Here is a 55,140-nt window from a genome sequence, read left to right on the forward strand (position 1 = left end):
CCCGAGGCGAGGAACCGCTCGGCGAAGCCGCGCACACTCTCCAGGTCGCCGAGGTCCAACTCGTCCAGCTCGACGCCGGGAAGGCCGGCCAGCGCCTGCTCGGCGGTGGCCGGGCGGCGGGCGGGCACGACCACGTGGGCGCCGGCCCTGACGAGCGAACGGGTGGTCTCCAGGCCGATCCCCGAGTAACCCCCGGTGACGAGGGCAAGCTTGCCCGTCAGGTCGATGCCCTGCAGGACGTCGTCGGCGGTACTGGTGGCGCCGAAACCCGATCCGATCTTGTGCTGTGCGGTGCTCATGTCCGGAACGCTACGAGTTCGAGTGCTCTCGAAGTCAAGCGCCGCCCCGGCGGTCGCGGCTCTGAGAAACCTCAAGTGTTTTGCCACGCGGAGGGTGCGGAAGCCACCATGATCCACATGGCAGTTTTCGCAGGACTGAGCAAGAGGCATGACGTCGTGCCCGTCATCCGGGACGCGGACCTGGTCGCCGTCGCCCTGCGCGCGGCGCTGGCCGGTGCATCGCCCGAGGAGCGCCCGGGCCTGGAACGGGCCGTCGCACTCGTCGAGTCGACCGCAGCGGCCACCGAGGGCCAGGTGCGCGCCCGTTGGGTCCGCTCCCGGCTGGCCGCTGTCGGCTTCGAGGGGGACATCGCCTCGGTCGCGGCCGTGAAGGCACTGCGCCAGGCGGAGCCGAGGCTGAGCCTGCTGGCGTCGGTGCAACTGCAGAAGGAAGCAGTGGCCCACCCGGAGTGATCCGGCCCTTCACCGCCCGCACTCCGTGCCGGGGCCGGGGTCGTGCCGACGCGTCCGGGGTCAGAGTGCCGTGAGATGTCCGGGCTCTTCCGGCTGCCGCGGTACGAGGGCTGGTTCGGCGGTTGCCGTGCTCGGTTCCAGGGCCAGTACGGCGGCCACGGGGTGGTCGTCGTCCTCGGGTGCCGGATCCGGCGCGACCCGGGTGAGCAGTACCACTCCCCGGGACGCCAGGCCCGCTCCGACGAGCGCCAGCAGGAGGCCGGCCGGGCCGCCGTGGAGGCCCTGGCCGAGCAGCGTGAGGCCGATGACCGCGGCGGCCACCGGGTTGGCGAGGGTGACCACGGCCAGCGGCGCGCCGAGGCCGCCGCGGTAGGCGGTCTGGGAGAGCAGCAGCCCGCCGACGGCGAACGCGGCGACGAGTACGGCGACCACGACGACCTCGGTGCTCAGGGCCGGCCCCGTGCGGTCCGTGGCCGCCACGGTCACCGTCTGGGTCAGCGCCGAGGCGACACCGGAGGCGAAGCCGGACGCCGTGGCGTGCCGGATGCCCGGCCGGGCGCCGGGCCAGGAGAGCATGCCGATCGCGGCCGCGGTCGTACCGGCGACCGCCAGTGCCTCGGTCAGCGACAGCACCCGTGCGGGCGCCGGACCGGAGGCGGTGACGAGCAGCGCGGCGAGCCCGAGCAGCGTCAGCGCCGTACCGCGCCACTCCACCGCGCTGACCCGGCGCCCGGTCGCCCGCGCGCCGAGCGGTACGGCCGCGACCAGGGTGAGCGCGCCGAGCGGCTGGACGAGGGTGAGCGGGCCGTACCTGAGGGCGATGACGTGCAGCAGGGCGGCGGCCGCGTTCAGGCCGACCGCCGACCACCAGGCGCCGGTGCCGAGCAGCCGCAGCAGGCCGGTGCCGGTGCTGCGGGAGGCGAGGCGTTCCTGGGCGACGGCGGCCAGTGCGTAGGCGATCGCCGAGATCAGGGAGAGGGCGACGGCGATCACCGCGGCGGCGCTCACCGACCCGCTCCCGCCAGGACGGGCTCGCGCGGCGCGAGCCGGCCGGCACCGTGATCCGCCGTGCCGGCCGTCCGGCGCGGCGGACGGATCACGGCGAGGGCGACGCCGAGCATGGCCGTCGCGACGACGGCGTCGAGCCAGTAGTGGTTCGCCGTGCCCACGATCACCAGCAGCGTGATCAGCGGGTGCAGCAGCCAAAGCCATCGCCACCGGGACCGGGTGGCCACGATCAGGCCGATCGCCACCATCAGCGCCCAGCCGAAGTGCAGCGACGGCATCGCCGCGAACTGGTTGGACAGGTGGTCGCTGGACGGCGGGCCGTACACGTCCGGGCCGTAGACCCGCGCGGTGTCCACCAGGCCGGTGCCGGTCAGCATCCGCGGCGGGGCCAGCGGGAACGTGAAGGGCAGCACCAGCGCGGCGGTGGTGACGACCGCGAGGACCCGGCGGGCCCACACGTAGTGCGCGGGCCGTCTGAGGTACAGCCAGACCAGGAAGGCCAGCGTCGCCGGGAAGTGGACGGCGGCGTAGTAGGTGTTCGCCAGATGGACGAGGGTGTCGCCGTGCAGCAGTGCGGACTGTACGGCGCTCTCGCGGGGGAGGTGCAGTGCCCGCTCCAGGTCCCACACGCGGTGGGCGTTGTGCAGGGCGTTAGCGGTGTGGCCGGTGGCCAGTTGCCGGCCGAGCTTGTAGACGAGGAAGAGTCCCGCGACCAGCAGAAGCTCACGTATGAGCGCCGGGCGCGCCAGGGCGTCCGGCGGCTCCGCTGCTGCCTCTGCAGGCTCGGTTCGGGCGATCATCCCCCGGCCCCTTCGCTGACGGTGGTGCGTGTGGTGGTGCGGACGAGCCCGGCCCCCCTGGACACGAGCTCATCGATACGTCATCGTACCGATACGCCAGTGTACCGATACGGTCGAGTACCGGTACACTTGCGTGTCGGTTGAGGTACGACACACTGGAGAAGGGTCCACGGCGCCGCTGGAGAAACGCTTGAGCGGGGCGTGCGCCGACGGCCCACCGGACACGAGTGAGGGGAAGCACAGCATGACGTCGCAGGCCGCGGACGCACCGGAGACGGTCGTCGCCTCGCGCCGCTCCAAGATCACGCCCGAGCGTGAGCGGGAGTTCTTCGACGCCGTGCTCGAGCAGATCCGCGAATGCGGCTACGAGTCCGTCACCATGGAGGGCGTCGCCGCCAGCACCCGGTGCAGCAAGTCCACGCTCTACCGGCAGTGGAAGACCAAGCCCCAGTTCGTCGCGGCCGCGCTGCGCGCCAACCGCCGGGTGAGGTTCGCCGGCATCGACACCGGATCGCTCGCCGAGGACCTGCGCCAGGCCGCACGGGCCGCGGGGGACTGGTCCGGCAAGGACACCAAGCTGCTCCAGGCGCTGGGGCCCGCGGTGACCGCGGACCACGAACTGGCCGAGGCACTGCGCGAGGCGCTGGTGTATCCGGAGATCGCCGCGCTGCAGGAGATGCTCGCGCGGGGCGTGGCACGGGGCGAGGTGCGGGCCGGGCATCCGGCGCTGGAGTACGTCCCGGCCATGATGTTCGGTGTGCTGCGCGTCCGGCCGGTGCTCTGCGGCCAGTACGCCGACAGCGACTATCTCACCAGGTTCGTGGAGGCCGCCGTGCTGCCCGCACTCGGGCTGACCTGAGACCCAGGCCGCCGTTCACGGGATGACTGAACGGCGACCTGCCGGCGCCGCACCGTGGGGACGGGGGCGGCGCGCACCCCCGGCCGGGTGGGGCTCCTCTTGAGCGGAGGGGCGCCCCACCCGGCCGCATCACGTCCCGCGCCCCACCCGGCCGCATCACGTCCCGCGGGCCGCCGAGCGGATCAGGTCCCGGCGGCCACGGATCACACGTCCTGGCCGTTCCCGCCGCCGGACGACACCTTGATCCCCTTGAGGATCTCGTCGATGACCGACGTGTCCTGTCCGACGTCGATGCCGAAGCGCACCACCACGATCTGCCTGGCGTCGTCGGGGGAGGGGAAGGCGACCGACTCGACATAGCCGTCGGCGCCCTTGCTGGTGACGGCCTTCCAGCGCACCATGTACCCCTTCTGCCCCGCCACCGTCACCGCGCCGGAGCCCAGCACCTGGTGCGAGGTGATGCTGCCGTAGGTGGTCCCGCCGTAGGACTCCTTGGCGTTGGCCGCGATGTCCGCCTCGGCGACCTTCTGGGCCGTGTCGCCCGCGATGCGCAGCGCCTGGGCCGGAGCCGTGTAGGCGCCGCCCGAGGTGCAGATCTGGCTGGAGTCGCCCGGGCACTTGTAGGAGTCGTCGGAGGTCACCTGCGCGCCGACGCTGATCGTCCGCCCCGTCCAGCCCTTCGGCACCGGCAGGCTGATGCCGTTGACCGGGTCCGGCACCGTGCCGCCGCCCTTGACCTTCGGTGCCTCGGACTGGTTCGGCGACGGCGAGGCCCCACCGGACCCACCCGGACCGCCCGAGTCTCCGGAGCCGCCCGAGCCCCCGGACCCGCCCTGACCGCCGAAGCCGCCGCCCGGACCGCCGTCCTGCCCGCCCGCTGCGCCCTGTCGCGACCCGGCCCGGTCGGCAGTGCTGCCGCCGGGATCCTTGGTCAGGGCCCATGCGCCGAGCGCGATGCTCGCCAGGACCGTGGTCGCCACCGCGACGGCCACCCCCATGCGCACCCGGCGCCGGGACCCGCTCGGCGGCGGGGCGGGGTAGCCCGCATACGCCGGGTACCCGGGCTGCGCGCCGTAGGCGGCAGGAGCCGCGGGCGCCGCCGGGTGCGGGCCGGCGGGCGGCGGCTGTGTCGGGGGACCCCACGTGGCGGCCGTCCCGGCGGGACGGGTCTGGTCCGTCCAGGCCTTGCCGTCCCACCAGCGTTCGGTGGGCGGACCGTCGTTCGTCTGCCCGGGGTCGGGGTACCACCCGGGAGGAGTCACCTGCGTCATGACCCCACCGTATGAGGCGACGGTGAAAGTGTGATGAGAGGATCCGCCGCCCATCGACCGGACCGGACATTTCGGCACCAGGATTCTTCCCACTGCTCGCATACGGCCCCCCGGTCACCGATCTCCTGCGACCCCGGCGTCCGAGCCGCGCAGCCGGAGCGGCCCGAAGGTCCCCCCGTAGCGGAGAAACCCGCCGCCCGCCCCGTGGCCGGAAGACCCCGGAAAGCCGTGGACATCGGGCTCCTGCAATTCCTGCCCCTCGAACCCGATGGCCCCCCGCACCAGTTGTCACCACGCGCCTCCGGAACCGGCCACTCCCCAGGCTGGGTTGACGGTCCATCGGCTGTGGACCGGCTGTTCGGGCCGGGTGTGCGTCGCCTGCCCGCACCCACTTTCACCCGCCGGGGCAACAGCTGCCCCGAGCGGCCACCACACCTCCCGCCGGACGGCTACGCTCATCTTCTGTACGTCATTCGGGCGACCTGGGGAGGTAACGGGATGACGGAGGGACGGCCGCCGACGGCCGCCTCGGCTTCCCTGTGGGAGCGGGACGCGGAGATCGCCACCGTCGCACAGGCACTCGACCTCCTGTGCGCCGATCAGTCGTCCGCGGGCAGCCTGCTGGTCTTCCGCGGCGAGGCGGGAGTCGGCAAGACCGCGCTGCTGGCCGAGACACGCCGCATCGCCGAACGCCGTGGCTGCGTCGTGTGGTCCGCGCGCGGCGCTGAGACCCTGAAGTCCGTCCCGTTCAACGTGGTACGGCAACTGCTCCAGCCCGCCCTGCTGTCGTTGCTGCCCGAGGAGGCCCGCGAGTACCTCGGCGACTGGCACGACATCGCCGGACCCGCCCTCGGCATAGTGGATCCGCAGGAGGGCAGCGCCGACCCGCAGTACGTGTGCGACGGACTCGTCGCCGCCGTGCGCCGGCTCGCCCGCCGCGAGTGGCCGCTGGTGCTGCTGATCGACGACGCGCACTGGGCGGACCAGGAGACCCTGCGCTGGCTCGCCGCGTTCGCCGAACGCCTGGACGACCTCTCCGTCCTCGTGGTGGTCGCCCGCCGCCCCGGCGAGGTCAGCGGCGACAGCGCCCGCCACCTCGACGCGGTGACCGCCGCCGCGGGCCGCCCCGTCACCACCCTCAAGGCCCTCACCCCCGATGCCGCGGCGGGCCTCACCCGGGCCGCCCTCGGCCGCCACGCCGACGACGCGTTCTGCCGCGAGGTCTGGGCCGTCACCGGGGGCAACCCCTACGAGACCACCGAACTCCTCGCCAAGGTGCGCGACAGCGAACTGCAGCCGGTCGAGGCCCGGGCCGGCGAACTGCGTGCCCTCAACCGTGCCGCCCGCGGCGGCGGACTGGTCGACCGGCTCAAGGGACTCGGCCTGGAAGCCACCCAGTTCGCCTGGGCGGCCGCCATCCTGGGCACCGGCATCACCGTCGACATGGTCGCCCGCCTCGCCACCATGGACGAGTCCGTCGCACGGCACAGCGCCGACCTGCTCCGCACCGCCCGCATCCTCACCGAACCCGAGCGCGCGGCCGGCCGCGAACGCGAGGAGGGCGAGCTGGAGTTCGTCCACCCGGTCATCGCCACCACCGTCTACAACTCCATCCCCTCCGGCGTGTGCACCGCCATGCACGGCGTCGCCGCGCAGATCATCACCGAGCTGGGACGCGGCGCCGCCCAGGCCGCCCGGCACCTGCTGAAGGTGCACCCCGACGGCGACGAGGAACTCGTCGAGCAACTGCGCGAGGCCGCCCGCGAACACCTCGCCGTCGGCGCCCCCGACGCGGCCCGTACCTGCCTCGAACGCGCCCTGCAGGAGCCGCCGCTCCCCGAGGTCCACGCGCACGTCCTGTACGAACTGGGCTGCGCCACCCTGCTCACGGCACCCGCCGTCACCATCGACCACCTGCAGTTCGCGCTGGGCATGCCCGGACTCGACGGCGAGCGGCGGGTCGACGCGGTGGTCCGGCTCTCCCAGGCGCTGCTCCACAACGACCAGCTGGAGGAGGCCGTCCGCACGGTCGAGGCCGAGGCCGCCCGGCACGAATCCGGCCCCGTGAAGATGCGGCTGCAGGCCGTGCAGTTCATGTGGGAGGGCATCCACGGCGAGACCGTCTCCCCGGCCCGCTCCCGGCGCCTCGCCGAACTCGCGAGTACCTGCACCGGCCGCGACAACTCCGAACGCGCCCTGCTCATCCTGCGCGGCTTCGACGCCATGACCCACGGTGAGAGCGCCGACGAGGTGCTCGAACAGTGCGACCGCGCCCTCGTCAACGGCCGGCTCGCCCCCGGCCTGGGCTGGACCGACCCCGAATGGGGCATCGAGCTGCTGATGATGCTCGGCAGCGCATACGCCTACGCCGACCGGCTCGACCGCGCCGAGAGCCTGTTCGCCGAGGCCCTGCGCGTCTACACCGGCGCCGGCTGGCGCGGCGGCCACCTCTCCCTCGCCAACGCCTTCCTCGGGCTCGCCTACCGCAGGCAGGGCCGGCTGCGCGACGCCGAGTCCACCCTGCGCGAGGCCCTGGTCCTCGCCGAACGCGTCGGCCGCCGGCTGCCGCTGTACTGGTCGGCGACCTGCGGACTGGTCGACACCCTGCTGGCCCGCGGCCGCATCGACGAGGCCTGGTCCATCGCCGAGCAGTACGGCTTCGCGCCGCCCTACCCCTCCACGATCGTGCTGCCCGACATCCGCTGTGTACGCGGCCGGCTGCTGCTCGCCGTCGGCCGCACCGAGGAGGGCATCCACGAGCTGGAGGCCGCCGAGAAGATCGCCGCCTCGCGCGGCGGCCACAACCCGGTCCTCTCGCCCTGGTCCGTCGACCTCGCCCGGGCCCTCGCCGACCGGGACCCGGAGCGGGCCGCACAACTCGCCGCCGACGCCCGCCGGCAGGCCGAGCGCTTCGGCACGGACACCGCCATCGGCGAGGCACTGCGCTGCGCCGCCGCCCTGGAGACCGGCGGGCGTGCCGTCCAGCTCGCCGCCCGGGCCGTCACCTACCTGGAGGCCTCACCCTGCCAGTACGAACACGCGGCGGCCCGCGTCGAGTACGGCATCGCCGCTCGCTCCGTCACGGAGCTGGGCCGGGGGCTGGACCTCGCCCGGGCGTGCGGCGCGGAGGGGCTGGCGGACCGGGCACGGGAGGTGCTGGAGACGGGGCGGGGACTGCGGTAGCGCGGTCCGGGCGACCTCACACCGTGAGCAGCTGCTCCGTCACCGTCGCCAGGCGCTTGCGGACCTCCGGGTCGTACGTCTCCTCGTGCGCCCGGGCCCGCCGCGTGCCGTCGTAGTAGCCGCCGCTGCCCGACTCACGGGTGGCCAGGGCCAGTACGCCCGACGCGCCGTCCGCGACCGAGTTCCACGGGGCGATCCCGCTCTCGCGGACCATCGCCGTGTCCATGAAGGTCGCGGGGTGCAGGACGTTCACCGACACCCCGCTGTCCGCCAGTTCCTCCGCGAGCGTGAAGGTGTGCGCGGCCAGGGCGAACTTGCTGCGGCAGTACGCCGACATCCCGCTGTAGCCGCGGCTGAGTTCCGGGTCGGTGACGTCGAGGGGTTCCTGGCCGGCCGAGCCGACGTTCACGATCCGGGCCGGCGTGTTGGCGCGCAGGACCGGCAGCAGGGACCGGGTGAGGACGACCGGCGCGAGATAGTTCACGGCGAGCCGCAGCTCGTGCCCGTCGGCACTCAGCTCCCGCCCGGAGCCGGGCGTGCCGCCACCGACCCCCGCGTTGTTGATCAGCACATCGAGTTCGGGATGTGCCTCGGCGACCCGGGCGCCCAGCTCGCGCACCTCGGCGAGGCGGGCCAGGTCGGCGACGAACCCCTCGGCCTCGCCCTCCGTACGCAGCTCCGCGACCAGCCGCTCGGTGCGCTGCCGGTCGCGGCCGTGGGCGAGGACGACATGGCCGGCACGGACCAGTTCGAAGGCCACGTACCGGCCCAGTCCCGAGGTGGCGCCGGTGATCAGAATGGTGGACATGGTCCCACCCTAGGCACGGCCCGCCGCCGCGAGGGAGGTTCTGGCGAAGCTACGACCCGCAGGGTCACCCTCCCTCGCCGTCCTCCTCGTCGAGCACCCGCTGTGCCGTCGCGAACGCGGAGTTGGCGGCCGGCACCCCGCAGTAGACGGCGGTCTGCAGCAGCACCGCGCCGATCTCCTCGGGCGTCAGCCCGTTGCGCCGCGCCGCCCGGACGTGCATCGCCAGCTCGTCGTAGTGGCCGTGGGCGACCAGCGCGGTCAGCGTGATCATGCTGCGCTCGCGCCGGGACAGCGTCGGATCGGTCCAGATCTCGCCCCAGGCGTAGCGGGAGATGAAGTCCTGGAACCGGGCGGTGAACGGGGTCTGCCGGGCCTGCGCCCGGTCCACGTGTGCGTCGCCCAGCACCTCCCGGCGCACCGCCATCCCACTCGCCGGCGGCCCGTCGAGCTGGGTGCGCAGCGCCGTCAGCACGGCCTGCGGGCACTCGGCGGGCGCCAGATGGGAGGCGCCCGGCAGCTCCACCAGCGTCGAGCCGGGCACCGCGTCGGCGATCTCCCGCAGATGCGCGGGCGGCGTCGCGGGATCCTGCCGGCCCGCCACCAGCAGGGTCGGTACGGCGATGTCGCCGAGCCGGTCGCGCAGGTCGAACGCGGCGAGCGCGTCGCAACAGGCGGCGTACGCCTCCGGATCGGCCTCCCGGTGGTCCCGGACCAGCCTCGGGACGGTGAAGCCGGGCGTGAACCAGCGTGCGTCGGCGCTCTCCACCAGCCACTCCATGCCCTCGCGGCGCACCCGCTCCGCCCGCTCCCGCCAGGCCGTGCGGCCACCGAAGTGGGCGGAGGAACACAGCACGGCCAGGGAGGTCAGCCGGTCGGGATGGTGCACGGCCAGGTGGAGGCCGACGGCGCCGCCGAGGGAGACGCCCGCGTAGGCGAACAGGTCGATGCCGAGCGCGTCGGCCAGCGCCAGCACCAGTGCGGCGAGGTCGCCGACGGTCGCTCCCGGTCCGATCAGCTCCGGCGCCGAACCGCCGTGACCGGGCAGGTCCCAGCGCACCACGCGGTGGGTGGCCGACAGCTCGGGCGCGACCGCGTCCCACAGGGCGTACGAGGTGCCGAGCGACGGGCCCAGCAGCAGCGGGGGCGCCGAGACCGGGCCTTCTGCCAGGTGGTTCAGGAGTTTCTCGGTCAATGTCGCTCCAGGGCACGGTCGGTGAGAGTCCCGGCGAAGCCGGTGTAGTGGGCGGGGGCGCACAGGTCGTCCAGGTCGACGTCCTTCAACTCTGCCTGTTCCGCGAGCAGTTCACGCAGCGGGCGGTCCTCGGCGTGGGCGCGGCGGGCCAGTTCGGTCAGCAGCTCCTTGGCGCGTGCGCGACCGAGCACGGGGCTGAGGGCGGCGGACAGCCGCTCGGACACGATCAGGCCCCGGGTGATGCCGAGGTTCCGGCGCATCGCGGCGGGGTGCACGCGCAGGCCCTCGGCCAGCTCGGCCGCGTGGGCGGCCGCGCCGCCCGCCAGGCGGAGCAGGTCGCGCAGCGGCTCCCACTCGGCATGCCAGGCGCCGGCCGGCCGCTCGTCCTCCGCGGCGAGGGAGCCGTACAGCGTGGCGGCGAGCTGGGGGGCACGCCGGGCGGTGGCCAGGAGGAGCGTGGCGCGCACCGGGTTGGCCTTGTGCGGCATGGCCGACGAGCCGCCGCCGCTGCCCTCGCTCACCTCGCCGATCTCGGTGCGCGACAGGGTCAGCACATCCACGGCGAGCTTGCCCAGCGCCCCCGTGGCGAAGGCCAGGCACCCCGCCAGGTCGGCGACCGGCGTGCGCAGTGTGTGCCAGGGCAACGTCGGTGCGGCGAGGCCGACTTCGCGGGCGTACGCCGCCGTCAGCGCCGTGGCGTCCCGGGCGCCGTACGCCCGGAAGGCGGCCAAGGTCCCGGCCGCGCCGCCGAGTTGGGCGGGGAGTGCCTCCCGCACCCGGGTGACGCGGTCCCTCGCGTCCAGGACCAGCGAGCGCCAGCCGGCCGCCTTCAGCCCGAACGTGGTCGGTACGGCGTGCTGGGTGAGCGTCCGTCCCGGCATCACCGTCTCCCGGTGCCCGGCGGCGAGTCCGGCCAGCGCCCGCTCGGTGCGGCTCAGGCCGGCGAGCACGAGGCCGAGGGTGCGCGCGGCGACCAGCATCGTTGCCGTGTCCATGATGTCCTGGCTGGTGGCACCCCGGTGCACGTAGGGGCCGTACTCCTCGCCGACCGCTCGGGTCAAGTCGGCGACCAGCGGGATGACCGGGTTGCCGCCGGCCGGGGTCCGCGCGGCCAGGTCGCGGAGGTCGAACCGCTCCGGGGCGGCCGCCTCGGTCACCGCCGCGGCGGCCTCGGCCGGGGCGAGTCCGAGCGCGGCCTGTGCCCGGGTCAGCGCGGCCTCGGCGTCGAGCAGCGCCCGCAGATACGCGTGGTCACTGGTCTCGGTCGCGGCGTCCGACAGCGCCCATTCGGGTGCGAGCAGACCGGTGCCGGCGTACGGAGGGGGCGCAGATGTCACTGGAACTCCAGGAAAACCGTCTCGCCTTCGCCCTGAAGGCGGATGTCGAAACGGTAGGTGCCCGGGCCCTCCTCGGCGGCGATCAGCGTGTCGCGCCGGTCGCCCACCCGGGTGAGCAGCGGGTCGGCGGCGAGCGCGGCCTCGTCGCCCGGCAGGTAGATACGGGTGAACAGGTGGACGAGCAGGCCGCGCGCGAAGACGCAGACGCTCAGGTACGGCGCGTTCCCGCCGCGTGCGCCGGGACGCAGCGTGCGCGCGTACCAGTGGCCGTCGGCGTCCGTCTGGATGCGCCCCCAGCCGGTGAACTCCACGCCGTTGCGCCCGAGATACCCGCCGGTGGCCGGGTCGCGCCGGATGGAGCCGTCGACCTGCGGCACCGTGCCGTCGGGGCGCGGCCCCCACAGCTCGACGAGCGCGTCCGGCAGCGGACTGCCCTCGCCGTCGAGGACGTACCCGTGCACGGTGATCGTTTCCGGGTGGCCGAGCGGGGCGATCTCCTCGCCGCCGCGGAAGGGCAGGGCGTAGCCGTAGAAGGGGCCGACAGTGTGGGACGGAGTGGGCAGCACCTGCTCCGGGCTGCTCGTGCCGGTCTTCGTCATGACGGTCAGCGTCCTTCCTCGATCCAGGTGGCGGCGGGGCCGTCCAGCACGATGTCCCAGCGGTAGCCGAGCGAGAACTCCGGCACCGACAGGCTGTGGTCGTAGGTGGCGACCAGCCGCTGCCGCGCCGCGTCGTCCGTCACCGACTGCAGGATCGGGTCGTACGGGAACAGCGGGTCGTTCGGGAAGTACATCTGCGTCACCAGCCGCTGCGTGAACGCCGTGCCGAACACCGAGAAGTGGATGTGGGCCGGGCGCCAGGCGTTGACATGGTTGCGCCACGGGTACGGGCCGGGCTGGATGGTGGTGAAGTGGTAGTGGCCCTCGTGGTCGGTGAGGGTACGGCCGACGCCGGTGAAGTTCGGGTCGAGCGGGGCGTCGTGCTGCTCGCGCTGGTGGGCGTAGCGGCCCGCCGAGTTGGCCTGCCAGATCTCGATCAGCTGGCCGCGCACCGGGCGCCCGTCGCGGTCCAGCAGCCGCCCGGACACGGTGATCCGCTCACCGATCGGCTCGCCGCGGTGGTGCCGGGTCAGGTCGTTGTCGATCCCGGTGATGTCGCGCTCCCCGAAGGCGGGGGAGTGCAGCTCGACCAGTTCCGGGTCCTGGGCGGTCTCGATGGTGACCAGGGGCTGCTTGGGGTGGCGGAGCACGGAGGAACGGTACGGCGCGTAGTCGCGGCGCGGGTGGTGCTCGACGGGGGCGCCGTCGGCGACGCGCTTCTCGTACGCGGCGTGCTCGGCGGCGATCTCCTGGTCGATGTCCTGCTGGGTGAGAGTCATGGGGATACCTGACGCTTCCTTGGCGTTCGAGGACGAGGTCCTCAGCGTTCCAGTACGAGGGCGAGGCCCTGGCCCACGCCGATGCAGAGGGTGGCCACGCCGGTGCCGGAACCGCGGCGGGCGAGCTGGTGGGCGACCGTGCCGGCGAGGCGGGCGCCGGAGGCGCCGAGCGGGTGGCCGAGCGCGATGGCGCCGCCCTGGGGATTGAGGACCGCCGGGTCGAACTCGGGCCACTCGGCCACACAGCCCAGGACCTGGGCGGCGAACGCCTCGTTCAGTTCCAGGACCGACAGGTCGCCGAATCCCCTGCCCGCCTTGGCGAGCGCGCGGTTGACGGCCTCGACGGGGGCGAGGCCGAAGTAGTGCGGGTCGACGGCGTGGACGCCGGTCGAGGAGATCCGGGCGAGGGGTTCGCGGCCGGTGGCCCTCAGGCCCTCCTCGTCGACCAGGAGCAGGGCGGCGGCGCCGTCGTTGAGCGGGGAGGCGTTGCCCGCGGTGACCGTGCCGTCGTCCTTCCGGAAAGACGGCTTCAGCCTGGCCATCGCGGCCGGGGAGGCGTCCGGTCGTACACATTCGTCGGCGGCGAAGAGCACCGGGTCGCCCGTGCGCTGCGGGACCGGCACGGGGGCCAACTCGGCGTCGAACAGGCCCTGTTCCCGGGCGGCGGTCGCCTTGCGGTGCGAGGCGAGGGCGAACTCGTCCTGCTGCGCACGGCTGATCCGGTGCTTGTCGGCGATGAGTTCGGCGGACTCGCCGAGCGGGACGGTCCACTGCGGGTCCATCTTCGGGTTGACCATCCGCCAGCCCAGCGTGGTGGAGTACAGCTCGGTGTGGCCCGCCGGGAAGGCCCTGTCGCTCTTCGGCAGGACGTACGGCGCCCGGGTCATCGACTCCACACCACCCGCCACGGCGATGTGGGCGTCGCCGACGGCGATGGCGCGGGCCGCCTGGATCACCGCCTCCAGACCGGAGGCGCACAGCCGGTTGACGGTCACGCCGGGCACGGAGGTCGGCAGACCGGCGAGGAGCGCGGCCATGCGGGCCACGTTGCGGTTCTCCTCGCCGGCGCCGTTGGCGTTGCCGAAGTAGACGTCCTCGATCCGGGCCGGGTCCAGACCCGGTGTGCGGGCGAGGAGTTCGCGCAGGGTGTGGGCGGCCAGGTCGTCGGGGCGGACGGCGGACAGCCCGCCGTTGTACCGGCCGATCGGAGTGCGGACGGCGTCCACGATGTACACGGGGTTCACAGCACGTTCTCCCCGATCCTCATCTCCGCGTCGGTCCTGATGACGACGTCCTCGACGGACACCCCCGGCGCGGTCTCCACCAGGACGAGCCCCGCCTCCGTGACGTCCAGCACCGCAAGGTCGGTGATGATCCGGTTCACACAGGCCTTGCCGGTGAGCGGCAGGGTGCACTCCTCGAGGATCTTCGGTGAGCCGTCCTTGGCGGTGTGGGTCATCACCACGATCACCTGACGCGCGCCGTGCACCAGGTCCATCGCGCCGCCGATCCCGGTGACCAGCTTGCCCGGCACGGCCCAGTTGGCCAGGTCGCCGCCGGCGGAGACCTGCATCGCGCCGAGCACGGCCACGTCGATGTGCCCGCCGCGGATCATCGCGAAGGACAGCGCCGAGTCGAAGAAGGATGCGCCCGGCAGGACCGTCACGGTCTCCTTGCCCGCGTTGATCAGATCCGCATCGACCTGGTCCTCGGCCGGGTACGGGCCCGTGCCCAATATGCCGTTCTCCGACTCCAGGACCACCTCCACACCCGGCGGCAGGTGGTTGGGGATCAGCGTCGGCAGGCCGATGCCGAGGTTGACGTACTGGCCGTCGTGCAGCTCCCGGGCCGCGCGGGCGGCGATCTCCTCGCGTGTCCAGGCCATCAGCTGCTCACCGTCCGCTGCTCGATCCGCTTGTCCGCCGCCTGCTCGGGGGTCAGGGCCACCACCCGCTGCACGAAAACGCCCGACAGGTGCACCGCGTCCGGGTCGATCTCGCCGGGCTCGACGAGCTCCTCCACCTCGGCGATCGTGACCTTCCCCGCCATGGCGGCCAGGGGGTTGAAGTTGCGGGAGGACTTGTTGAAGACCAGGTTCCCGTGCCGGTCGCCCTTCGCCGCCCTGACCAGCGCGAAGTCGGTGCGGATGGCGCGCTCCAGGACGTACTCCGCACCGTCGAACTCCCGCACCTCCTTCGGCGGCGAGGCCAGCGCGACGCCGCCCTCGCCGTCGTAGCGCCACGGCAGTCCGCCCTCGGCGACCTGGGTGCCGACCCCGGCCGGGGTGTAGAACGCGGGGATCCCGGCGCCGCCCGCGCGCAGCCGCTCGGCCAGCGTGCCCTGCGGGATCAGCTCCAGCTCCAGCTCACCGCCCAGGTACTGGCGGGCGAACTCCTTGTTGCCGCCGATGTAGGAGCCGGTCACCCGGCCGATCCGCCCCGCGGCCAGCAGCACCGCGAGCCCCGTCTCCATCGCCCCGCAGTTGTTGGAGACGACCGAGAGACCGCCGACCCCGCGCTCGTACAACGCCTGGATCAGCACGTTCGGCACACCGCTCAGTCCGAACCCGCCGACCGCGAGGGACGCGCCGTCCGGCACATCGGCCACCGCCTGAAGGGCCGTGGCGACCACCTTGTCCATCCTTGAAGCCTCATCTCTTCGCCATTAATCAGTGTACTGAGTATTTCAGCGAGGTGTTCCACACGCTGCCACCGGAGGCGATGTCCGTCAAGACATGGACTCTTTGCATTTCGCATGGGAGACAGGCGACCTGGTCGACGAGTATTGTTCAGTGCACCAACGAACTGATCAGGGGAGCGCACATGGCCGCGGTGGACCTCACCACCCATCCCGGGCACCTGGCCCGGCGGCTGCAGCAGGCGCACTACCTGCTGTGGAACACGATGGTCTCGGAGGAGATCACCTCGCCGCAGTTCGCGGTCATGAACGCGCTCGTCGCCGAACCGGGCCTCGACCAGCGGACGGTGGGGGAGCGGGTGGGCCTGGACCGCTCGACCATCGCGGAGGTCATCAGCCGGCTCGGGCGCCGGGGGCTGCTGACCAAGACGCGCGACCCCGAGGACGGCCGCCGCTTCCTGCTCCGCCTGACCGACGACGGCCTGCGCACCCACCGCAAGCTGACCGTGCGTACCGCCCGGATGAACCAGGTCTTCCTGGCGCCGCTGTCCGCCGAGGAACAGACCGTGTTCTTCGACCTGATCCGCCGGGTCGCGGACGCCGCGGAGGGCTTGCGCAACCCGGCCGAACCGCTGGCCGCACGGGGCTGACCGGGCCGGTACGACAGCTCACGGCGCCGGTGCGAAGACCACCCACACCTGGCCGTCGGCGAAGTTCACCGGGCTGCCGTCCGCCGCGATGAACGTCGTACCGTCGGTCGCGGCCGGCCGTGACCAGGAGGCGTCGAAGGACCGGCCGTCGCGCAGCACCTGCGCCTTCCCCGAGCCGACCGTCACGGTGTACGGCGTGTGGTTGCCGAGCACGTCGTGGTAGCGGGAGGACCGGATCCGCACGTACTGCACGACCACCGTCGCCGGCGCCACCCGTGCGCCGTCCGTCGTCACCGTGGGCGTGCCGTCCATCGCGACCAGCCAGCGGTGCTGCTCGGCGGACCAGGTGAAGGTGAAGCGGGCGGCCGGGTAGCGGACGGTGCGCGCGGCCGTGGGGGTGCCGCCGGACGGGGCCGGGCCGTAGCTGAAGCCGGTCGTCAGGGCCGCCCTGCCCGGGGCGGACGGCAGCAGCTCGGCGGGGTGCAGATAGAGGTTGTGCGGGGCGGCCCTGGCGGTGCCCCGGTAGTACGCGGCGGGCGCCCGGTCGGGGGACTCCGGCCGCAGCGGCGCGCTGTCGATCAGCGGGAGCAGCTTGTGCTGGGCGCCGGAGAAGGCGAGCGTCGGCCGCTGGAACTGGCGCAGCAGTTCCAGATCGGACTCGCGGGCGCTGCGCACCGGTCCGACGGTCTGCGGGAGCCTGGTCGCGTACACCGCCATCAGTCGGCTCAGGCCGCCCTCCACCTGCTCGGCGTACACCACATCCGCCGCGCCGAGGCCGGTCTGCGGGCGGGCCGCGGGCACGTTGTCGATCTTCACGGCGAGTGGGGAACCGGCCGCCTTGACCGAGGGCGTCGGAGCCGGCGCCGTGGGGGCCGCGGGTGCCGGGGTGTGCTGTGGCGCGCGGTCGTCACTTCGGCCGTGGTGGGTGCAGCCGGCTGTGAGGGCGACGGTCAGCGAGACCGTCAGCGCGGCCGTGCCCAGCGCTGCGCGCCGCATGCGCGCTCCGTGTCTGATGCCCACCGTGGCCACCCCGTTCGCTTGTCCGATTGTGCGTTCATCGGGTCATCGCTGGCCATACCCGAACGCTTACGGTCATGCGCGGTGCGTGGGCCGTTCGGGCTCCGGAGATGACCCTGACGGGCGCCGGCGAGGCGGGCGAGCCGGGCTTTGCAGTGGCGGTGGCGGACCGTGGCCATGGCCGTGGCGGGGCCGTTGTCCGCGGCCGTGGGCCGTGGGCCGTGGGCCGCGGGGCATGGTGCCTGGGCCGCGGGGCCGTGGGTCGTGACGGTGGCGGGCGGTGGGAGGTGACGGGCGGGGCAGGGGTTCGGGCAACCGTCGGCCGGGGCCGGTGTGCGGGGTTCGGTGCTGGTGGGCGCGGGTACCCGGGCGCCACCGCGACTCGCCCACGCTACCGAGGGAGGGCGATCCCATGAAGGCAGTCACCTGGCAGGGCAGGCGGGACGTCCGGGTCGAGGACGTGCCCGACCCGCGGATCGAAGAGCCCACCGACGCCGTCATCCGCATCACGTCCACCGGACTGTGCGGCTCGGACCTGCACCTGTACGAGGTGCTCACCCCGTTCATGACGCCCGGCGACATCCTCGGGCACGAGCCGATCGGCATCGTCGAGGAGGTCGGACCCGGGGTGCCGGACCTCAAGGCCGGGGACCGGGTCGTGGTGCCGTTCCAGATCGCCTGCGGCAACTGCTGGATGTGCCTGACCGGGCTGCCGACCCAGTGCGAGACCACCCAGGTCACCGCCGAGGGAATGGGCGCCGCCCTGTTCGGCTACACCCGCCTGTACGGTGCCGTGCCCGGCGCCCAGGCCGAGTACCTGCGCGTGCCGCAGGCGCAGTTCGGGCCGATGAGGGTGCCCGAGGGCCCGCCGGACGACCGCTTCGTCTACCTCTCCGACGTACTGCCCACCGCCTGGCAGGCCGTCGAGTACGCCGCTGTCCCGCCCGGCGGCACCCTCGCCGTCCTCGGCCTCGGCCCGATCGGCGACATGGCCTGCCGGATCGCCAAGGCACGCGGGGCGGAGCGCGTGTTCGGCATCGACCTGGTGCCGGAACGGCTCGCGCGCGCCGACCGGGACGGCGTGGAGACCTACGACCTGAGGGCCTTCGACGACGAGAAGGCGCTGGTCAACGCCATCCACGAGGAGACGGGCGGCCGCGGCCCGGACGCCGTGATCGACGCCGTCGGCACCGAGGCCCACGGCAGTGCCGCCGCGAAGCTCGCGCAGACGGCCACCGGGCTGCTGCCCCGCAAGCTCAGCGGGCCCCTCGCGGAACGCTTCAGCATCGACCGGCTCGCCGCCCTGTACATGGCGATCGACCTGGTACGGCGCGGCGGCACCATCTCGCTGAGCGGCGTGTACGGCGGCACGGCCGACCCGATGCCGATGCTCACCCTGTTCGACAAGCAGATCCAGCTCCGCATGGGCCAGGCCAACGTCCGCCGCTGGACCGACCAGATCATGCCGTATCTGACCGACGAGGATCCGCTGGGTGTCGACGACTACGCCACGCACCGGCTGCCACTCGCCGAGGCACCGCACGCCTACGACATGTTCCAGCACAAGCAGGACGGCGCGATCAAGGTCCTCATGCAGCCGTAGCCCTCAGGCCTGGGGCCCGGCCCGGCTCAGCCCCGGTCCTTCTCGCCCAGGATCTCCGCGAGGTCGTAACGCACCGGCTCCTCCAGCTGGGCGTAGGTGCAGCTTTCCGGTGTGCGGTCCGGGCGCCAGCGGCGGAAGCGGGCGGTGTGCCGGAAGCGCTGCCCGTTCTCCATGTGGTCGTAGGCCACCTCGGCGACCCGCTCCGGCCGGAGCGGCACCCAGGAGAGGTCCTTCTTGCCGGACCAGCGGCTCGGCGCGCCCGGCAGCCGGGCCGTCTCGTGGGCGGCCTCCTCCGACCACGCCGCCCATGGGTGCCCGGCCACGTCGTCCATGCGCAGCGGCTCCAGTTCCTCGACCAGTTCGGCCCGCTTCTTCATGGGGAAGGCGGCCGACACACCCACGTGCTGGAGCCGGCCCCGGTCGTCGTGGAGGCCGAGCAGCAGCGACCCGACCACCGGCCCGCTCTTGTGGTAGCGGTACCCGGCCACGACGACGTCCGCCGTCCGCTCATGTTTGATCTTGAACATGACCCGTTCGTCCTGCCGGTAGCGCAGGTCGAGCGGCTTGGCGACGACTCCGTCGAGTCCGGCGCCCTCGAACTGCTCGAACCACCGCTGTGCCACCTCGATGTCGGTCGTCGCGGGCGCCACGTGCACCGGCGCGGTCGCGTCGGCGAGGGCCCGTTCCAGCAGCGCCCTTCGGTCGGTCAGCGGGACGTCGAGCAGGGAGTGGTCGTCCAGGGCGAGCAGGTCGAAGGCGACGAAGGACGCGGGTGTCCTCTCCGCCAGCATCCGCACCCGGGAGTCGGCCGGGTGGATCCGCTCGGTCAGCGCGTCGAAGTCCAGATGGCCCTCCCGCGCGATCACGATCTCCCCGTCCAGCACGCACCGCTCGGGCACCCGCTCCTTCAGCGCCGCCACCAGCTCGGGAAAATACCTGGTCAACGGTTTCCCGGTACGGCTGCCCAACTCGACCTCGGCGCCGTCCCGGAACACGATCGAACGGAACCCGTCCCACTTCGCCTCGTAGTGCATCCCCGGCGGGATCTTCGCCACCGACTTGGCGAGCATGGGCTTCACGGGCGGCATGACGGGCAGATCCATGCAACCGATTCTGCTCGCATACCTCCCGTGCCGCCCGGTATGCGAGCTGTGCGGGGTGCGCCTACCGTGGCCGCATGGGTGCTGCGGTGGAACTGGAGGTGGACGGCCGGACCGTACGGCTGTCCAGCCCGGACAAGGTCTTCTTCCCGGAACGGGGCTTCACCAAGCTGGACCTCGCGCAGTACTACGTCGCGGTCGGCCCCGGCATCCTGCGCGCGCTGCGCAACCGCCCCACCACCCTGGAGCGCTACCCGGACGGCGTGGGCGGCGAGTGGTTCTTCCAGAAGCGCGCCCCGAAGGGCATGCCCGACTGGATCCCGACCGCCCACATCACCTTCCCCAGCGGCCGCAGCGCCGACGAGATGTGCCCCACGGAGCAGGCCGCCGTCGTCTGGGCCGCCCAGTACGGCACGCTCACCTTCCACCCCTGGCCCGTGCGCGCCACGGACGTCGACCGCCCCGACGAACTCCGTATCGACCTCGACCCCCAGCCCGGCACCGACTACGACGACGCGGCCCGTGCCGCCCACGAACTGCGCGCCGTCCTCGACGAGTTCGGCGGACTGCGCGGCTGGCCGAAGACCTCGGGCGGCCGGGGCCTGCATGTCTTCGTCCCGATCGAACCGCGCTGGACCTTCACCCAGGTGCGCCGCGCCGCGATCGCCATCGGCCGGGAGATGGAACGCCGGATGCCCGAGCAGGTGACGATCAAGTGGTGGAAGGAGGAGCGGGGCCGCCGCATCTTCCTGGACTACAACCAGACGGCCCGCGACCGCACCATCGCCTCCGCCTACTCCGTACGTCCCCGCCCGAACGCCACCGTCTCGGCACCCCTGCGCTGGGAGGAGGTCGGCGTGGCCCGGCCGGCTGACTTCGACCTCTCCACCATGCCTGCCCGCTTCGCCGAACTCGGCGACGTGCACGCCGACATGGACGAGCACGCCTACTCCCTGGACGCCCTGCTGGAACTGGCCCGCCGCGACGAACACGACCACGGTCTGGGTGATCTGCCGTACCCCCCGGAGTACCCGAAGATGCCCGGCGAACCCAAACGCGTCCAGCCGAGCCGGGCCCGGCGGGAGCAGACGTCCTGAGGCAGCGCGCCGCCGCCGGGGGGCGCCGCCGGCACCACACCGGACCGGAACGCCCGGGGCCGCCGCCGTCTCTGGACGGCTGCCCGCCGCACGCGGCAAGGATGCGGTGGCAGTCGGCCGGCAGGGCCTCGTCCGAGGCGACGTCGGGCGACACCCCGGCACACGCGACGTCTCTCCTTCGCGGCTCGGGCATGCCTGGGCCCTGCCCGCTCGTGGTACCGACCGGGTCTCGACCGCGCGGTTATCCTGACCGGCAGCCGCCGATGAGGAGTCCCGAAGTGACCGAGGCAGTGTCGCGTCCCACGCTGGAGGCCGTGGCCGCGCGGGCCGGCGTGTCCCGGGCCACCGTGTCCCGGGTGGTCAACGGCGGCGACGGGGTGCGCGCACCCCTGGCCGAGCGCGTCCGGCAGGCCGTGGCGGAGCTGGGTTACGTCCCCAACCAGGCGGCGCGCAGCCTCGTCACCAAGCGGCACGATGCCGTCGCCGTCGTCATCGCCGAGCCCGAGACCCGGGTCTTCGCCGACCCCTTCTTCGCGCTGCAGTTGCGCGGGATCAGCAAGGAACTGACCGCGCACGACAACCAGTTGGTGCTGCTGCTCACCGAGGGCCGTGACGATCACACGCGCGTGGCCCGGTATCTGTCCGGAGGCCACGTCGACGGTGCGCTCGTCTTCTCCCTGCACCTCGACGACCCGCTGCCCGGCCTCATCCGGGACGCCGGCGTGCCCACGGTGTTCGGCGGTCGGCCCGATTGGGGCGACGACGGCCGTGCGGTCGGCCCCGCTCGCCCTGCGGCGAAGAACCCGGGTGTGGTCTACGTCGACTGCGACAACCGGGGCGGGGCACGCGCGGCCGTACGGCATCTGGTGGGTCTCGGCCGCAGACGCATCGCGCATCTCACCGGTGCCCTGGACCAGACGTCGGCGGTGGACCGCCTCGACGGCTACCGGGACGTCATGGCCGAGGTGCCGGGCGGGAGTGATCCCCGGCTGGTGGTGGAGAGCGACTTCACCCCGGCCGGCGGTGAACGCGCCATGCGCGAACTCCTCGACCGCTGCCCGGACGTGGACGGCGTCTTCGCCGCCAACGACCTGACCGCGCTCGGTGCCCTGCGCGTGCTGCGTGCGAGCGGCCGGCGGGTGCCCGAGGACGTGGCCGTGATCGGCTTCGACGACATGCTGCCCGTCGCCGAGGAAGCCGAGCCCCCGCTGACGACGGTTCGTCAGGACATCGAGGAAATGGGGCGCCTGATGGCCCGCCTGCTGCTGCGCGGTCTGTCCGACGGCCGAGACCGGCCGGATGCCCGTGACCGGACCGGCGACCGTGACCGGCCGGATGCCCGCGACGCGACGCACGGCCGTGACCGGACCGGACCTGCGCTGGACGGGCCGCACGCCGGCGGAGTGATTCTCCCGACCACGCTGATACGACGGGCGTCCGCCTAGCCGCCACGCGAGGCGGCCCCGGCCGGTCGGGCGGCCGGACTCAGCCCTGTGGTGCCTCGCTCCTGATCACCGCGAAGCGGGCGCCGTACGGGTCGGAGAGCCGGGCCATGCGGCCGACGCCCTCCATGGTCGTCGCCGGCACGCGGACCCCTCCGCCGAGCCGCTGTGCCTTCTCGACCACCGCGTCGGTGTCCTCGACCTCGAAGTACGGCAGCCAGTACGGGCTGCCCTGGGCCTCGGACGGGTCGTCGGCCAGGGGCACGATCCCGCCGAACATGGCGTCCTCCCCGCCGTCCGCCGGATTGACGCACGTGTACGTCCCGCCCGGGAAGGGCACGGCGGAGGTCTCCAGGCCCAGTACCTTGTTGTAGAAGGCGGCGGCCGCGGCGATGTCCGGGGTGTAGAGCTCGACCCAGCACAGCGAGCCCGGCTCGCTCGCCACGTCGACGCCCTTGGTCCGGCCCGGCTGCCAGAGCCCGAAGGGCACGCCCGCCTGGTCTGCGAGGACGGCCATGTGCCCCTCGCCCATGACGTCCATCGGCTGGAACAGCACGCTGCCGTGGGCCTGTTCCGCAGCCTTCGAGGTGGCCTGTGCGTCCGCGCTCTGGAAGTACACCGTCCAGGCCGGCGGTCCCTGCTCGGGGCCGGACTGCATGCCGCCCGCGACGGTCCTGCCGCCCAGCTGGAAGAAGCCGTAGCCTCCGGCGTCCGGCCCCGCCGACTGGAACTGCCAGCCGAACAGGGCGCCGTAGAAGGAGACGGCGCCGTCGATGTCGGGGGTGCTGATGTCGATCCAGTTCGGAGCGCCGTCGACGAAACGGGTGGTGAGCATCTTCGCCCTCCTCGAAAGGGGTCCCGTCCTCTGCACTGCCGAGTCTTGCACCCCTCACTGACAATCGCCGCCGGAGCGCCGCGACGCGCCGGACGGATCCCGTCGCACCCCGGACGGCCGGGCGCGTTCTCCGGGTTTTCGCCGCGCCCCGCGCGCCGCCGTGCGCCGGTGCGGTCCGGCGAAGCATCATCGAAGGCGGCCGGAGGTCGTGCCGACGGCGTTGACCCGGCGTTGATCGAACGTTTTTCGCCGCGCGGCACGATCCTGGCCATGCACTTCGAAACGATCACCCCGGCCGACGACACCTGGCAGGCGCAGGCCCTGTGCGCGCAGACCGGGCCGGACTTCTTCTTCCCCGAGCCCGGCAGCTCGGTGCGCGAGGCGAAGCGGATCTGCGCCATGTGCGAGCTCCGTCCCGCCTGTCTGGACTACGCCCTCGCCAACGACGAGCGTTTCGGCGTCTGGGGCGGACTGTCCGAAAAGGAGCGCCTCGCCCTGCGCCGCACGTCCCACTGACGCCGTCCGTCGACACCTGCCTGCCACCCGTCCTTGTGCCGGGGCCGGCCCGGCGAGCGTCGGACGCCGGCGTGCGTCAGGCTCCGGCGCGGGCCGCCATCCGGGCCTTGCGGGCGGCCAGCTTCTCGTCGAACTTGGCGGCCTCCGCGTCCAGGCCGCCCATGAACAGGCCGAGTTCCTCCTGCGCCTTGCGCCCCTCGGGGCCGAGGCCGTCGATCTCCATGACCTTCAGGAAGCGCAGCACGGGCTGCAGCACGTCGTCGTGGTGGATGCGCAGGTTGTAGACCTCACCGATGGCCATCTGCGCGGCGGCCCGCTCGAAGCCGGGGATGCCGTGGCCGGGCATGCGGAAGTTGACCACGACGTCACGGACGGCCTGCATGGTCAGATCGGGGGCCAGTTCGAAAGCGGCCTTCAGCAGATTGCGGTAGAAGACCATGTGCAGGTTCTCGTCGGTCGCGATGCGGGCCAGCATGCGGTCGCAGACCGGGTCGCCGGACTGGTGGCCGGTGTTGCGGTGCGAGATCCGGGTGGCCAGTTCCTGGAAGGCGACGTAGGCGACCGAGTGCAGCATCGAGTGCCGGTTGTCGGATTCGAAGCCCTCGCTCATGTGGGACATCCGGAACTGCTCCAGTTTGTCCGGGTCCACCGCGCGTGAGGCGAGCAGATAGTCACGCATCACGATGCCGTGCCGGCCCTCCTCGGCCGTCCAGCGGTGCACCCAGGTGCCCCAGGCGCCGTCGCGGCCGAAGAGCGTGGCGATCTCGTGGTGGTAGCTCGGCAGGTTGTCCTCGGTGAGCAGGTTGACCACGAGGGCGATGCGGCCGATCTCGGTCACCTTCGACTGGTCCTTGGCCCAGGCCTCCCCGTCCTCGAACTGGCCGGGGAAGTTGCGGCCGTCGCTCCAGGGCACGTACTCGTGCGGCATCCAGTCCTTGGCGACCTTCAGATGCCGGTTCAGTTCGTTCTCGACCACTTCCTCCAGCGCGAACAGCAGCCGTGCGTCGGTCCATGCGGACGGGCTGCCGAGGTGAGGGGAGGTGATCGTCACGGGAACTCCAGGGGGACGCCGAACAACGGGGGGAGAAAACGGGGACGGTCCGGCGAGCGGTGCCGGGAACCTACGAGATCGTAGGCTACGAAGCCGTAGGTTACGAAGCCGTAGGTTAAGGCTGTCGTAAAGATCGCTGATCAGTAAGGCCGGATGGCCCCTCCCGACGTGTCGGCCCGTGGCTCCGTCGTCTCTTCCGGGCATGCCGACAGCCCCGGGGCCCAGGTCCCGGGGCCGCCGGGGTGACGGGACCGCCCGTCAGGCGTACAGCTCCCGCAGCCGCACCGAGAGGCATGTCACACAGCCCTCGAGCTTCTCGAACTCGCCGATGTCCACCGTGACCACCTCGTGGCCGAGATCGGTCAGCAGTTCCGCGGTCTTCGGCGCGCTCGCCGCCATCAGCAGCTTGTGCCCGCCGAGCAACACCACGTGCGAGCCGGACTCCTCCGGCACCGACAGGAAGCCGGGGAACAGCGACGGCCGGTCGACCTTCGGTATGTGCCCGATCACCGTGCCGTCGGGCAGCGCGGTCACCGCGGACTTCAGGTGCAGCACCTTGCTCACCGGAACGGCGACCACGCGCGCGCCCAGCGGCTCGAAGGCGGCCCGCACCTGCTGCACGCCGGCGGCGTTGGTGCGTCCGCCGCGGCCGACGTACACCGTGTCGCCGACCTTCAGGACGTCACCGCCGTCCAGCGTGCCCGGCTCCCATATCCAGTTGACCGAGCAGCCGAGGCGGGCCACCGCCTCCTCCACGCCGACGGTCTCCATGCGCCGGGACTCCGCACCAGGCCGGGTGATCAACGCCACGTTCTTGTACATGACGACGGTGTCCTCGACGAACACCGAGTCCGGGCAGTCGTCCTCCGGGTCGACCTCGATCGTTTCCCAGCCGTGCGTGCGCAGGGCCTCGACGTAGGCCTCCCACTGCTCCACGGCGAGCCCGACATCGACCTTCTCCCGCTCGATGTGCGTCACCAGGCCTTCGGCGAGACGGGGGCTGGGGCGGCGGACGAGGGCCTTCTTGCTGGGCACGACGAGCCTTTCGAATCGATGGTGCGGTGTCCGGTGCCGGTGAGACGGCACCGGTCCGCCATCATGCAGGGCGCTCCGGCCTGTACAAAACCCCCGTTGTCAGGCTGTGGCCCTCCTGAGACGTCAGCTCCGGGCCGAGGCCCCGATGTCGTCCGACGAGATCTCCTTCAGCACTCCCTCCTCCATCAGCAGCCAGCGGGTGATGCCGATCGACTCGAGGAACGGCAGGTCGTGGCTGGCCACGAGCAGCGCGCCCTCGTACGACTCCAGGGCCGAGGTCAGCTGCCGCACGCTCGCCATGTCGAGGTTGTTGGTCGGCTCGTCGAGCAGCAGCAGCTGGGGTGCCGGCTCGGCGAGCATCAGCGCGGCCAGGGCCGCCCGGAACCGCTCGCCGCCCGACAGGGTGGCCGCCTTCTGGTCGGCCCGCGCGCCCCGGAACAGGAAGCGGGCGAGCCGCGCCCGGATCCGGTTGTTCGTGGCGCCCGGCGCGAACCGGGCCACGTTCTCGGCCACCGTCAGCGCGCCGTCCAGCACGTCCAGCCGCTGGGGCAGGAAACGCAGCGGGACATGCGCCAACGCCTCCCCGGCCACCGGTGCCAGCTCCCCGGCGACAGTCCGCAGCAGCGTCGTCTTGCCGGCGCCGTTGCGGCCGACCAGCGCGATGCGCTCCGGGCCGCGCAGATCGAGAATGCCTTCCACGCGCGCGTGGTAGGCCGTTTCCAGGTTCTCCAGGGTGAGCACCTGCCGGCCGGGCGGTACGGCCGTGAACGGCAGGTCGATGCGGATCGCGTCGTCGTCCCGTACCGCCTCCACCGCCTCGTCCAGGCGCTCCCGGGCCTCGGCGAGCCGCTCCTCGTGCATGATGCGGTGCTTGCCCGCCGATTCCTGGGCGGCACGTTTGCGGGCACCCATGACGATCTTCGGCTCGCGCTTGGAGTCCCACATCTTCTGCCCGTACCGCTTGCGGCGGGCCAGCTTGACCCGGGCGTCGGCCAGTTCGCGCTGCTGCCTGCGCACATCGGCCTCGGCGACGCGCAGCATCCGCTCGGCCGCCTCCTGTTCGACGGCCAGCGCCTCCTCGTACGCCGAGAAGTTGCCCCCGAACCAGGTGACCTCCCCGGAGCGCAGGTCCGCGATCTGGTCGACCAGGTCGAGCAGTTCCCGGTCGTGGCTGACCACGACCAGGACGCCCGGCCAGGCGGAGACGGCCTGGTACAGCCGTCGGCGCGCGTACAGGTCGAGGTTGTTGGTGGGTTCGTCCAGCAGCAGCACATCCGGGCGGCGCAGCAGCAGCGCGGCCAGCCGCAGCAGCACCGACTCGCCGCCGGAGACCTCGCCGACGGTGCGGTCCAGGCCGATGTGGCCGAGACCGAGCTCGCCGAGCGTGACGAGGGCGCGTTCCTCGACGTCCCAGTCGTCGCCGAGCGTCTCGAAGTGCTCCTCGGCGGCGTCGCCCGCCTCGATGGCGTGCAGCGCGGCCCGCCGTTCGGCGATGCCGAGAGCCTCATCGACGCGCAGCGCGGTGTCGAGGGTGACGTTCTGCGGGAGGTGGCCGACCTCGCCGGACACCTTGACGGTGCCGTCGGCCGGGGTGAGTTCCCCGGCCAGCAGCTTCAACAGGGTTGTCTTTCCCGACCCGTTGACGCCGACGAGACCGGTACGGCCGGGCCCGAAGGCGATGTCGAGGCCGTCGAAGACGGTGGTGCCGTCGGCCCAGGTGAAGGACAGGGACGTACAGGTGAGGGAAGGTGACATGAGGGCCTCGCGAGGGTTTCGTGCGATCGGTGGGCGCATGTCGAGACACCGCGAGGCGGGAACCGAAGGTCGTGGGGCACGAAGAGCCCATGAAAAAAGGCCTGTGCCGGAGGACGGCTCGGACGCCGAGGTCGTACGCCGCGCACACCTCAACCGGTGCGACGCGATGCCTCAGGACCTCAGACGAGCAACGTCCTTCTCCAATCGACGACAACAGGACCGATGTACACGGTAGGAGGGGGCCTGATGGCTGTCAACGCAATTAAATGCGGCCTTCACGGCCGCGGCCGTACGCGTTCCGGACGGCGCGGTCGGCGGCGACATCGAGGACGCCCGGCACGACGAGGGCGGCGTGCCGCTCTTCGTCAACGCGCGGATCGACACGCTCCTGCGCGGCGCCGGGGGAGTGGACGCCGCCCTGGAGCGGGCCGCGGCCTTCCGCGCCGCGGGCGCCGACGGGATCCTCGTCCCCGGGGCCGTCGACCCGGGGAGGGTGAAGGAGCCGGTCGCGGGCATCGACGGCCCGCTCAACGTGATGGTCCTCCCCGGCGCGCCCTCCGGCGCCGAGCCGGCCGCCCTCGGCGTCGCCCGGATCAGCGCGGAATCCGGACTCGCCCAGGCCGCCGCGCGCGCCCTGGTCCGCCGCGCCGCGCGGGAGCTGCTGCAGGCGGGGACGTATGGGGCGCCGACCGGTACGCGGAGCCTGAGCAGACGGGCTCACGTCCACGCGCGCGGAGCGCTCAGCAGGCGTCCCGCATCAGTTCGGCCAGGTCGTGGTCCAGGTCGAACTGGAGGTGTTCGAGGCCGACGGGCACGAGCGCGCTGGTCGCCTCCAGGAAGCGCCGGATCTCACCCGAGCGCACATGCACGATCGCGGTGCCCTCCGGGGCGTGGAACTCCAGCACGGTGCGGTCGTAGCCGTACGGCCGGACCCGGACGTCCCCGTGGCCCTCGGACCCCTGCAGCCCGGCCGTGAGTAGCTCGCGGGAGAAGGTCCAGCACACCTCGACCCCTTCGAGGGTGGCGGGGGCCGGGAAGGTCATGACGACGGCGAACGGATCGCGTCGGTCGTAGCGCAGCGTCGCGGGAATGCTCGGCATGCGCGGTGCGGCGGCGACGAGACGGGCCTCTACGGGCTGCTCGATGACGGTGGACAACGCCTTGCTCCCTCGTGACGGCTGGACTGCGCCCGGGTGTGCACCCGGCACCGGAAGAGACGACGGATCGGGCCGATCCGTGCACAGGAATCACGAGTGACCTCGGTCACCGCGTTCATGCACGGTGCGGTCGCGCTCGTTTCCCGTTGCGGCAGAGGGCAGTTGGCCTCTGGACGGCGCCGGGCCGGTGGGCTAGCTTCGCCCGCCATGAGGCGCTTGGGGAGCACGCGACGCAGAGGACGCAACGGCAGACTGGTGGCGGCGGGGGTGGCGTGCGGGGCGGCGCTGGCCGCGCTGACCGTGCCCGCCGCCGAGGCAGGGCCCCTCGGGCAGGGGACCTTGCACTGGGCGCCGAAGAACCCGGGCACAGCGCAGGTCCGCTTCCGGGGCCTCGCGGCCGTGGACCGGCACACCGCCTGGCTGGCCGGTACCGGCGGCACGGTGCTGCGCACCACCGACGGCGGAGCGAGCTGGCGGAACGTCTCTCCGCCGGGCGCGGCCGATCTGCAGTTCCGGGATGTCGAGGCGTTCGACGCGCGGCACGCCGTGGTGCTGGCCATCGGCGAGAGCGAGGCCTCCCGCGTGTACCGCACCGAGGACGGCGGAGCGACCTGGACGGAGTCCTTCCGCAACACCGACCCGAAGGCGTTCTACGACTGCCTGGCCTTCTTCGACCGCCGGCACGGCCTGGCGATGAGCGATCCCGTGGACGGGAGGTTCCGCATCCTGTCCACGGGCGACGGCGGCCGCTCCTGGCAGGTGCTGCCCTCGGCGGGCATGCCACCTGCCCTGGACGGCGAGGCGGGCTTCGCCGCGAGCGGCCAGTGCCTGGTCACCTCGGGTCCGAAGGACGTCTGGCTGGCCACCGGTGGCGGCGCCCACGCGCGCGTGCTGCACTCCGCCGACCGCGGACTGACCTGGACGGCCGCCGACACACCGGTGCCGGCCGGCGATCCCGCCAAGGGCGTCTTCGCGCTCGCTTTCCGCGACCGCGCCCATGGCCTGGCCGTCGGTGGCGACTACCGCCCGGACCAGGCCTCGCCACAGGCCGCCGCGGTCACCGCCGACGGCGGTCGCACCTGGACCCCGGCCGCCACGCCGCCGCCCGCCTACCGCTCCGGGGCCGCCTGGCTGCCGCACAGCCGCACTGCCGCGCTGGCCGTCGGCCCCACCGGGACCGACCTGACCACCGACGCGGGCCGCACCTGGCGCACGATCGACACCGGCTCCTACGACACCGTGGACTGCACCCCGGACCTCAGTTGCTGGGCGGCCGGTGAACAGGGGAGGGTCGCGCGGCTGGAACGCTGAGGTGAGCGCCGGGAACCCGGGTACTCGTTGCGCGAGTGAAGCGAGAGAAAGGGAGCGATCATGCCCGCCGGTTCCAGCTCCAAGCGCGAGCGTCAGTACGAGCACATCAAGGAGAGCGCGCAGGACCGGGGCGAAAGCACCAAGCGCGCCAAGGAGATCGCCGCGCGGACCGTGAACAAGGAACGCGCCCGCTCCGGCGAGTCCAGGACCGCGAGCCGCAGCTCGACGCAGGACATGCCGTCCGGCAGGCGCGGCGGCCAGCGGTCGGGCAACCGGGCCGGCTCCCAGGGCCCGACGCGCGACCAGCTGTACAACGAGGCGAAGCAGCGCGGTATAGAGGGCCGTTCGCACATGAACAAGGGCGAGCTGCAGCGCGCGCTGAACGCCAAGAAGGGATGACCGGAGGATCAGTCCAGTGTCTGCCGGTGGCGGGCCAGCTCCGGTGCCGTCTTGGTGGCGATGAACTCCGTGATGCGGTAGGTGCACACGCCGCCGACGGCGAAGGGGTCGCCCGCCACGATCTCCTCGATCCGCGCCCGGTCCTCGGCGACGGCGAGGATCACCCCACCCTCCCGGGGGTTCTTGCGCCCGGAGGCGAGGAAGAAGCCCTTCTCGTACTGCTCCTCGAGCCACGCCACGTGGTCCGGCAGCAGCGTGTCGACGGCGTCGAGAGGTGCGGTGTAGGTCAGCTCCAGCACGAACATGATCGCGAGCGTACCCCCCGGCTCCGACAACAGGCCCCGGGACCGTACAGTTCAGGTCACCATGACGACCGTAGGCGTACCCGCGGGCTGGCCCGCGACCGAGGAAGAGGCTCGCGCGGTGCAGGACGAACTGCGCGGGCGGGTGGTGCTCGACGAGCGCGGACCCGAGGCCGGCACGGGCCGGGTCACCGGGGTCGACGTCGCCTACGACGACGAGCTCGACCTCGTGGCCGCGGCGGCCGTCGTGCTGGACGCCGTCACGCTGGACGTGGTGGCCGAGGCGACGGCCGTGGGCCGGGTCTCCTTCCCGTACGTGCCCGGCCTCCTCGCCTTCCGTGAGATACCGACCGTCCGGGCCGCCCTGGACCGGCTGCCCTGCCCGCCCGGCCTGGTCGTGTGCGACGGCTACGGTCTGGCCCATCCGCGTCGCTTCGGCCTCGCGAGCCACCTCGGCGTGCTCACCGGCCTGCCGTGCATCGGCGTCGCGAAGAACCCGTTCACCTTCACGTACGACGATCCGGAGCCGGTGCGGGGCGCATCCGCTCCGCTGCTCGCCGGGGACGAGGAGGTCGGGCGCGCGCTGCGCACCCGGGACGCCGTCAAACCCGTCTTCGTCTCCGTCGGCCACCGGGTGAGCCTGGACAACGCCGTCGCCCACACGCTGGCACTGACCCCGCGCTACCGGCTGCCGGAGACCACGCGCCGGGCGGACGCCCTGTGCCGCCGGGCGCTGCGGGAGGCGGCACGCAGCGCCGGAGGCGGGACTCAGGAGGCGACGACGCGCCAGGCGCCGACCTCCTGATACGCCGAGTCGTAGACGGCCGAGCCGTCTCCGGGCTCGAGGGCGTAGTGGTGGAGGTTCCCGCCCCAGTAGCGCAGGATGCGCCCCAGCTCGCCCGCGCGGTCCTGCGTCGGCGCGCCCTCGTCCACGGTCACTTCGAGCACGAACTTCATGCCTCTTCCGCCTCCTTCGGCCCTGCGTCCTGGGCTTCTATCGTTTCATTGAACGACCCTGTGAGACTTTTCCGATGATGACCGCAGGTGGCCCGGGCGTCGGCGGCGAAAGTCTCAAACGCGGGAGGAGGCGCCCGGGCCGGTGGCCGCGACCCGGAAGGTGATCCCCGCGGCGCGCAGCCGCTCGGTCAGGGCGTCCCCCATCGCCTGCGCCGTGGTGACCTGCCCGGCCGTCGGCGGGAGGTCGTCGAAGACCAGGCTGAGGGCCGCCTCGGCGAACATCTTCGCCGTCTCGTCGTAGCCGGGATCGCCGCCCGAGACCTCCGTGAACACCCGCCGCCCGCCGCCCTCGCCGACGAAGCGCACCGCGAACCGGCTCCGGGCCCGCTTCTCCGCGCTCGGGCCGTCCCCCGGCTGCAGCCGGCCCGACAACCAGCGCCGCGCGGGCGGCAGTTGGGCGGCCGCCAGCACCGCACCCACGGCGGCGACCCCGCCGACGGCCACCGGCAGGCGCTGTACCGCCGCGTAGTGGCGGTAGCGGAAGTCGGGGCCGTACCGGTCGAGCACCCTCGCCGAGCGGCGCACGATCTGCGGGTCGACGGTCGGCAGCGGCAGCGCCCATGCGCCGACCTCCTTGGCGAACCGGGGCACGCCCGTCGGCGCCGCGACCCGGCGTCCCATCAGCCGCGGCTCGTGCCGGCCTCGTTCGCGCGCCGCGGCCAGCAGCTGCCGGCCGCGGGCGAACTGGTTCAGCGCCGAGGCCAGGGTGCCGCCGGAGAAGGCCGCGTCGGCGGTCACGTATCCGTCCACGGTCAGCGGCACGCCCTCCGGCAGCTGCCGGACGGTGAAGTACACGCCCAGGTCATGGGGTACGGAGTCGAAGCCGCACGCGTGCACCAGGCGCGCGCCCGTCTCCCGCGCGCGTGCGTCGTGCCGGACGTACATCAGGTCCACGAACTCCGGCTCTCCGGTCAGGTCCAGGTAGTCGGTCCCGGCGTCCGCGCAGGCGGCGACCAGTTCCCCGCCGTACAGCACGTACGGCCCGACGGTCGTGGCGACCACGCGCGCGTGCCCGGCGAGGGCGCGCAGGGTCGCGGGTTCGGTCACGTCGGCCCGCAGCACGCCGACGTCCGCCCCGCCGGGCAGGCGCTCGCGCAGCCGCTCCAGCCTGCGCTCGTCACGACCGGCAACCGCCCAGAGGAGATCCTTCGGCGCGTGCGCGGCGAGATACTCCGCCGTGAGGGTGCCGACGAAGCCGGTGGCTCCGAAAAGCACGAGGTCGTAGGGACGGTCCGTCCTGTTCAGCCTGCTCATGACACCCCTTGGTCCAGCAGCCCGCGCCGCTGTCGGTGGCCGAGGCTAGCGTGAGGGGAGCGAGCGTGGACGACCAGCCCGGAGGCAGTGGTGGCCACAGCCAGGAACGGACCTGACAAAACGGGAGAAAGAGCGCGAGATCGCCGCGTGGACGACCGCAGCCACCCGCCGGACCGCATTGCCGGGCTCTGTGACGAGGCCGTCGGCGCGCCGCGGAGCAGCGGCCCCTCACCCTCCCGGGTGATCCGCGCCGAGCCGGGCACTTGGCTAAGCGCTTGCTCGTTGGGTCTTGTGTCCGGTGGAACGCGTTCTTAGCATCACCGGTGTTACATCAGTTGTGTCACACATGCTTTGGGGGCTGGACGCATGACGACGGCAGGGACGCCGGCGACGCCGGGCGGCGGGCCGCTCTCCGGCGTGCGCGTACTCGAGCTGGCCGGTATCGGTCCGGGCCCGTTCGCCGCCATGCTCCTCGCGGACCTGGGCGCGGACGTGGTCCGGGTGGACCGGCCGGGCGGCCCCGGCCTCGGCATCGACTCCGCGTACGACGTGACCAACCGCAACAAACGCTCGATCGTGGTCGACCTGAAGACACCGGACGGCTCCGCGCGCGTGCTGGACCTCGCCGAGCGGGCCGACATCCTCCTCGAGGGCTACCGCCCGGGCGTCGCCGAGCGCCTCGGCGTCGGCCCCGAGGAGTGCCACGCCCGCAATCCCCGCCTGGTCTACGGCCGCATGACCGGCTGGGGGCAGACCGGCCCGCTCGCCGACCGCGCGGGCCACGACGTGGCCTACATCGCGCTGACCGGCACCCTCGGCATGACCGGCCGCCCGGACGAGCCCCCGGTCTTCCCCGCCAACCTGCTCGGCGACTACGCGGGCGGCTCCCTCTACCTGGTCGTCGGCGTCCTCGCCGCCCTGCACCACGCGCGCGTGACGGGCACCGGACAGGTCGTCGACGCCGCCATCGTGGACGGCACGGCCCACCTCTCGACGATGATCCACGGCATGCTCGCGGCCGGCGGCTGGCAGGACCGGCGCGCCGCCAACCTCCTCGACGGCGGCTGCCCCTACTACGGCACCTACGAGACCGCCGACGGCAAGTACATGGCCGTCGGCGCCCTGGAGGGCCGGTTCTACGCGGAGTTCCTGCGGCTGCTCGGCCTGGACGACCTGGCACCGGCCCACAAGGACGTCAGCCGCTGGGACGAGCTGCGCGAGCGCGTCGCCGCCCGCTTCAAGTCCCGCACCCGGGACGAGTGGACGGCGCTCTTCGAGGGAACCGACGCCTGTGTGGCGCCCGTGCTGTCCCTGCGCGAGGCCCCGCATCACCCGCACCTGGCCGCCCGCGGCACCTTCACCGACCACGCCGGCATCACCCAGCCGGCCCCCGCCCCCCGCTTCTCCGTCACCCCCACGAGCGTCCGTACCGGCCCCGCCCTGCCGGGCGCCGATACAGAGGCGGTGGCGCGGGACTGGGGGATACCCGCACCCGTGAACGACGCCCCGGTCACCGACGCCGACTGACCCGGCCCACCCCGCTCGGCCCACCCTCCCGAAAGGCACACCAGTGAGCACCGAAGCGTACGTGTACGACGCGATCCGCACCCCGCGCGGCCGCGGCAAGGCGAACGGCGCCCTGCACGGCACGAAGCCCATCGACCTGGTCGTCGGCCTCATCCACGAGATCCGCGACCGCTTCCCCGGCCTCGACCCCGCCGCCGTCGACGACATCGTGCTCGGTGTCGTCGGGCCGGTCGGCGACCAGGGCTCCGACATCGCCCGGATCGCCGCGATCGCCGCCGGACTGCCCGACACGGTCGCCGGCGTGCAGGAGAACCGCTTCTGTGCCTCGGGCCTTGAGGCCGTCAACCTGGCCGCGGCCAAGGTCCGCTCCGGCTGGGAGGACCTGGTCCTCGCGGGCGGTGTGGAGTCCATGTCCCGGGTGCCGATGGCCTCCGACGGCGGCGCCTGGTTCAACGACCCGATGACCAACCTCGAGGTCAACTTCGTCCCGCAGGGCATCGGCGCCGACCTGATCGCCACGATCGAGGGCTTCACCCGCCGGGACGTCGACGAGTACGCGGCCCTGTCCCAGGAGCGCGCCGCCACCGCCTGGAAGGAGGGCCGCTTCGACCGCTCGGTCGTCCCCGTGAAGGACCGCAGCGGCCTGGTCGTCCTCGACCACGACGAGCATCCGCGCCCCGGCACCACCGCCGACTCCCTCGCGAAGCTCAAGCCGTCGTTCGCGGACATCGGCGAACTCGGCGGCTTCGACGCCGTCGCGCTGCAGAAGTACCACTGGGTGGAGAAGATCGACCACGTCCACCACGCGGGCAACTCCTCCGGCATCGTGGACGGCGCCTCGCTCGTCGCGATCGGCTCGAAGGAGGTCGGCGAGCGCTACGGCCTCACCCCGCGCGCGCGGATCGTCTCCGCCGCCGTCTCCGGCTCCGAGCCGACCATCATGCTCACCGGCCCCGCCCCCGCCACCCGCAAGGCCCTTGCCAAGGCCGGTCTCACCATCGACGACATCGACCTGGTCGAGATCAACGAGGCGTTCGCCGCGGTCGTGCTGCGCTTCGTCAAGGACATGGGTCTGTCGCTGGACAAGGTCAATGTCAACGGCGGCGCCATCGCCCTCGGTCACCCGCTCGGCGCGACCGGCGCGATGATCCTCGGCACCCTCGTGGACGAACTGGAGCGCCAGGACAAGCGCTACGGCCTGGCCACCCTGTGCGTCGGCGGTGGTATGGGCATCGCCACCATCGTCGAGCGCATCTGAACTCCCCGCGGAATCACGAGACTTCCGAGACCTCAACGGAGACGACTGTCATGACCGAGAGCACCACCATCCGCTGGGAGCAGGACGACACCGGTGTCGTCACCCTCGTCCTGGACGACCCCCACCAGTCCGCGAACACCATGAACCAGGCCTTCCGGGCCTCCATCACGGCCGTCGCCGCCCGTGCGGAGGCCGAGAAGGACTCCATCCGCGGCATCATCTACACCTCCGCCAAGAAGACCTTCTTCGCCGGCGGCGACCTCAAGGACATGATCAAGGCCGGTCCCGAGGACGCCCAGCAGGTCTTCGACACCGCGACCGAGATCAAGAACGCGCTGCGCCGCATCGAGACCCTCGGCAAGCCGGTCGTCGCCGCCATCAACGGCGCGGCCCTCGGCGGCGGTTACGAGATCGCGCTCGCCTCCCACCACCGCATCGCCCTGGACGCCCCCGGCTCCAAGATCGGCCTGCCCGAGGTCACGCTCGGCCTGCTGCCCGCGGGCGGTGGCGTCACCCGGACCGTACGCCTGGTGGGCATCACGGACGCGCTGCTGAAGGTGCTGCTGCAGGGCACCCAGTACAACCCCCGCCGGGCCCTGGAGAACGGCCTGGTCCACGAGGTGGCCGAGACTGTGGAGGAGATGCTGGCCAAGGCCCGCGCCTTCATCGACGCCCACCCGGAGTCGCACCAGCCCTGGGACGTCCCGGGCTACAAGATCCCGGGCGGCACCCCCGCCAACCCGAAGTTCGCCGCCAACCTGCCCGCGTTCCCGGCCAGTCTGCGCAAGCAGACGAACGGCGCCCCCTACCCGGCCCCGCGCAACATCATGGCCGCGGCCGTCGAGGGCTCCCAGGTCGACTTCGAGACCGCGATCACCATCGAGACCCGCTACTTCACCGAGCTGGTCACCGGTCAGACCGCCAAGAACATGATCCAGGCGTTCTTCTTCGACCTGCAGGCCGTCAACTCCGGCGCCAACCGCCCGAAGGGCATCGAACCCCGCCCGGTCCGCAAGGTCGCCGTCCTCGGCGCGGGCATGATGGGCGCGGGCATCGCCTACTCCTGCGCCCGCGCGGGCATCGACGTCGTCCTGAAGGACGTCTCCCTGGAAGCGGCGACCAAGGGCAAGGGCTACTCCGAGAAGCTGTGTGCCAAGGCCGTCGCCAAGGGCCGTACCAGCCAGGAGAAGGCGGACGCGCTGCTGGCCCGGATCACGCCCACCGCCGAGGCCGCCGATCTCGCGGGCTGCGACGCGGTGATCGAGGCCGTCTTCGAGGACACCACGCTCAAGCACAAGGTGTTCCAGGAGATCGAGTCCGTCGTCGCCCCGGACGCCCTGCTGTGCTCCAACACCTCCACCCTGCCGATCACCACCCTCGCCGAGGGCGTGCAGCGCCAGGCCGACTTCATCGGACTGCACTTCTTCTCCCCGGTCGACAAGATGCCGCTGGTGGAGATCATCAAGGGCGAGCGCACCGGCGACGAGGCCCTGGCCCGCGCCTTCGACCTGGTCCGGCAGATCAACAAGACGCCGATCGTGGTGAACGACTCCCGGGGCTTCTTCACCTCCCGGGTGATCGGCCACTTCATCAACGAGGGCGTCGCGATGGTCGGTGAGGGCATCGAGCCCGCCTCCGTGGAGCAGGCCGCCGCCCAGGCCGGCTACCCGGCCAAGGTGCTCTCCCTCATGGACGAGCTGACCCTCACCCTCCCGCGCAAGATCCGGGGCGAGACCAAGCGGGCCGTGGAGGAGGCGGGCGGCACCTGGACCGCGCACCCGGCCGAGGCGGTCATCGACCGCATGGTCGACGAGTTCGGCCGCCCCGGCCGCAGCGGCGGCGCCGGCTTCTACGACTACACCGAGGACGGCAAGCGGGCCGGGCTCTGGCCGGGCCTGCGCGAGCACTTCACCAAGCCCGGATACCAGATCCCCTTCCGGGACATGCAGGAGCGGATGCTCTTCTCCGAGGCGCTCGACACCGTACGCCTCCTGGAGGAGGGCGTCCTGACCTCGGTCGCCGACGCCAACATCGGCTCGATCCTCGGCATCGGATTCCCCGGCTGGACCGGCGGCGTCCTGCAGTACATCAACGGCTACGAAGGCGGTCTGCCCGGCTTCGTGGCTCGCGCGCGGGAACTCGCCGAGGCCTACGGCGAGCGCTTCAGCCCGCCCGCGCTGCTTGTTGAGAAGGCGGAGAAGGGCGAGAAGGGGGAGCCGTTCAGCGACTCAGTCCGTTCGTGACCCGGGCTCGGTCCCTTCCGGTCCGGTGACCCACTGGCTCAGCTCTTCCCGCAACGAGCGCTGGAACGTCGTCAGCAGCGCCTGCACCACCAGAGGGTGCATGTGCGCCGACAGGGACTTCACGTCCCGGGCGTCACGCTCCGCCACCTCGCCGCGGAAGAGCTGGGAGAGCTCGTGGGCCGCGGCGCGCGAGTGCTCGACGAGCACCTTGCGCGCCGCGAGGATCGCCTCCTGCGACAGCGGTACGTCGAGCAGCTGCACGCCGAGCCGCAGCAGCCCGGAGTCGACCCGGAAGGTGTCACCCTCGGCGCCCTCCACCGCCATGACGACGTTCATCGCCGTCAGCCGCTCCACGTCCTCGGCGGCGAGCGGCCGTCCGGCGCGCCGCTGAAGCTCCTCCCGCGACACGGTGTCGACCGCGTCCGGCGCCCAGGACGCGACCACCGCACGGTGGATCGCCAGGTCGTGCGGGGAGAGGTCGGCAGGCAGCTGCCTGAGGTAGCGCTCGATCGCCGCCAGGGTCATGCCCTGCTGCTGCAACTCCTCGATCAGGGCGAGCCGCGCCAGATGGTCCGGCCCGTAGTGCCCCACCCGGCGCGGGCCGATCACCGGGGGCGGCAGCAGACCCCTGCTGCCGTAGAACCGGACGGTGCGCACCGTGACGCCCGCCCGGGCGGCCAGCTCGTCGATGGTGAGGGGCGTGTCCCCGGCATCGGTCGTCATGTGCAGCAGTATCGCTGTCTCACCAATGGTGTGAAACCTCGGGTGAACGTCGTGTGGACGCTGGGTTGATCATGTGAGAAGTAACGCTGTGTGACATGGGCCACCGCGTAGGAATGATTCTTTCTGGGAAGCTGCTGGCTTGGTCTGTGCCGCGACTCGACAGGGTGGTGCGGACCGATCCCTGCACGACCCCCGGGCCCACGAGGCCCGGGCGCACCAGGAAGTGAACCACCCGTGAGCAAGGACGCCGTGGAATCGGCACAGGCCACCGCCCGCACCGAGGCGGCCCAGGCGGACCGGACGCCCGCGGACGCGGGCGACGCCGGTTACAGCAAGGACCTCAAGGCCCGCCACGTCAACATGATCGCCATCGGTGGCGCCATCGGCACCGGACTCCTCCTCGGCGCCGGCGGCCGCCTGCACAACGCGGGCCCGGCCCTCGCCCTGGCCTACCTGGTCTGCGGCGTCTTCGCCTTCTTCGTCGTCCGGGCCCTGGGTGAGCTGGTGCTGTACCGCCCCTCCTCCGGGTCCTTCGTGTCCTACGCCCGTGAGTTCCTCGGCGAGAAGGGCGCCTACGTCGCCGGCTGGATGTACTTCCTGAACTGGTCGACCACCGGCATCGCCGACATCACCGCGATCGCGCTCTACACGCACTACTGGAGCATGTTCACCAGCATTCCCCAGTGGGTGCTCGCCCTGATCGCCCTCGCGGTGGTCCTGGCCGTGAACCTGATCTCGGTGAAGATCTTCGGCGAGATGGAGTTCTGGTTCGCGATCATCAAGGTCGCCACCATCGTCGGCTTCATGCTGATCAGCATTTTCCTGCTCGCCACCCAGCACAAGGTCGGCGGCCACACCCCCGGTCTGACCGTCATCAGCGACCACGGCGGCTTCTTCCCGCACGGCGCGATGCCGGTCGTCCTGGTCATGCAGGGCGTGATCTTCGCCTACGCCGCCCTGGAGCTGGTCGGTGTCGCCGCCGGCGAGACCGCCGAGCCGGAGAAGGTCGTCCCCCGCGCGGTCAACTCGATCATGTGGCGTGTGGGCCTGTTCTACGTCGGCTCGGTCGTGCTGCTCGCCCTGCTGCTGCCCGGCTCGGTCTACTCCGCCGACGAGAGCCCGTTCGTCACGGTCCTGTCCAAGATCGGCGTCCCGGCGGCCGGTGACGTGATGAACCTGGTCGTGCTGACCGCCGCCATGTCCTCGCTGAACTCCGGCCTGTACTCCACCGGCCGCATCCTGCGCTCCATGGCCATGGCCGGCTCCGCCCCGAAGTTCACCGCCCGCATGAACCGCAACCAGGTGCCCTACGGCGGCATCCTGCTGACCTGCGCGGTCTGCGTGCTGGGCGTCGGCCTGAACTACCTGGTGCCCAGCCAGGCCTTCGAGATCGTGCTGAACGTCGCCTCCCTCGGCATCATCAGCACGTGGGTGATCATCATGCTCTGTCACATGATCTTCGTCCGCCGCGCCCGCGCCGGCCTCGCGACCCGACCGCACTTCCAGCTGAAGTTCAGCCCGGTCACCGAGATCGCCACGATCGCGTTCCTGCTGGTCTGCCTCGGCATGATGTGGAACGACCCCGACGTGGGCCGCAAGACCATCCTGCTGATCCCGGTGATCGCCGTCATGCTGGTCGCCGGCTGGTTCGGCGTGCGCCGCCGGGTGTCGAAGAACACCGACCGCGAGCTGACGGAGCTGTCCAGCTCCACGAAGTAGCAGCACAGCGCCACTGTCAGTGGCATCGCCTACGGTGGCGTCATGTCCGAGATCACATATCTCCGGGGTGACGCCACCGGTCAGGTGCGCGCCCTGAAGGGGCGCGGGGAACTGCGCGACCAGCCACGTACGGCCCGCAGATCCCCACTGCGCGGAGGCCCCGCAGCGCCAGACTCCCGCCCCACCGGGCGGAGCGCGCCGTGACGGTGTACGACCACGGAGAGGGCGGCGGATGAGCTCCCACACCCCTGCGACGGACGTCCTCGTGCTGGGCGGAGCCGGCGTGGACACGATCATCCACGTCCCCGAGCTGCCCCTCCCGTACGCCGACAGCTACATGATCGACTCCGGGATCCGCACCCGGGCCGGGCAGACCGGCGACTTCGTCGCCCTGGGCCTTTCCGCACTCGGCCTGCGCACCCACCACCTCGACCTGCTCGGCGACGACCCCGAGGGCGACCTCGTGCGGGCCCTGCACCGCGAGCACGGCATCGCACTGACCGCACTCCCACAGCCCGCCGGCACCAAGCGGGCCGTCAACCTCGTCGGCCCCGACGGCCGCCGCCTGTCCCTCTACGACACCAGCCGCGCCCGCCCCGGCGACCGCTTCCCGCCCGAGCTGCTGCGCATGCTGGCCGGTGCGAGCCGCCACGTCCACGTGACCATCACCCAGCCCTGCGCCGAGGCCCTGCCGGTGCTGGCCGCGACGGGCGTCCCCCTGTCCACGGATCTGCACGACTGGGACGGGGAGAACCCCTACCACGAGCCGTTCGCATACGCGGCGGACGTGGTCTTCCTGTCGGCCGCGGCCCTCACCGACCCGGAGCGGACGATGCGGCGCATCACCGAGCGGGGCAGGGCCCAGGTGGTCGTCGCCACCGCCGGAGCCGAGGGCGCGTATCTGCTCGCCGACGGCGAGCTGACCCGGGTGCCCGCGGCGTTGCCGCCCGCGCCGGTCGTGGACTCCAACGGCGCGGGCGACGCCTTCGCCGCCGCGTTCCTCTACGGCCGCCTCGCCGGCGAGCCGCCCGAGACCTGCGCCCGCTACGGCGCGACAGCGGGCGCGTACGCCTGCACCGTCCCGGCCTCCCGAGCGGAGTCGATAGGCCGGGACGAGTTGCTCGGACGGGCGACGGAACCGAGACGCTAGACCGGCCCGGGTCAGTGCGCGTGCGTGTCGTGGATGTCGTTCGTCGCCTCGATCTTCTTCCATGACTTCGGCTGGGTCACGGCCCCGTCCGCCTTCGTCACGGACGCGACGCGAGCCGCGGGCGCGGCCGGCTTGGACGGCTGGAACAGCCAGGTGTCGAACAGCGCCGCGAGAGGCTTGCCGGACACCTGCTCGGCGTACTTCTGGAAGTCGGCCACCGAGGCGTTGCCGTACGCGTGCTCCTGCGGCCAGCCCTTCAGGATGCGGAAGAACGCGTCGTCACCGACCTCGTTGCGCAGCGCCTGGACGGCGAGGGCTCCGCGATCGTAGACGGCGATGTCGAACTGGTTGTCCGGGCCCGGGTCGCCGGGCTTGACCGTCCAGAACGCGTCGTCGGCCGGATGGGAGGCGTACACATAGTCGGCGAGTTGCTGCGTGGTGCCCTCGCCCTCGTGCTCCGACCACAGCCACTGCGCGTACCGGGCGAAGCCCTCGTTGATCCAGATGTCCTTCCAGCCCTTCAGCGACACGTCGTCGCCGTACCACTGGTGGGCCAGCTCGTGCACGACCACCGAGGTGTTGGAGCCGTTCGCGAACTGCTTCGGGCTGTAGTAGACGCGGGTCTGGGTCTCCAGCGCGTACCCGGTGGTGGTGTTCGGCACGTATCCGCCGGCCGTGCTGAACGGATACGGCCCGAAGTAGCCGCTCAGCCAGTCGACGATCTCCCCGGTGCGCTCCACGCTCGCCCGCGCGGCCCCGTCGTTGTCACCGAGGTCCTTGCTGTAGGCGTTGATGACCGGAACACCGCCCTCGGAGGTGCTCGTGGTGATGTCGAACCTGCCGATGGCGAGAGTGGCCAGATAGGTCGCCTGCGGCTTGTTCTGCCGCCAGGTGTAGCGGGTCCAGCCCAGCTTCGAACTGGTCGACTGCAGCGTGCCGTTGGAGATCGCCTGGGTGCCGTCCGGCACCGCCACCGACACGTCGTAGGTGGCCTTGTCGCTCGGGTGGTCGTTGCTCGGGAACCACCACCAGGCGGCCTCGGGCTCGTCGGCGGCCACCGCGCCGTCCGGCGTGCGGTGCCAGGTGTTGAAGCCGTAGGCGCTCTTCGTCGACGGCACCCCGCTGTAGCGGACCACGACCGTGATCGGCGTGCCCTGGGCCAGCGGCGTCTTCGGCGTGATCACCAGCTCGTGCTGCTGGGAGTGCGTGAAGGCGGCCTTGGCGCCGTTGACCCGCACCTCGCTCACGTCCAGCAGGAAGTCCAGGTCGAAGCTGGACAGGTCCTGCGTGGTCCTCGCCAGGATCGTCGCCGTGCCCTGCAACTCGTCCGTCTTCGGCTGGTACTGCAGCCTCAGGTCGTAGTGCGAGACGTCGTAGCCGCCGTTGCCGTAGTACGGGTAGTAGGGGTCGCCGATGCCCGGCGCGCCGGGGGAGAAGCTCGCGGCCGATGCCGGGATCGCCAGCAGAAGGGAGGCCGCCGCGAGTGCGCCCGGCGCGATGATTCTGCGGTGCACGTCAGCTCCAAGTCGTAGGGGGTGCAAGTCCGTTCGGAAACTCCGTCGGTGAACGCTGTTCGGAGCCTATTCAGTCCCTGTGGCCCCTCACCTGTCCATGGCCCCCGCTGTCACACGATCGCCATTCAGCCGTCATGTGCCCGCGGAGTGCCGCAAAGCCACCTTCTGCAGCAGGAGTTCACCGGAGTACCGTCCGCGCATGCCGATTAGCACCCTTGTCCGCACGCGTTCCACGATCTGGAGAGCGCTCGCGAGCGCGGTCGTCGTCATCCTGACGGCCGCCTTCCTCACCCCGTCCGCCGCACAGGCCGCCACCGGCCCGAGCCGATCACCGCACGAGAGCCGGCCCGTCTACTCCTACGCCCACGCCGTCCGCGAGTCCGTCTGGGTGGACACCGGTCTCGACGAGGACGGTGACGGCAGGACCGACCGCGTCGCCGCCGACATCGTCCGGCCCGCCGAACCCGCCCGCCAGGGCCGCAAGGTGCCCGTCATCATGGACGCCAGCCCCTATTACTCCTGCTGCGGTCGCGGCAACGAGAGCCAGGTCAAGACCTACGACGCGCAGGGACACGTCGTGCAGATGCCGCTGTTCTACGACAACTACTTCGTGCCCCGCGGCTACGCGTTCGTCGGCGTCGACCTCGCCGGCACCAATCGCTCCGACGGCTGCGCCGATGTCGGCGGCCGCTCCGACATCCAGTCCGCGAAGGCCGTCATCGACTGGCTGAACGGCCGCGCCAAGGCGTACACGAGCCGGACCGGGACGAAGACCGTCCGAGCCACCTGGACCGACGGCCGGACCGGAATGATCGGCAAGAGCTGGGACGGCACGATCGCCAACGGCGTGGCCGCCACCGGCGTCAAAGGCCTGAAGACCGTCGTCCCGATCAGCGCCATCTCCTCCTGGTACGACTACTACTTCGCCCAGGGCGCCCCGCTCTACGACGGCGGCCCCGACCAGCTGGCCGGTTACGTGGAGAGCGACGCGGCGCACGCCCACTGCGCGGCCGTACAGAAGAAACTCGCCGACGGCAGCCCGCGCAGCGGCGACTGGACCCCGCTGTGGACCGAGCGGGACTACGTCAAGGACGCGGCCAAGGTGCGCGCCAGCGTGTTCCTGGTGCACGGCATGCAGGACCTCAACGTCCGCACCAAGCACTTCGGCCAGTGGTGGGACGCCCTCGCCCAGCACGGTGTGCGGCGCAAGATCTGGCTGTCCCAGACCGGGCACGTCGACCCGTTCGACTACCGGCGCGGCGCCTGGGTGGACACCCTGCACCGCTGGTTCGACCATGAACTCCTCGGCTACGACAACGGCATCGACCGCGAGCCCATGGCCGACATCGAACGCCATCCCGACCAGTGGGTCACCTCCCGCGTCTGGCCGCCGCAGACCACCCGTACCACCGTCCTCCACCCGTCTCCCGGCACCCGGGCGGGCGTCGGCACGCTCGGTCTGCGCGCCGCCGCCGGCACCGAGGGCTTCACCGACGACCCGAAGCTGAGCGAGACCGACTGGGCGGCCCACCTCACCACGCCGACCCCCGAGAAGGCGGGCTTCCTCACCGCACCCCTCACCCGCGAACTGCGCCTGTCCGGCTCGTCCACGGTGACGGTGACCGCGACGTCGACCACAACCTCCGCCCACCTGTCCGCCGTCCTCGTCGACCTCGGTCCGGACACCATCCGCGACTACGCCGACGGCGGCGAGGGCATCACCACCCGCACCAACCGCACCTGCTGGGGCGAGAGCACCGCCGGCGACAGTGCCTGCTTCAAGGAGACGGCGGCCAAGACGGCCAAGGTCGACTACACCGTGTTCAGCCGCGGCTGGGCCGACCTCGGCCACTACGCCTCGCTCGGCAAGGGCGTCCCGCTCACCCCGGGCAAGCCGTACACGATGACTCTGCGTCTCGCGGCGACCGACCACGTCGTCCCCAAGGGGCACCGGCTGGCGCTGATCATCGCGGGCACGGACAAGGACCTGATCGACCCGCCGTCGACGAAGCCGGCCCTGACGGTCGATCTGTCCGGTACGACGGCGAGCCTTCCGCTGGTCGGCGGCGCGCCGGCGTTCGCCCGGGCCACGTCGGGTACGGCGACTACGGCCCCCGTGCCGACGGTCTTGAACGGCGTCCGCGCACCGCGCGCGGGTGAACACGTTCCGATGTAGTCGTTGCGCGGCTCGGGCCGTCGGTCGGGTGCAGGCTTGCTCGGGCCGCCGGTCGGGTGCGGGCTCGGGGTGGGCTGCTCGCGCAGTTCCCCGCGCCCTTACGGGGCGCGGCAGTCAGGTGGCCGGGAACGCCAACCCGGCCGCCTCCCGGGCACAGCCCCACGCCACGGTGATCCCAGCCCCGCCATGGCCGTAGTTGTGCACCAACGCGCGTCCGCCGGGCAGCGGCTGCCTCTCCAGACGCACCGCGTCCCGGGCCGGCCGCAGCCCCACCCGGTGGTCCAGCACCCGCGCCTGGGCGATCTCCGGCCGGACCGCCGCGCACCGGGCCACGATCGCCCTGGCGGTGGCCGGGTCCGGCTCCAGGGACCAGTCGTCCTCCTCCGCCGTACCACCGAGCAGCAGGCCGCCCGGCTGCGGGATGAAGTAGGTGGAGGCGGCGGAGGAGTGGTCGACGGCGGTGAACCAGGTGCTGATCCCCGGGTTCGCCACGACCACCAGCTGCCCGCGCACCGGACGCACCGCCGGGTCCGGCACCAGCGAACGCGCGCCCAGGCCCGTGCAGTTGACCACGACCGGCGCGGGCACCGCGGCGAGGTCCGTCACCTCGCGCGCCTCGACCACGCCTCCCGCCTTCGCCAGCCGCTCCCGCAGCCACGCCAGATGCACCGGCATGTCGATCACCGGCAGCCGCGCCGCGAGACCGCCGCCCGCCGCCCGCAGTCCCGGCACCCGGCCCGCCCAGGTGCCCAGTTCGTCCAGCCGGGTCCCTTGGTGTACGCCGTCGACCAGGCGTACGCCCGTCTCCTCCGGCCGGTGCGCCAACTCCTCGTACACGGCGAGGGACGCGAGCGCCCACGCACCCACCAGGGGCTCGGGTTCGATGCGGTACGGCCACCACAGGCCGCCCGCGACCGCCGAGGTCGTACGTTCGGCGGGCTCCCGCGCCCACACCCGCACCCGGCGCCCGGACTCCGCCAGGACCACGGCCGTCGTCAGCCCGGCGACCCCGCTCCCGACCACGATCACTTCGTCACTCGGCTCGCTGTCCACGCCAGGACGATAGGCCCTGTCCGGACGACTCTGTCATGCTGCGCTCACATCGGTGCCTCTGTGGGGATACTCACAGCATGTCTGCCGCATACGCGACCTTCGACCTGGCACCGGCGATCCGCGCCGGCGGTGTGCTCGCCGACGGCGGCTACCAGGTCCACCGCGACTTCGTCGACTTCGTCGTGGACGGCCGTCCATTGCTCTTCCGGCTGTCCGACCTGGACGCCGTCTCCCCGCTCGCCTCGGACGTCCCGCCCGCCATCTTCACCGCGCAGGTGCGCGCACTGCTCCTGGAGGCCGAACCGCCGCTCCCCGACGGCCGGTTCGTCATCTACGGCTGCCCCGAGTGCGAGGACCTGGGCTGCGGGGCGGTCACCGCCGTCATCGAGCGCGACGGCGAGGACTACATCTGGCGGGACTTCGCCTGGCAGACGGACGAACACGCCGACCTCCAGCTGAACGGCTACCACGGCATAGGGCCGTTCCGCTTCCAGGGCGCCGAGTACCGAGCCGCACTCGGCGCCCTGATGGAGGGCTCCGCCGCGCCCCGCCGCCGCGTTCTGCTGATCGGTGCCCGGGTCGCGGTCCTCGCCAAGCTGGCCGCCGCGCTGCGGACCATCGGCATCGGCGCCGACATCACCCAGGACGCCCGGACCGTCCCCGCCGAGGAACTGCGCGGTTACGGCGCGGTCGCCTTCGGCCGCGCGGTCGACGAGCAGGAACGAGCCGCCGTGGTCGAGGCGTTCGAGCGCGCCGGGGTCGACATCGCCCGCGTGGACGGCCTGGCCCCGATCGTGCCACTGCTGGTCGCCCAGATCGAGCACGCTCTCGACCGCAGCCCGCTCCCGCAGCGCCGGCTGGTGGGGCTGACCGCAGCCGGAAGCAGCGCGGACGTCGAGGTCACCTCGGCGTGCCGGGTACGGATCACCGCCTACCGCCTCGACCGGCTCTACCGCACCCACACCCGCGAGGTGTTCGACGGCGTCCTGGAGCCCGGCCGGCACCGCGTCCCGTTGGACCCGCGGGCGGTCAAGGGAGAGGCATACCTCGTGGCCCGCACGACAGGAGGAGTACGCACGGCGCCGGTCACCGGCGGAAGACGGAGCTGAGATGGGGGCCCACTGGAAAACGGGGCCGCCCCCACCCGGGGCGTGAGATGTGTGGCCGGCTCACCGGGGAACCGGGGAGCTGGGATGGGGGGCCGGCCAGGGGGAAATGGTGCTGAGGTGCTGTGCCGGGGCCGTTAGGATCGGCGTCCTGATGACTGCCACCCTCGTCGCCAAGGACCTCGCCGCCGGGCACGGCGACCGCTCCCTCTTCTCCGGGCTGGACCTCGTCGTCGCGCCCGGCGACGTGATCGGTCTCGTCGGTGCCAATGGCGCGGGCAAGTCCACCCTGCTGAAGCTGCTCGCCGGACTCACCCCGCCCGAACAGGGCGAGCTGAGGCTGTCCCCGCCGGCCGCGACCGTCGGACATCTGCCGCAGGAGCCGGAGCGCAGGCCGGGGGAGACCGTCCGGGAGTTCCTGGCCCGCCGCACGGGTGTCGCCGAGGCCCAGCGCGTCATGGACGAGGCAACGCAGGCACTCGTGGACGGGGCATCCGGCGCCGACGACGCCTACGCGACCGCACTGGAGCGCTGGCTCGGCCTCGGCGGCGCCGATCTGGACGAGCGCGCGGAGGACGTCGCCGACTCACTTGGTCTCGCCGTGGACCTGGACCAGCCGATGACCTCGCTGTCCGGCGGCCAGGCGGCCCGCGCCGGGCTCGCCTCGCTCCTGCTGTCCCGGTACGACGTCTTCCTTCTCGACGAGCCCACCAATGACCTCGACCTCGACGGCCTGGAGCGCCTGGAACGGTTCGTCACCGGCCTGCGCGCCGGCACGGTCGTCGTCAGCCACGATCGCGAGTTCCTCACCCGCACGGTCACCAAGGTCCTCGAACTCGACCTGGCCCAGCGGCAGATCAACCTCTACGGCGGCGGCTACGACGCCTATCTGGAGGAGCGCGAGGTGGCCCGTCGGCACGCGCGCGAGGACTACGAGGAGTACGCCGACAAGAGAGCCGCTCTCCAGGAGCGCGCGCAGACGCAGCGGGCCTGGATGGACAAGGGTGTGAAGAACGCCCGGCGCAAGGCCGGCAACGACAACGACAAGATCGGCCGCAAGTTCCGCAGCGAGGCCAGCGAGAAGCAGGCGGCCAAGGCACGGCAGACCCAGCGCATGATCGAGCGCCTGGAGGCGGTCGAGGAGCCGCGCAAGGAGTGGGAACTGCGCATGGAGATCGCCGCCGCCCCGCGCTCCGGCGCGGTCGTGGCGACCCTGCGGGACGCCGAGGTCCGGCGCGGCGACTTCACCTTCGGGCCGGTGTCCCTGCAGATCGACTGGGCGGACCGGGTCGCGGTCACCGGGGCCAACGGCGCCGGAAAGTCCACCCTGCTGGGCGTGCTGCTCGGCCGTGTCCCGCTCGACTCGGGGCACTCGGCGCTCGGCTCCGGCGTCCTGGTCGGCGAGGTCGACCAGGCCCGGGGGCTCTTCCACGGCCCCGAGGCCCTGCTGGACGTGTTCTGCGCGGCCGTCCCCGACACCGAGCCGGTCGACGTCCGCACCCTGCTCGCCAAGTTCGGCCTGAAGTCCGACCACGTCCTGCGCCCCGCCGCGACCCTCTCCCCGGGCGAACGCACCCGCGCCGCCCTGGCGTTGCTCCAGGGCCGGGGAGTGAACCTCCTCGTCCTGGACGAGCCGACGAACCACCTCGACCTGCCCGCCATCGAACAGCTGGAGTCCGCCCTCGACTCCTACGAGGGCACCCTGCTCCTGGTCACCCACGACCGGCGCATGCTGGACGCGGTCCGGGTGACCCGGCGGCTGGAGGTGGCGGACGGGAAGGTGGCGGAGCGGTAGCGCTCCGCCGGGGGCCCGCGATGTGCCGTCGTTCGTCCGGCACCGTCGTGGCTGGTCGCGCCCACGCGGCGGGGCCGCGTACAGATCCGGCCCCCGGCCTCTTCGGGGCACTGCCTGCCGGCTCACGAGTGGCGCGCGGCGGCCTCCTTCGCCGCTCGCTCGACCCGGCCGAGGTGCTCCGGGTCGTGCGGCGCGACATTCGGGCCGTCCGGCCGCTGCCCCACCGCCCCGTCGATCAGCTCCCGCACGATGTCGGCGTGGCCGGCGTGCCGCTGGGTCTCGGCGATCATGTGGGTCAGGCTCCGGTGCAGCGTCGTCTCCTTCGGCGCGCCCGGCACCCGGCCGAGCGTGTCCAGGGGCAGCGCCGCGATCGTCTCGTCCGAGTGGGCGCAGGCCCGCCGGTACAGGCCGACGATGTCCTCACGGGACTCGTCGGCCCGCGCCCACAGGTCGGCGTCCGGCTCCGCGGCGCCGCCGATCCACAACGCCGTACCGGCGAAGGGCCGGCCGAAGGCCGTGCCGAAGTACAGCGCCTCGGCGCCGGCCAGGTGCTTGACCAGGCCCAGCAGGTTGGTGCCGGTGGGCGTGAGGGGGCGCCGGATGTCGTACTCCGGCAGGCCGTCCAGCTTCCACACCAGCACGTCGCGGGCGTCCTGGAGATACACCCGGAGGTCGTCCTTGAGATCCGTCATGGAGGAAAGTCTCTCGGTCCGGGGATCGGTGCCGCTCGGACTTTTCCGTGCGCCGGGGGCCGGGGCCGCGTGGCTCCGGCCCCCGGTCGGTCAGCGCTTCTTCGGGTCCAGCAGGCCCGCGCGGCGCAGTGCGTCGGCCATCGCGCTGTTGGCGGGCGGCGCGGCCTGACGGCCGCCCCGGTCGCCGCCGCGGCCCTCACGCCGGCCCTGGCCGCCGCCCTGCCGCTGCTGGGGCGGCCGCGGGCCGCCGCCGCGCTGCTGCCGGCCGCCGCCCTGTCCCTGCGGCGCGGCCTCGTCGTCCAGACGCAGGGTCAGCGCGATCCGCTTGCGCGGGATGTCCACGTCGAGGACCTTCACCTTGACGATGTCACCGGGCTTGGCGACATCGCGCGGGTCCTTGACGAACGTCCTGGACATCGCCGAGACATGCACCAGGCCGTCCTGGTGGACACCGACGTCGACGAACGCGCCGAACGCGGCCACGTTCGTCACCACGCCCTCCAGGATCATCCCGGGGGACAGGTCGGAGATCTTCTCCACGCCCTCCTTGAAGGTGGCCGTCCTGAACGCGGGACGCGGGTCGCGGCCCGGCTTCTCCAGCTCCTTCAGGATGTCCGTCACGGTCGGCAGACCGAACGTGCCGTCCACGAAGTCGGCAGGCTTCAGGGAGCGCAGCACACCGGTGTTGCCGATGAGGGAGGCGACCTCCTGGCCGGTGGTCTTCACCATGCGGCGGACCACCGGGTAGGCCTCGGGGTGCACGCTGGAGGCGTCCAGCGGGTCGGCGCCGCCGCGGATGCGTAGGAAGCCCGCGCACTGCTCGTACGCCTTCGGGCCGAGCCGCGCCACCTTCTTCAGCTCCCCGCGGGAGGTGAACGGGCCGTTGGCGTCCCGGTGCGCCACGATGTTCTCGGCGAGACCGGAGGAGATGCCCGACACCCGCGACAGCAGCGGCACGGACGCCGTGTTGACGTCCACGCCGACGCCGTTCACACAGTCCTCCACGACCGCGTCCAGCGAGCGGGACAGCTTCACCTCGGACAGGTCGTGCTGGTACTGGCCGACGCCGATGGACTTCGGGTCGATCTTCACCAGCTCGGCCAGCGGGTCCTGCAGCCGCCGGGCGATGGAGACGGCGCCGCGCAGCGACACGTCCATGTCCGGCAGCTCCTGCGAGGCGTACTGCGAGGCCGAGTACACCGACGCGCCCGCCTCGGACACCATCACCTTGGTGAGCTTCAACTCCGGGTGCCTGGTGATCAGTTCGCCGGCGAGCTTGTCGGTCTCGCGGGAGGCCGTGCCGTTGCCGATCGCGATCAGCTCCACCGCGTGCTCCTTCGCGAGCCGGGCCAGCTTGGCGAGGGCCTCGTCCCACTTGTTCGCCGGGACGTGCGGGTAGATCACGTCCGTGGCGACGACCTTGCCGGTCGCGTCGACCACGGCGACCTTCACGCCCGTACGGAAACCGGGGTCCAGGCCCAGCGTCGCGCGCGTGCCGGCCGGGGCGGCCAGCAGCAGGTCGCGCAGGTTCGCCGCGAAGACGTTCACCGCCTCGTCCTCGGCGGCCGTCCGCAGCCTGAGGCGCAGGTCGATGCCGAGGTGGACGAGGATGCGGGTGCGCCAGGCCCAGCGGACCGTGTCCGTCAGCCACTTGTCGGCGGGGCGGCCCCGGTCGGCGATCCCGAACCGGCGCGCCACGATTCCCTCGTACGAGGACGGACCCTCCGTGGGCTCCTCGGGCTCCAGGACGAGGTCCAGGACCTCCTCCTTCTCCCCGCGCAGCATCGCCAGGATCCGGTGCGAGGGCAGCTCGGTGAACGGCTCCGCGAAGTCGAAGTAGTCGGCGAACTTCGCGCCCGCCTCCTCCTTGCCCTCCCGCACCTTCGCGGCCAGCCGCCCGCGCACCCACATGCGCTCGCGCAGCTCACCGATCAGGTCGGCGTCCTCCGAGAACCGCTCGGTGAGGATGGCCCGCGCGCCCTCCAGGGCGGCCTGTGGGTCGGCGACGCCCTTGTCGGCGTCCACGAACGCGGCGGCAGCCGCCAGCGGCTCCACCGTCGGGTCGCCCAGCAGGCCCTCGGCCAGCGGCTCCAGGCCCGCCTCGCGCGCGATCTGCGCCTTGGTGCGCCGCTTGGGCTTGTACGGGAGGTAGATGTCCTCCAGCCGCGCCTTGGTCTCGGCACCGCGGATACGGGCCTCCAGCTCCGCGGTCAGCTTGCCCTGCTCGCGCACCGACTCCAGGATCGCGGTCCGCCGCTCCTCCAGCTCCCGCAGATAGCGCAGCCGCTCCTCGATCGTGCGCAGCTGCGCGTCGTCGAGCATCTCGGTCGCTTCCTTGCGGTAGCGGGCGATGAAGGGCACCGTCGAACCGCCGTCGAGCAGTTCCACCGCGGCCTTCACCTGCCGCTCCCGTACGCCGAGTTCCTCGGCGATCCTGCCTTCGATGGATCCTGCTTCGATGGACCCGGGTGTCGTCACGATCCCGTACCGCCTTCTCCACTGAGGTTGCGCGGCAATTGTGGCAGGTGACACCGACAACCGGGGATCAGGGCGGCACCCCGGCGGGCCGCCCGTCGTTTCTCGGGCCCGGCTCCCGCCCGCGCTCGACGAGGTCCCGCCCGAACGGCCGGGCCACGGCCCGGAACGGCAGCGCGGCCACTGTGGCCACGGCTCCGGGTGACTCAGCGACCGGCTCCCATGCCCTGATGGCAGAAAAGGTGGGAAACACGTCATTGCAGCCATGCACCCGGCGGCGAAGAATCGAGGCCATGACGCAGCGCATCGAGGGCAGGGCTCGGCGAACCCTCCTCTTCGTCCTCTTCGACGGCGTCCAGAGCCTCGACGTCACCGGGCCGCTCGAGGTGTTCACGGGCGCCGAGAAGCACACGCCGGGCACGTATCGGATCCGTACGGCCTCCCTGGACGGCGGCCCGGTGCGCACCTCCAGCGGCCTGACCGTCGTACCCGACGAGGCGCTCACCGCTGCCGCCGACCCGCACACCCTGCTGGTGCCCGGCGGCGAGGGCACGCGCGATCCCGATCCGCGGCTGATCGCCTGGCTGCGCGAGCGCGGACCGCGCGTCCCGCGTCTGGTCTCGGTGTGCACGGGCGCCATCCCGGTCGCCGCCGCCGGTCTCCTCGACGGCCGCCGGGCGACGACCCACTGGGCCTACTGCGACAAGCTCGCCCGGGACCACCCGGCGGTCGCCGTGGATCCGGAACCCATCTACGTCCGGGACGGGCCCGTCGCCACCTCGGCCGGGGTCACCTCCGGCATCGACCTGGCCCTCGCCCTGGTCGAAGAGGACCTGGACCGGGACGTCGCGCTCGCCGTCGCCCGGCACCTGGTGGTCTTCCTGCGCCGGCCCGGCAACCAGGCGCAGTTCAGTGCTCAGCTCGCCGCGCAGACCGCGCAGCGCGCACCGCTGCGGGAGGTCCAGCGCTGGATCACCGAGCATCCGGCGGGCGACCTGACCGTCGATGCGCTCGCCGCCCGCGCCCGCCTTTCCCCGCGCCACTTCGCGCGTGCCTTCCGGGAGGAGACCGGCATGACCCCCGGCCGGTACGTCGACCGGGTCCGCCTGGAACACGCCCGCCGCCTGCTGGAGGACACCCGCGACACCATCGAGGAGGTCGCACGCGCCAGCGGCTACGGCACCCCCGAGGCCATGCGACGCGCCTTCGTGAAGACCCTCGGCACGGCCCCGGCCGAGTACCGCCGCCGCTTCCGCCCGGCCATGACCCACTGATTCCGGGCGCTGGTGCTGCTCACCGTGATTGCCGACTGATTCCCGGCCGCCGACGATCGTGAGCGCTCACGCCCCCGCCGCGCGCCGCCGCCTCGCCCACTGAACCCCGTCAGCCCTCGTCACGGCTTCCGCCCCGCTGTCGCCCGTTGGGACTCGCCGGGCGACGCCGTTTCGATCACCGAAGGGACACGCCATGCAGATCGCCATCGTCGTCTACGACCGGTTCACCGCCCTCGACGCCGTCGGCCCGTACGAGATCCTCTCCCGCCTTCCCGGTGCCGAGACCGTGTTCGTCGCCGAGCGCACCGGTCCCGTGCGTACCGACACCCGGGCGCTCGGAGTCGTCGCCGACCGGTCGCTCGGCGAGGTCACGCGCCCCGACATCGTGGTCGTACCGGGCGGGCCGGGTCAGAGCGGGCTGATGGAACACCGGCCTCTGCTGGACTGGCTTCGCGTCGTCGACGCCACCAGCACATGGACGACCTCGGTGTGCACGGGCTCGCTGCTGCTGGCCGCCGCAGGCCTCCTCGACGGGCGCCGCGCGACCTCGCACTGGCTGGCGCTCGACCAGCTGAAGCGGTTCGGCGCCGAGCCGGCGCAGGAGCGGGTGGTGTCGGACGGGAAGTACGTCACCGCAGCCGGTGTCTCCGCCGGCATCGACATGGCCCTCACTCTGTCCGGCCGCATCGCCGGTGACGAGCACGCCCAGGCCGTCCAACTCGCCACGGAGTACGACCCGCAGCCGCCCTACGCCGCCGGGGCCCCGCACAAGGCCCCCGCCCACCTCGTCGAGCGGTTGCGTGCTCGGAGCCGCTTCATCCTGACGTAGCCACGTTCCACGTGAAGCGCGGCTGCCGGCGCTCCAGGAACGCGGCGACCCCTTCCGAGGTGTCGGGATTGCCGCGGGCCTGCTGCGCCCAGTGGGCGTCCCGGTCGGTACGGCCGGCCGCGAACTCCTTCGCGGCGGCCTGGGTGAGCTGGGAGCGGGAGACCAGGATCCGGGCCAACTCCGCGACTCGCTTGCCCAGTTCGCCCTCCGGCAGCACCTCGTCCACCAGTCCGGTGGCCAGCGCCCGGCCGGAGTCGATCAACTCAGCCGTGAACAACAGGTACTTGGCGGTGGCCGGACCCACCAGCGACACCAGCCGGCGGGTCGAGGAGGCCGGATAGACGATGCCGAGCCGCGCCGGCGTCACCCCGAACAGCGCGCCCTCCTCCGCCAGCCGTAGGTCGCAGGCCGCGGCGAGCTGTGCCCCGCCGCCCACGCAGTGTCCGCGCACGGCGGCCACGCTCGGCTTGGGGAACGCGGCGAGCGCCTGCTCGGCGGCCACGGCGAGTCCCTGCGCCTCCTCCGGGGAGCCCTGGAGCGTGCTGATGTCCGCGCCCGCGCAGAAGGTCCCGCCCTCACCGGTGAGCACCAGCGCCCGTACGCCGGGGTCGCGCGCCAACTCCTGAAGCAGCGGCGGCAGGGCCCGCCACATCGCGGCGGTCATGGCGTTGCGCTTGGCCGGGTTGCGGATGACGACGGTGGCGACAGCGCCTTCGATGCGGTGCGACAGCTGGGGCTCCATGCGCGGATCGTATCGGGGGCTCCGGTCGGTACGGAGAGCGCGGGTCGGCAGATGCGGTGCGTTACGAAACCCGGCCAATGGGGACAAAAAGGGAGGGG

General features: G+C 72.4%; 51 protein-coding genes and 1 pseudogene. 23 read left to right on the forward strand and 29 right to left on the reverse strand.

The annotated features are described in order from the left end of the window. On the reverse strand, window positions 1-299 hold a 299-nt coding region (locus tag ACWC2T_RS23840), incomplete at its 3' end, for an SDR family NAD(P)-dependent oxidoreductase (protein ID WP_450672364.1). 117 nt (window positions 300-416) lie between these two features. On the opposite strand from ACWC2T_RS23840, the gene ACWC2T_RS23845 reads away from it, so the two are divergent. Then, window positions 417-752 (forward strand): hypothetical protein, encoded by a 336-nt coding sequence (locus ACWC2T_RS23845; protein ID WP_450672365.1) that lies wholly within the window; start codon window positions 417-419, stop codon window positions 750-752. 60 nt (window positions 753-812) lie between these two features. On the opposite strand, the gene ACWC2T_RS23850 is transcribed toward ACWC2T_RS23845, so the two are convergent. Beyond that, window positions 813-1,760: a hypothetical protein gene (locus ACWC2T_RS23850; RefSeq protein WP_450672366.1), complete on the reverse strand. Its 948-nt coding sequence runs from the start codon at window positions 1,758-1,760 to the stop codon at window positions 813-815. After that, entirely contained in the window at window positions 1,757-2,560 is an 804-nt protein-coding gene (locus ACWC2T_RS23855; protein WP_450672367.1) for a phosphatase PAP2 family protein, read from the reverse strand. The genes ACWC2T_RS23850 and ACWC2T_RS23855 overlap by 4 nt, the downstream gene beginning before the upstream one ends. Before the next feature lie 244 nt (window positions 2,561-2,804). On the opposite strand from ACWC2T_RS23855, the gene ACWC2T_RS23860 reads away from it, so the two are divergent. After that, complete coding sequence (locus ACWC2T_RS23860; RefSeq protein WP_450672368.1) at window positions 2,805-3,419, forward strand: TetR/AcrR family transcriptional regulator C-terminal ligand-binding domain-containing protein; 615 nt, start codon at window positions 2,805-2,807, stop codon at window positions 3,417-3,419. 203 nt (window positions 3,420-3,622) lie between these two features. Here ACWC2T_RS23860 and ACWC2T_RS23865 read toward each other — a convergent pair whose 3' ends face one another. After that, complete coding sequence (locus ACWC2T_RS23865) at window positions 3,623-4,690, reverse strand: DUF2510 domain-containing protein (RefSeq protein WP_450672369.1); 1,068 nt, start codon at window positions 4,688-4,690, stop codon at window positions 3,623-3,625. Between the two features lie 498 nt (window positions 4,691-5,188). Between ACWC2T_RS23865 and ACWC2T_RS23870 the strand changes: the two genes are divergently transcribed. Further along, the gene (locus ACWC2T_RS23870) at window positions 5,189-7,873 is read left to right on the forward strand and encodes an ATP-binding protein (protein ID WP_450672370.1); all 2,685 of its coding nucleotides are present in this window, start codon (window positions 5,189-5,191) and stop codon (window positions 7,871-7,873) included. A gap of 16 nt (window positions 7,874-7,889) precedes the next feature. Here ACWC2T_RS23870 and ACWC2T_RS23875 read toward each other — a convergent pair whose 3' ends face one another. The 8 genes from ACWC2T_RS23875 to ACWC2T_RS23910 form a co-directional block, all read right to left on the reverse strand. Further along, window positions 7,890-8,681, reverse strand: a complete 792-nt coding sequence (locus tag ACWC2T_RS23875; protein WP_450672371.1) for an SDR family NAD(P)-dependent oxidoreductase — start codon at window positions 8,679-8,681, stop codon at window positions 7,890-7,892. Window positions 8,682-8,745: 64 nt separating this feature from the next. Beyond that, on the reverse strand, window positions 8,746-9,873 hold the full coding sequence (gene pcaDC / locus ACWC2T_RS23880; protein WP_450672372.1) for a bifunctional 3-oxoadipate enol-lactonase/4-carboxymuconolactone decarboxylase PcaDC: 1,128 nt from the start codon (window positions 9,871-9,873) through the stop codon (window positions 8,746-8,748). Beyond that, on the reverse strand, window positions 9,870-11,210 hold the full coding sequence (gene pcaB, locus ACWC2T_RS23885) for a 3-carboxy-cis,cis-muconate cycloisomerase (RefSeq protein WP_450672373.1): 1,341 nt from the start codon (window positions 11,208-11,210) through the stop codon (window positions 9,870-9,872). Before pcaB ends, pcaDC begins: the two co-directional genes overlap by 4 nt. Beyond that, a complete protein-coding gene (gene pcaG, locus ACWC2T_RS23890; protein ID WP_450672374.1) occupies window positions 11,207-11,809 on the reverse strand; it encodes a protocatechuate 3,4-dioxygenase subunit alpha in 603 nt (200 codons plus the stop codon). The genes pcaB and pcaG overlap by 4 nt, the downstream gene beginning before the upstream one ends. Before the next feature lie 5 nt (window positions 11,810-11,814). After that, window positions 11,815-12,588 (reverse strand): protocatechuate 3,4-dioxygenase subunit beta, encoded by a 774-nt coding sequence (gene pcaH / locus ACWC2T_RS23895; protein WP_450672375.1) that lies wholly within the window; start codon window positions 12,586-12,588, stop codon window positions 11,815-11,817. Window positions 12,589-12,629: 41 nt separating this feature from the next. Beyond that, window positions 12,630-13,832, reverse strand: coding sequence for a thiolase family protein (locus tag ACWC2T_RS23900; RefSeq protein ID WP_450672376.1), 1,203 nt, complete (start codon window positions 13,830-13,832; stop codon window positions 12,630-12,632). After that, window positions 13,829-14,473: a CoA transferase subunit B gene (locus ACWC2T_RS23905; protein WP_450672377.1), complete on the reverse strand. Its 645-nt coding sequence runs from the start codon at window positions 14,471-14,473 to the stop codon at window positions 13,829-13,831. The genes ACWC2T_RS23900 and ACWC2T_RS23905 overlap by 4 nt, the downstream gene beginning before the upstream one ends. Next, window positions 14,473-15,228: a CoA transferase subunit A gene (locus tag ACWC2T_RS23910; RefSeq protein WP_450672378.1), complete on the reverse strand. Its 756-nt coding sequence runs from the start codon at window positions 15,226-15,228 to the stop codon at window positions 14,473-14,475. Before ACWC2T_RS23910 ends, ACWC2T_RS23905 begins: the two co-directional genes overlap by 1 nt. 182 nt (window positions 15,229-15,410) lie before the next feature. Between ACWC2T_RS23910 and ACWC2T_RS23915 the strand changes: the two genes are divergently transcribed. Then, window positions 15,411-15,875: a MarR family winged helix-turn-helix transcriptional regulator gene (locus ACWC2T_RS23915; protein WP_351212315.1), complete on the forward strand. Its 465-nt coding sequence runs from the start codon at window positions 15,411-15,413 to the stop codon at window positions 15,873-15,875. An 18-nt stretch (window positions 15,876-15,893) separates the two neighbouring features. On the opposite strand, the gene ACWC2T_RS23920 is transcribed toward ACWC2T_RS23915, so the two are convergent. Further along, a complete protein-coding gene (locus tag ACWC2T_RS23920) occupies window positions 15,894-16,871 on the reverse strand; it encodes a DUF3048 domain-containing protein (RefSeq protein ID WP_450672379.1) in 978 nt (325 codons plus the stop codon). A 433-nt stretch (window positions 16,872-17,304) separates the two neighbouring features. Between ACWC2T_RS23920 and ACWC2T_RS23925 the strand changes: the two genes are divergently transcribed. Then, window positions 17,305-18,495 (forward strand): zinc-dependent alcohol dehydrogenase, encoded by a 1,191-nt coding sequence (locus ACWC2T_RS23925; protein ID WP_450672380.1) that lies wholly within the window; start codon window positions 17,305-17,307, stop codon window positions 18,493-18,495. Window positions 18,496-18,521: 26 nt separating this feature from the next. On the opposite strand, the gene ACWC2T_RS23930 is transcribed toward ACWC2T_RS23925, so the two are convergent. Next, window positions 18,522-19,598 carry an ATP-dependent DNA ligase gene (locus ACWC2T_RS23930; RefSeq protein ID WP_450672381.1) on the reverse strand — a complete coding sequence of 359 codons (1,077 nt, stop codon included), beginning with the start codon at window positions 19,596-19,598 and terminating at the stop codon, window positions 18,522-18,524. Window positions 19,599-19,672: 74 nt separating this feature from the next. Between ACWC2T_RS23930 and ligD the strand changes: the two genes are divergently transcribed. Continuing rightward, window positions 19,673-20,692 carry a non-homologous end-joining DNA ligase gene (ligD, locus tag ACWC2T_RS23935; protein ID WP_450672382.1) on the forward strand — a complete coding sequence of 340 codons (1,020 nt, stop codon included), beginning with the start codon at window positions 19,673-19,675 and terminating at the stop codon, window positions 20,690-20,692. A gap of 278 nt (window positions 20,693-20,970) precedes the next feature. Beyond that, a complete protein-coding gene (locus ACWC2T_RS23940; RefSeq protein ID WP_450672383.1) occupies window positions 20,971-22,137 on the forward strand; it encodes a LacI family DNA-binding transcriptional regulator in 1,167 nt (388 codons plus the stop codon). 40 nt (window positions 22,138-22,177) lie between these two features. Here ACWC2T_RS23940 and ACWC2T_RS23945 read toward each other — a convergent pair whose 3' ends face one another. After that, a complete protein-coding gene (locus ACWC2T_RS23945; RefSeq protein WP_450672384.1) occupies window positions 22,178-22,969 on the reverse strand; it encodes a VOC family protein in 792 nt (263 codons plus the stop codon). A gap of 270 nt (window positions 22,970-23,239) precedes the next feature. Here ACWC2T_RS23945 and ACWC2T_RS23950 point away from each other — a divergent pair, with 270 nt between their 5' ends. Beyond that, window positions 23,240-23,485 carry a WhiB family transcriptional regulator gene (locus ACWC2T_RS23950; RefSeq protein WP_153536132.1) on the forward strand — a complete coding sequence of 82 codons (246 nt, stop codon included), beginning with the start codon at window positions 23,240-23,242 and terminating at the stop codon, window positions 23,483-23,485. A 76-nt stretch (window positions 23,486-23,561) separates the two neighbouring features. Here the strand turns inward: ACWC2T_RS23950 and ACWC2T_RS23955 are convergent, their stop codons facing one another. The 3 genes from ACWC2T_RS23955 to ACWC2T_RS23965 all read right to left on the reverse strand — a co-directional run bounded on the left by ACWC2T_RS23955 (window position 23,562) and on the right by ACWC2T_RS23965 (window position 27,326). Next, the gene (locus ACWC2T_RS23955) at window positions 23,562-24,536 is read right to left on the reverse strand and encodes an acyl-ACP desaturase (RefSeq protein WP_450672385.1); all 975 of its coding nucleotides are present in this window, start codon (window positions 24,534-24,536) and stop codon (window positions 23,562-23,564) included. A 258-nt stretch (window positions 24,537-24,794) separates the two neighbouring features. Continuing rightward, window positions 24,795-25,571, reverse strand: coding sequence for a dimethylargininase (gene ddaH / locus ACWC2T_RS23960; RefSeq protein ID WP_450672386.1), 777 nt, complete (start codon window positions 25,569-25,571; stop codon window positions 24,795-24,797). 123 nt (window positions 25,572-25,694) lie between these two features. Further along, complete coding sequence (locus ACWC2T_RS23965) at window positions 25,695-27,326, reverse strand: ABC-F family ATP-binding cassette domain-containing protein (RefSeq protein ID WP_450672387.1); 1,632 nt, start codon at window positions 27,324-27,326, stop codon at window positions 25,695-25,697. A gap of 352 nt (window positions 27,327-27,678) precedes the next feature. Between ACWC2T_RS23965 and ACWC2T_RS23970 the strand changes: the two are divergent. Then, a pseudogene (locus ACWC2T_RS23970) lies at window positions 27,679-27,927 on the forward strand (isocitrate lyase/phosphoenolpyruvate mutase family protein); the annotation flags it as partial. Window positions 27,928-28,066: 139 nt separating this feature from the next. Here ACWC2T_RS23970 and ACWC2T_RS23975 read toward each other — a convergent pair. Beyond that, window positions 28,067-28,483, reverse strand: a complete 417-nt coding sequence (locus ACWC2T_RS23975; protein WP_450672388.1) for an SsgA family sporulation/cell division regulator — start codon at window positions 28,481-28,483, stop codon at window positions 28,067-28,069. Between the two features lie 207 nt (window positions 28,484-28,690). Here ACWC2T_RS23975 and ACWC2T_RS23980 point away from each other — a divergent pair, with 207 nt between their 5' ends. Further along, complete coding sequence (locus ACWC2T_RS23980) at window positions 28,691-29,794, forward strand: WD40/YVTN/BNR-like repeat-containing protein (protein ID WP_450672389.1); 1,104 nt, start codon at window positions 28,691-28,693, stop codon at window positions 29,792-29,794. A 60-nt stretch (window positions 29,795-29,854) separates the two neighbouring features. Beyond that, window positions 29,855-30,193 carry a plasmid stabilization protein gene (locus ACWC2T_RS23985; protein WP_450672390.1) on the forward strand — a complete coding sequence of 113 codons (339 nt, stop codon included), beginning with the start codon at window positions 29,855-29,857 and terminating at the stop codon, window positions 30,191-30,193. 8 nt (window positions 30,194-30,201) lie between these two features. Here the strand turns inward: ACWC2T_RS23985 and ACWC2T_RS23990 are convergent, their stop codons facing one another. After that, a complete protein-coding gene (locus ACWC2T_RS23990) occupies window positions 30,202-30,498 on the reverse strand; it encodes a YciI family protein (protein ID WP_450672391.1) in 297 nt (98 codons plus the stop codon). 61 nt (window positions 30,499-30,559) lie between these two features. Here ACWC2T_RS23990 and ACWC2T_RS23995 point away from each other — a divergent pair, with 61 nt between their 5' ends. Then, window positions 30,560-31,300 (forward strand): endonuclease V, encoded by a 741-nt coding sequence (locus ACWC2T_RS23995; RefSeq protein WP_450672392.1) that lies wholly within the window; start codon window positions 30,560-30,562, stop codon window positions 31,298-31,300. Here the strand turns inward: ACWC2T_RS23995 and ACWC2T_RS24000 are convergent. Together ACWC2T_RS24000 and ACWC2T_RS24005 are read right to left on the reverse strand one after the other, a co-directional pair. Beyond that, a complete protein-coding gene (locus ACWC2T_RS24000) occupies window positions 31,264-31,452 on the reverse strand; it encodes a hypothetical protein (RefSeq protein WP_450672393.1) in 189 nt (62 codons plus the stop codon). The genes ACWC2T_RS23995 and ACWC2T_RS24000 overlap by 37 nt on opposite strands. Before the next feature lie 114 nt (window positions 31,453-31,566). Next, window positions 31,567-32,766, reverse strand: a complete 1,200-nt coding sequence (locus ACWC2T_RS24005) for a saccharopine dehydrogenase family protein (protein WP_450672394.1) — start codon at window positions 32,764-32,766, stop codon at window positions 31,567-31,569. A gap of 366 nt (window positions 32,767-33,132) precedes the next feature. Here ACWC2T_RS24005 and ACWC2T_RS24010 point away from each other — a divergent pair, with 366 nt between their 5' ends. The 3 genes from ACWC2T_RS24010 to ACWC2T_RS24020 are packed head-to-tail and all read left to right on the forward strand — an operon-like array spanning window position 33,133 to window position 37,794. Next, entirely contained in the window at window positions 33,133-34,293 is a 1,161-nt protein-coding gene (locus ACWC2T_RS24010; protein ID WP_450672395.1) for a CaiB/BaiF CoA transferase family protein, read from the forward strand. Between the two features lie 43 nt (window positions 34,294-34,336). Continuing rightward, window positions 34,337-35,551 carry an acetyl-CoA C-acetyltransferase gene (locus tag ACWC2T_RS24015; RefSeq protein WP_450672396.1) on the forward strand — a complete coding sequence of 405 codons (1,215 nt, stop codon included), beginning with the start codon at window positions 34,337-34,339 and terminating at the stop codon, window positions 35,549-35,551. A gap of 50 nt (window positions 35,552-35,601) precedes the next feature. Continuing rightward, on the forward strand, window positions 35,602-37,794 hold the full coding sequence (locus tag ACWC2T_RS24020) for a 3-hydroxyacyl-CoA dehydrogenase NAD-binding domain-containing protein (protein WP_450672397.1): 2,193 nt from the start codon (window positions 35,602-35,604) through the stop codon (window positions 37,792-37,794). Here the strand turns inward: ACWC2T_RS24020 and ACWC2T_RS24025 are convergent. Beyond that, on the reverse strand, window positions 37,780-38,517 hold the full coding sequence (locus ACWC2T_RS24025; protein ID WP_450672398.1) for a MerR family transcriptional regulator: 738 nt from the start codon (window positions 38,515-38,517) through the stop codon (window positions 37,780-37,782). The two genes, ACWC2T_RS24020 and ACWC2T_RS24025, sit on opposite strands and share 15 nt — an antisense overlap. Window positions 38,518-38,751: 234 nt before the next feature. Here ACWC2T_RS24025 and ACWC2T_RS24030 point away from each other — a divergent pair, with 234 nt between their 5' ends. Genes ACWC2T_RS24030 through ACWC2T_RS24040 form a run of 3 tightly spaced genes read left to right on the forward strand, consistent with a single transcriptional unit; the run spans window position 38,752 to window position 41,386 of the window. Next, a complete protein-coding gene (locus tag ACWC2T_RS24030) occupies window positions 38,752-40,236 on the forward strand; it encodes an amino acid permease (RefSeq protein ID WP_450672399.1) in 1,485 nt (494 codons plus the stop codon). A gap of 42 nt (window positions 40,237-40,278) precedes the next feature. Then, window positions 40,279-40,440 (forward strand): hypothetical protein, encoded by a 162-nt coding sequence (locus ACWC2T_RS24035; RefSeq protein ID WP_450672400.1) that lies wholly within the window; start codon window positions 40,279-40,281, stop codon window positions 40,438-40,440. A gap of 28 nt (window positions 40,441-40,468) precedes the next feature. Further along, the gene (locus ACWC2T_RS24040) at window positions 40,469-41,386 is read left to right on the forward strand and encodes an adenosine kinase (RefSeq protein WP_450672401.1); all 918 of its coding nucleotides are present in this window, start codon (window positions 40,469-40,471) and stop codon (window positions 41,384-41,386) included. An 11-nt stretch (window positions 41,387-41,397) separates the two neighbouring features. On the opposite strand, the gene ACWC2T_RS24045 is transcribed toward ACWC2T_RS24040, so the two are convergent. Then, entirely contained in the window at window positions 41,398-42,900 is a 1,503-nt protein-coding gene (locus ACWC2T_RS24045; RefSeq protein ID WP_450672402.1) for a M1 family metallopeptidase, read from the reverse strand. A 199-nt stretch (window positions 42,901-43,099) separates the two neighbouring features. On the opposite strand from ACWC2T_RS24045, the gene ACWC2T_RS24050 reads away from it, so the two are divergent. Next, window positions 43,100-45,076 (forward strand): Xaa-Pro dipeptidyl-peptidase, encoded by a 1,977-nt coding sequence (locus tag ACWC2T_RS24050; RefSeq protein ID WP_450672403.1) that lies wholly within the window; start codon window positions 43,100-43,102, stop codon window positions 45,074-45,076. Window positions 45,077-45,190: 114 nt separating this feature from the next. On the opposite strand, the gene ACWC2T_RS24055 is transcribed toward ACWC2T_RS24050, so the two are convergent. Then, window positions 45,191-46,105, reverse strand: coding sequence for an FAD-dependent oxidoreductase (locus ACWC2T_RS24055; protein WP_450672480.1), 915 nt, complete (start codon window positions 46,103-46,105; stop codon window positions 45,191-45,193). Window positions 46,106-46,206: 101 nt separating this feature from the next. Between ACWC2T_RS24055 and ACWC2T_RS24060 the strand changes: the two genes are divergently transcribed. Both ACWC2T_RS24060 and ACWC2T_RS24065 read left to right on the forward strand, forming a co-directional pair. After that, window positions 46,207-47,238 (forward strand): oxidoreductase, encoded by a 1,032-nt coding sequence (locus ACWC2T_RS24060; RefSeq protein WP_450672404.1) that lies wholly within the window; start codon window positions 46,207-46,209, stop codon window positions 47,236-47,238. 151 nt (window positions 47,239-47,389) lie between these two features. Beyond that, entirely contained in the window at window positions 47,390-49,030 is a 1,641-nt protein-coding gene (locus ACWC2T_RS24065) for an ABC-F family ATP-binding cassette domain-containing protein (protein WP_450672405.1), read from the forward strand. A gap of 122 nt (window positions 49,031-49,152) precedes the next feature. Here the strand turns inward: ACWC2T_RS24065 and ACWC2T_RS24070 are convergent, their stop codons facing one another. The 3 genes from ACWC2T_RS24070 to ACWC2T_RS24080 form a co-directional block, all read right to left on the reverse strand. Continuing rightward, entirely contained in the window at window positions 49,153-49,722 is a 570-nt protein-coding gene (locus ACWC2T_RS24070; RefSeq protein ID WP_450672406.1) for a DinB family protein, read from the reverse strand. Between the two features lie 90 nt (window positions 49,723-49,812). Continuing rightward, complete coding sequence (locus ACWC2T_RS24075; RefSeq protein ID WP_450672407.1) at window positions 49,813-52,200, reverse strand: Tex family protein; 2,388 nt, start codon at window positions 52,198-52,200, stop codon at window positions 49,813-49,815. A gap of 67 nt (window positions 52,201-52,267) precedes the next feature. Beyond that, on the reverse strand, window positions 52,268-52,390 hold the full coding sequence (locus ACWC2T_RS24080) for a hypothetical protein (protein ID WP_450672408.1): 123 nt from the start codon (window positions 52,388-52,390) through the stop codon (window positions 52,268-52,270). Window positions 52,391-52,490: 100 nt separating this feature from the next. Here ACWC2T_RS24080 and ACWC2T_RS24085 point away from each other — a divergent pair, with 100 nt between their 5' ends. Continuing rightward, the gene (locus tag ACWC2T_RS24085) at window positions 52,491-53,471 is read left to right on the forward strand and encodes a GlxA family transcriptional regulator (RefSeq protein WP_450672409.1); all 981 of its coding nucleotides are present in this window, start codon (window positions 52,491-52,493) and stop codon (window positions 53,469-53,471) included. 193 nt (window positions 53,472-53,664) lie between these two features. Beyond that, window positions 53,665-54,300 carry a DJ-1/PfpI family protein gene (locus tag ACWC2T_RS24090; RefSeq protein WP_450672410.1) on the forward strand — a complete coding sequence of 212 codons (636 nt, stop codon included), beginning with the start codon at window positions 53,665-53,667 and terminating at the stop codon, window positions 54,298-54,300. Here ACWC2T_RS24090 and ACWC2T_RS24095 read toward each other — a convergent pair. Beyond that, complete coding sequence (locus ACWC2T_RS24095) at window positions 54,287-55,042, reverse strand: enoyl-CoA hydratase/isomerase family protein (protein ID WP_450672411.1); 756 nt, start codon at window positions 55,040-55,042, stop codon at window positions 54,287-54,289. The genes ACWC2T_RS24090 and ACWC2T_RS24095 overlap by 14 nt on opposite strands. Window positions 55,043-55,140 lie beyond the last annotated feature (98 nt).

This window comes from Streptomyces sp. NPDC001393 (assembly GCF_053597455.1).

Excerpts from the sequence above, each read along its gene's own strand:
- ACWC2T_RS23845 (WP_450672365.1), top strand. The coding sequence starts at position 417 with ATGGCAGTTTTCGCAGGACTGAGCAAGAGGCATGACGTCGTGCCCGTC.
- ACWC2T_RS23855 (WP_450672367.1), bottom strand. The coding sequence starts at position 2,560 with ATGATCGCCCGAACCGAGCCTGCAGAGGCAGCAGCGGAGCCGCCGGAC.
- ACWC2T_RS23860 (WP_450672368.1), top strand. The coding sequence starts at position 2,805 with ATGACGTCGCAGGCCGCGGACGCACCGGAGACGGTCGTCGCCTCGCGC.
- ACWC2T_RS23865 (WP_450672369.1), bottom strand. The coding sequence starts at position 4,690 with ATGACGCAGGTGACTCCTCCCGGGTGGTACCCCGACCCCGGGCAGACG.
- ACWC2T_RS23870 (WP_450672370.1), top strand. The coding sequence starts at position 5,189 with ATGACGGAGGGACGGCCGCCGACGGCCGCCTCGGCTTCCCTGTGGGAG.
- ACWC2T_RS23875 (WP_450672371.1), bottom strand. The coding sequence starts at position 8,681 with ATGTCCACCATTCTGATCACCGGCGCCACCTCGGGACTGGGCCGGTAC.
- pcaG (WP_450672374.1), bottom strand. The coding sequence starts at position 11,809 with ATGACGAAGACCGGCACGAGCAGCCCGGAGCAGGTGCTGCCCACTCCG.
- pcaH (WP_450672375.1), bottom strand. The coding sequence starts at position 12,588 with ATGACTCTCACCCAGCAGGACATCGACCAGGAGATCGCCGCCGAGCAC.
- ACWC2T_RS23905 (WP_450672377.1), bottom strand. The coding sequence starts at position 14,473 with ATGGCCTGGACACGCGAGGAGATCGCCGCCCGCGCGGCCCGGGAGCTG.
- ACWC2T_RS23910 (WP_450672378.1), bottom strand. The coding sequence starts at position 15,228 with ATGGACAAGGTGGTCGCCACGGCCCTTCAGGCGGTGGCCGATGTGCCG.
- ACWC2T_RS23915 (WP_351212315.1), top strand. The coding sequence starts at position 15,411 with ATGGCCGCGGTGGACCTCACCACCCATCCCGGGCACCTGGCCCGGCGG.
- ACWC2T_RS23920 (WP_450672379.1), bottom strand. The coding sequence starts at position 16,871 with ATGCGGCGCGCAGCGCTGGGCACGGCCGCGCTGACGGTCTCGCTGACC.
- ACWC2T_RS23925 (WP_450672380.1), top strand. The coding sequence starts at position 17,305 with ATGAAGGCAGTCACCTGGCAGGGCAGGCGGGACGTCCGGGTCGAGGAC.
- ACWC2T_RS23930 (WP_450672381.1), bottom strand. The coding sequence starts at position 19,598 with ATGGATCTGCCCGTCATGCCGCCCGTGAAGCCCATGCTCGCCAAGTCG.
- ligD (WP_450672382.1), top strand. The coding sequence starts at position 19,673 with ATGGGTGCTGCGGTGGAACTGGAGGTGGACGGCCGGACCGTACGGCTG.
- ACWC2T_RS23945 (WP_450672384.1), bottom strand. The coding sequence starts at position 22,969 with ATGCTCACCACCCGTTTCGTCGACGGCGCTCCGAACTGGATCGACATC.
- ACWC2T_RS23950 (WP_153536132.1), top strand. The coding sequence starts at position 23,240 with ATGCACTTCGAAACGATCACCCCGGCCGACGACACCTGGCAGGCGCAG.
- ACWC2T_RS23965 (WP_450672387.1), bottom strand. The coding sequence starts at position 27,326 with ATGTCACCTTCCCTCACCTGTACGTCCCTGTCCTTCACCTGGGCCGAC.
- ACWC2T_RS23980 (WP_450672389.1), top strand. The coding sequence starts at position 28,691 with ATGAGGCGCTTGGGGAGCACGCGACGCAGAGGACGCAACGGCAGACTG.
- ACWC2T_RS23985 (WP_450672390.1), top strand. The coding sequence starts at position 29,855 with ATGCCCGCCGGTTCCAGCTCCAAGCGCGAGCGTCAGTACGAGCACATC.
- ACWC2T_RS23990 (WP_450672391.1), bottom strand. The coding sequence starts at position 30,498 with ATGTTCGTGCTGGAGCTGACCTACACCGCACCTCTCGACGCCGTCGAC.
- ACWC2T_RS23995 (WP_450672392.1), top strand. The coding sequence starts at position 30,560 with ATGACGACCGTAGGCGTACCCGCGGGCTGGCCCGCGACCGAGGAAGAG.
- ACWC2T_RS24000 (WP_450672393.1), bottom strand. The coding sequence starts at position 31,452 with ATGAAGTTCGTGCTCGAAGTGACCGTGGACGAGGGCGCGCCGACGCAG.
- ACWC2T_RS24005 (WP_450672394.1), bottom strand. The coding sequence starts at position 32,766 with ATGAGCAGGCTGAACAGGACGGACCGTCCCTACGACCTCGTGCTTTTC.
- ACWC2T_RS24010 (WP_450672395.1), top strand. The coding sequence starts at position 33,133 with ATGACGACGGCAGGGACGCCGGCGACGCCGGGCGGCGGGCCGCTCTCC.
- ACWC2T_RS24020 (WP_450672397.1), top strand. The coding sequence starts at position 35,602 with ATGACCGAGAGCACCACCATCCGCTGGGAGCAGGACGACACCGGTGTC.
- ACWC2T_RS24025 (WP_450672398.1), bottom strand. The coding sequence starts at position 38,517 with ATGACGACCGATGCCGGGGACACGCCCCTCACCATCGACGAGCTGGCC.
- ACWC2T_RS24035 (WP_450672400.1), top strand. The coding sequence starts at position 40,279 with ATGTCCGAGATCACATATCTCCGGGGTGACGCCACCGGTCAGGTGCGC.
- ACWC2T_RS24040 (WP_450672401.1), top strand. The coding sequence starts at position 40,469 with ATGAGCTCCCACACCCCTGCGACGGACGTCCTCGTGCTGGGCGGAGCC.
- ACWC2T_RS24050 (WP_450672403.1), top strand. The coding sequence starts at position 43,100 with ATGCCGATTAGCACCCTTGTCCGCACGCGTTCCACGATCTGGAGAGCG.
- ACWC2T_RS24060 (WP_450672404.1), top strand. The coding sequence starts at position 46,207 with ATGTCTGCCGCATACGCGACCTTCGACCTGGCACCGGCGATCCGCGCC.
- ACWC2T_RS24065 (WP_450672405.1), top strand. The coding sequence starts at position 47,390 with ATGACTGCCACCCTCGTCGCCAAGGACCTCGCCGCCGGGCACGGCGAC.
- ACWC2T_RS24070 (WP_450672406.1), bottom strand. The coding sequence starts at position 49,722 with ATGACGGATCTCAAGGACGACCTCCGGGTGTATCTCCAGGACGCCCGC.
- ACWC2T_RS24085 (WP_450672409.1), top strand. The coding sequence starts at position 52,491 with ATGACGCAGCGCATCGAGGGCAGGGCTCGGCGAACCCTCCTCTTCGTC.
- ACWC2T_RS24090 (WP_450672410.1), top strand. The coding sequence starts at position 53,665 with ATGCAGATCGCCATCGTCGTCTACGACCGGTTCACCGCCCTCGACGCC.
- ACWC2T_RS24095 (WP_450672411.1), bottom strand. The coding sequence starts at position 55,042 with ATGGAGCCCCAGCTGTCGCACCGCATCGAAGGCGCTGTCGCCACCGTC.